This window comes from Bradyrhizobium sp. in8p8 (assembly GCF_000426845.1).
GTDB lineage: Bacteria > Pseudomonadota > Alphaproteobacteria > Rhizobiales > Xanthobacteraceae > Bradyrhizobium > Bradyrhizobium japonicum_C.
Genome location: NZ_AUGD01000005.1, coordinates 1 through 54996, shown reverse-complemented (window position 1 = coordinate 54996; position 54996 = coordinate 1). Strand labels below are relative to the sequence as shown.

The 54996-nt window shown below is 63.9% G+C and carries 62 protein-coding genes and 1 pseudogene (1 of these 63 only partly in view); 14 read left to right on the top strand and 49 right to left on the bottom strand.

The features are described from left to right. Positions 1 to 622, top strand: the 3' portion of a protein-coding gene (locus K408_RS0114975) for an aspartate/glutamate racemase family protein (RefSeq protein WP_024339372.1). The gene continues 68 nt to the left of window position 1, outside the view; 622 of the gene's 690 nt are visible here — the last part of the coding sequence; the start codon falls outside the window, past its left edge; the stop codon is at positions 620 to 622. 62 nt (positions 623 to 684) lie between these two features. Here K408_RS0114975 and K408_RS0114970 read toward each other — a convergent pair whose 3' ends face one another. From K408_RS0114970 to K408_RS0114945, 6 genes are all read right to left on the bottom strand, one after another. Continuing rightward, entirely contained in the window at positions 685 to 1470 is a 786-nt protein-coding gene (locus tag K408_RS0114970; protein WP_024339371.1) for an ABC transporter permease, read from the bottom strand. Next, positions 1467 to 2279, bottom strand: a complete 813-nt coding sequence (locus tag K408_RS0114965) for an ABC transporter permease (RefSeq protein WP_035698158.1) — start codon at positions 2277 to 2279, stop codon at positions 1467 to 1469. The genes K408_RS0114970 and K408_RS0114965 overlap by 4 nt, the downstream gene beginning before the upstream one ends. A 72-nt stretch (positions 2280 to 2351) precedes the next feature. Then, positions 2352 to 3410 (bottom strand): ABC transporter substrate-binding protein, encoded by a 1059-nt coding sequence (locus K408_RS0114960; RefSeq protein WP_024339369.1) that lies wholly within the window; start codon positions 3408 to 3410, stop codon positions 2352 to 2354. A gap of 28 nt (positions 3411 to 3438) precedes the next feature. Beyond that, on the bottom strand, positions 3439 to 4746 hold the full coding sequence (locus K408_RS0114955) for an NAD(P)/FAD-dependent oxidoreductase (protein WP_024339368.1): 1308 nt from the start codon (positions 4744 to 4746) through the stop codon (positions 3439 to 3441). Between the two features lie 16 nt (positions 4747 to 4762). Then, entirely contained in the window at positions 4763 to 5479 is a 717-nt protein-coding gene (locus K408_RS0114950; RefSeq protein ID WP_024339367.1) for an HAD family hydrolase, read from the bottom strand. Between the two features lie 35 nt (positions 5480 to 5514). Next, on the bottom strand, positions 5515 to 6594 hold the full coding sequence (locus tag K408_RS0114945) for an ABC transporter ATP-binding protein (RefSeq protein ID WP_024339366.1): 1080 nt from the start codon (positions 6592 to 6594) through the stop codon (positions 5515 to 5517). A gap of 210 nt (positions 6595 to 6804) precedes the next feature. Between K408_RS0114945 and K408_RS0114940 the strand changes: the two genes are divergently transcribed. From K408_RS0114940 to K408_RS0114930, 3 genes are all read left to right on the top strand, one after another. After that, positions 6805 to 7743 carry a LysR family transcriptional regulator gene (locus tag K408_RS0114940; RefSeq protein WP_024339365.1) on the top strand — a complete coding sequence of 313 codons (939 nt, stop codon included), beginning with the start codon at positions 6805 to 6807 and terminating at the stop codon, positions 7741 to 7743. Positions 7744 to 7776: 33 nt separating this feature from the next. Beyond that, complete coding sequence (locus K408_RS43405) at positions 7777 to 7983, top strand: hypothetical protein (RefSeq protein WP_245265900.1); 207 nt, start codon at positions 7777 to 7779, stop codon at positions 7981 to 7983. 71 nt (positions 7984 to 8054) lie between these two features. Next, positions 8055 to 8462: a nuclear transport factor 2 family protein gene (locus K408_RS0114930; protein WP_024339363.1), complete on the top strand. Its 408-nt coding sequence runs from the start codon at positions 8055 to 8057 to the stop codon at positions 8460 to 8462. 24 nt (positions 8463 to 8486) lie between these two features. Here K408_RS0114930 and K408_RS0114925 read toward each other — a convergent pair whose 3' ends face one another. After that, entirely contained in the window at positions 8487 to 9239 is a 753-nt protein-coding gene (locus K408_RS0114925) for an HAD family hydrolase (protein ID WP_155248458.1), read from the bottom strand. 169 nt (positions 9240 to 9408) lie between these two features. Here K408_RS0114925 and K408_RS0114920 point away from each other — a divergent pair, with 169 nt between their 5' ends. Further along, positions 9409 to 10257: an SDR family oxidoreductase gene (locus K408_RS0114920; RefSeq protein ID WP_024339361.1), complete on the top strand. Its 849-nt coding sequence runs from the start codon at positions 9409 to 9411 to the stop codon at positions 10255 to 10257. 159 nt (positions 10258 to 10416) lie between these two features. Here the strand turns inward: K408_RS0114920 and K408_RS0114915 are convergent, their stop codons facing one another. Beyond that, entirely contained in the window at positions 10417 to 11304 is an 888-nt protein-coding gene (locus K408_RS0114915; protein ID WP_024339360.1) for a dienelactone hydrolase family protein, read from the bottom strand. A gap of 701 nt (positions 11305 to 12005) precedes the next feature. Here K408_RS0114915 and K408_RS0114910 point away from each other — a divergent pair. Beyond that, on the top strand, positions 12006 to 12584 hold the full coding sequence (locus K408_RS0114910) for a MarR family winged helix-turn-helix transcriptional regulator (RefSeq protein ID WP_024339359.1): 579 nt from the start codon (positions 12006 to 12008) through the stop codon (positions 12582 to 12584). 14 nt (positions 12585 to 12598) lie between these two features. On the opposite strand, the gene K408_RS0114905 is transcribed toward K408_RS0114910, so the two are convergent. Beyond that, positions 12599 to 13540 (bottom strand): hypothetical protein, encoded by a 942-nt coding sequence (locus K408_RS0114905; protein ID WP_024339358.1) that lies wholly within the window; start codon positions 13538 to 13540, stop codon positions 12599 to 12601. 806 nt (positions 13541 to 14346) lie between these two features. On the opposite strand from K408_RS0114905, the gene K408_RS0114900 reads away from it, so the two are divergent. Continuing rightward, positions 14347 to 15117, top strand: a complete 771-nt coding sequence (locus K408_RS0114900) for a response regulator transcription factor (protein WP_024339357.1) — start codon at positions 14347 to 14349, stop codon at positions 15115 to 15117. 202 nt (positions 15118 to 15319) lie between these two features. Here the strand turns inward: K408_RS0114900 and K408_RS0114895 are convergent, their stop codons facing one another. From K408_RS0114895 to motA, 38 genes are all read right to left on the bottom strand, one after another. Continuing rightward, positions 15320 to 15778 (bottom strand): hypothetical protein, encoded by a 459-nt coding sequence (locus K408_RS0114895; protein WP_024339356.1) that lies wholly within the window; start codon positions 15776 to 15778, stop codon positions 15320 to 15322. After that, positions 15775 to 16287, bottom strand: a complete 513-nt coding sequence (locus K408_RS0114890) for a hypothetical protein (RefSeq protein WP_024339355.1) — start codon at positions 16285 to 16287, stop codon at positions 15775 to 15777. The genes K408_RS0114895 and K408_RS0114890 overlap by 4 nt, the downstream gene beginning before the upstream one ends. A 39-nt stretch (positions 16288 to 16326) precedes the next feature. Next, complete coding sequence (locus K408_RS0114885) at positions 16327 to 16809, bottom strand: rod-binding protein (protein WP_024339354.1); 483 nt, start codon at positions 16807 to 16809, stop codon at positions 16327 to 16329. After that, positions 16806 to 17225, bottom strand: coding sequence for a hypothetical protein (locus K408_RS0114880; RefSeq protein WP_024339353.1), 420 nt, complete (start codon positions 17223 to 17225; stop codon positions 16806 to 16808). Before K408_RS0114880 ends, K408_RS0114885 begins: the two co-directional genes overlap by 4 nt. Before the next feature lie 7 nt (positions 17226 to 17232). Continuing rightward, entirely contained in the window at positions 17233 to 17985 is a 753-nt protein-coding gene (gene fliR / locus K408_RS0114875; protein ID WP_024339352.1) for a flagellar biosynthesis protein FliR, read from the bottom strand. After that, positions 17982 to 20063: a flagellar biosynthesis protein FlhA gene (flhA, locus tag K408_RS0114870; protein WP_024339351.1), complete on the bottom strand. Its 2082-nt coding sequence runs from the start codon at positions 20061 to 20063 to the stop codon at positions 17982 to 17984. Before flhA ends, fliR begins: the two co-directional genes overlap by 4 nt. A 77-nt stretch (positions 20064 to 20140) precedes the next feature. Beyond that, entirely contained in the window at positions 20141 to 20407 is a 267-nt protein-coding gene (fliQ, locus tag K408_RS0114865) for a flagellar biosynthesis protein FliQ (protein WP_024339350.1), read from the bottom strand. Then, entirely contained in the window at positions 20404 to 20817 is a 414-nt protein-coding gene (gene flgD / locus K408_RS0114860; RefSeq protein WP_024339349.1) for a flagellar hook assembly protein FlgD, read from the bottom strand. Before flgD ends, fliQ begins: the two co-directional genes overlap by 4 nt. A gap of 15 nt (positions 20818 to 20832) precedes the next feature. Continuing rightward, entirely contained in the window at positions 20833 to 21243 is a 411-nt protein-coding gene (flbT, locus tag K408_RS0114855) for a flagellar biosynthesis repressor FlbT (RefSeq protein WP_024339348.1), read from the bottom strand. Then, complete coding sequence (gene flaF, locus K408_RS0114850) at positions 21243 to 21587, bottom strand: flagellar biosynthesis regulator FlaF (RefSeq protein ID WP_024339347.1); 345 nt, start codon at positions 21585 to 21587, stop codon at positions 21243 to 21245. The genes flbT and flaF overlap by 1 nt, the downstream gene beginning before the upstream one ends. Positions 21588 to 21655: 68 nt before the next feature. Further along, positions 21656 to 22702, bottom strand: a complete 1047-nt coding sequence (locus K408_RS0114845) for a flagellar hook-associated family protein (RefSeq protein ID WP_024339346.1) — start codon at positions 22700 to 22702, stop codon at positions 21656 to 21658. 3 nt (positions 22703 to 22705) lie between these two features. Further along, entirely contained in the window at positions 22706 to 24181 is a 1476-nt protein-coding gene (gene flgK / locus K408_RS0114840) for a flagellar hook-associated protein FlgK (protein ID WP_024339345.1), read from the bottom strand. 32 nt (positions 24182 to 24213) lie between these two features. After that, a complete protein-coding gene (locus K408_RS0114835) occupies positions 24214 to 25446 on the bottom strand; it encodes a flagellar hook protein FlgE (protein WP_024339344.1) in 1233 nt (410 codons plus the stop codon). 90 nt (positions 25447 to 25536) lie between these two features. Then, on the bottom strand, positions 25537 to 26118 hold the full coding sequence (locus K408_RS0114830; RefSeq protein WP_028145897.1) for a transglycosylase SLT domain-containing protein: 582 nt from the start codon (positions 26116 to 26118) through the stop codon (positions 25537 to 25539). Next, positions 26069 to 27415, bottom strand: coding sequence for a flagellar hook-length control protein FliK (fliK, locus tag K408_RS0114825; RefSeq protein WP_024339342.1), 1347 nt, complete (start codon positions 27413 to 27415; stop codon positions 26069 to 26071). The genes K408_RS0114830 and fliK overlap by 50 nt, the downstream gene beginning before the upstream one ends. Beyond that, positions 27412 to 28587 carry a chemotaxis protein gene (locus tag K408_RS0114820; protein WP_024339341.1) on the bottom strand — a complete coding sequence of 392 codons (1176 nt, stop codon included), beginning with the start codon at positions 28585 to 28587 and terminating at the stop codon, positions 27412 to 27414. Before K408_RS0114820 ends, fliK begins: the two co-directional genes overlap by 4 nt. Next, entirely contained in the window at positions 28584 to 29897 is a 1314-nt protein-coding gene (locus K408_RS0114815; RefSeq protein ID WP_024339340.1) for a MotB family protein, read from the bottom strand. The genes K408_RS0114820 and K408_RS0114815 overlap by 4 nt, the downstream gene beginning before the upstream one ends. Positions 29898 to 29903: 6 nt before the next feature. Then, positions 29904 to 30602 carry a hypothetical protein gene (locus K408_RS0114810; RefSeq protein ID WP_024339339.1) on the bottom strand — a complete coding sequence of 233 codons (699 nt, stop codon included), beginning with the start codon at positions 30600 to 30602 and terminating at the stop codon, positions 29904 to 29906. Further along, positions 30599 to 32224 carry a flagellar basal-body MS-ring/collar protein FliF gene (fliF, locus tag K408_RS0114805; protein WP_024339338.1) on the bottom strand — a complete coding sequence of 542 codons (1626 nt, stop codon included), beginning with the start codon at positions 32222 to 32224 and terminating at the stop codon, positions 30599 to 30601. Before fliF ends, K408_RS0114810 begins: the two co-directional genes overlap by 4 nt. A gap of 112 nt (positions 32225 to 32336) precedes the next feature. Further along, positions 32337 to 32471 carry a hypothetical protein gene (locus tag K408_RS43895; RefSeq protein WP_283805272.1) on the bottom strand — a complete coding sequence of 45 codons (135 nt, stop codon included), beginning with the start codon at positions 32469 to 32471 and terminating at the stop codon, positions 32337 to 32339. A 51-nt stretch (positions 32472 to 32522) separates the two neighbouring features. Next, positions 32523 to 33437, bottom strand: a complete 915-nt coding sequence (locus K408_RS0114795) for a flagellin N-terminal helical domain-containing protein (protein WP_024339337.1) — start codon at positions 33435 to 33437, stop codon at positions 32523 to 32525. A 273-nt stretch (positions 33438 to 33710) separates the two neighbouring features. Then, positions 33711 to 34619, bottom strand: coding sequence for a flagellin N-terminal helical domain-containing protein (locus K408_RS0114790; RefSeq protein WP_024339336.1), 909 nt, complete (start codon positions 34617 to 34619; stop codon positions 33711 to 33713). Between the two features lie 268 nt (positions 34620 to 34887). Beyond that, positions 34888 to 35628, bottom strand: a complete 741-nt coding sequence (fliP, locus tag K408_RS0114785) for a flagellar type III secretion system pore protein FliP (protein WP_024339335.1) — start codon at positions 35626 to 35628, stop codon at positions 34888 to 34890. Continuing rightward, entirely contained in the window at positions 35625 to 36071 is a 447-nt protein-coding gene (locus K408_RS0114780; RefSeq protein ID WP_024339334.1) for a flagellar basal body-associated FliL family protein, read from the bottom strand. Before K408_RS0114780 ends, fliP begins: the two co-directional genes overlap by 4 nt. 42 nt (positions 36072 to 36113) lie before the next feature. Continuing rightward, entirely contained in the window at positions 36114 to 36821 is a 708-nt protein-coding gene (gene flgH, locus K408_RS0114775) for a flagellar basal body L-ring protein FlgH (protein ID WP_024339333.1), read from the bottom strand. Further along, entirely contained in the window at positions 36822 to 37586 is a 765-nt protein-coding gene (locus K408_RS0114770; protein ID WP_024339332.1) for a MotE family protein, read from the bottom strand. Between the two features lie 67 nt (positions 37587 to 37653). Beyond that, positions 37654 to 38784 (bottom strand): flagellar basal body P-ring protein FlgI, encoded by a 1131-nt coding sequence (gene flgI / locus K408_RS0114765; RefSeq protein ID WP_024339331.1) that lies wholly within the window; start codon positions 38782 to 38784, stop codon positions 37654 to 37656. Then, positions 38781 to 39257 (bottom strand): flagellar basal body P-ring formation chaperone FlgA, encoded by a 477-nt coding sequence (gene flgA / locus K408_RS0114760; protein ID WP_080654878.1) that lies wholly within the window; start codon positions 39255 to 39257, stop codon positions 38781 to 38783. Before flgA ends, flgI begins: the two co-directional genes overlap by 4 nt. A 13-nt stretch (positions 39258 to 39270) precedes the next feature. Then, positions 39271 to 40059 (bottom strand): flagellar basal-body rod protein FlgG, encoded by a 789-nt coding sequence (flgG, locus tag K408_RS0114755; protein ID WP_024339329.1) that lies wholly within the window; start codon positions 40057 to 40059, stop codon positions 39271 to 39273. An 18-nt stretch (positions 40060 to 40077) separates the two neighbouring features. Then, complete coding sequence (gene fliE / locus K408_RS0114750) at positions 40078 to 40407, bottom strand: flagellar hook-basal body complex protein FliE (protein ID WP_024339328.1); 330 nt, start codon at positions 40405 to 40407, stop codon at positions 40078 to 40080. Positions 40408 to 40409: 2 nt separating this feature from the next. After that, on the bottom strand, positions 40410 to 40826 hold the full coding sequence (flgC, locus tag K408_RS0114745; RefSeq protein ID WP_024339327.1) for a flagellar basal body rod protein FlgC: 417 nt from the start codon (positions 40824 to 40826) through the stop codon (positions 40410 to 40412). An 11-nt stretch (positions 40827 to 40837) separates the two neighbouring features. Beyond that, positions 40838 to 41239, bottom strand: coding sequence for a flagellar basal body rod protein FlgB (gene flgB / locus K408_RS0114740; RefSeq protein ID WP_029674070.1), 402 nt, complete (start codon positions 41237 to 41239; stop codon positions 40838 to 40840). Positions 41240 to 41301: 62 nt separating this feature from the next. Continuing rightward, positions 41302 to 42387: a flagellar biosynthesis protein FlhB gene (gene flhB / locus K408_RS0114735; RefSeq protein WP_024339325.1), complete on the bottom strand. Its 1086-nt coding sequence runs from the start codon at positions 42385 to 42387 to the stop codon at positions 41302 to 41304. A gap of 13 nt (positions 42388 to 42400) precedes the next feature. Then, on the bottom strand, positions 42401 to 43441 hold the full coding sequence (locus K408_RS0114730) for a flagellar motor switch protein FliG (protein ID WP_024339324.1): 1041 nt from the start codon (positions 43439 to 43441) through the stop codon (positions 42401 to 42403). Between the two features lie 2 nt (positions 43442 to 43443). Further along, positions 43444 to 43818: a flagellar motor switch protein FliN gene (gene fliN, locus K408_RS0114725; RefSeq protein WP_024339323.1), complete on the bottom strand. Its 375-nt coding sequence runs from the start codon at positions 43816 to 43818 to the stop codon at positions 43444 to 43446. A gap of 74 nt (positions 43819 to 43892) precedes the next feature. Continuing rightward, the gene (locus K408_RS0114720; RefSeq protein WP_024339322.1) at positions 43893 to 44207 is read right to left on the bottom strand and encodes a hypothetical protein; all 315 of its coding nucleotides are present in this window, start codon (positions 44205 to 44207) and stop codon (positions 43893 to 43895) included. Further along, positions 44188 to 45129, bottom strand: coding sequence for a flagellar motor switch protein FliM (locus K408_RS0114715; protein WP_024339321.1), 942 nt, complete (start codon positions 45127 to 45129; stop codon positions 44188 to 44190). The genes K408_RS0114720 and K408_RS0114715 overlap by 20 nt, the downstream gene beginning before the upstream one ends. Next, complete coding sequence (gene motA / locus K408_RS0114710; protein ID WP_024339320.1) at positions 45126 to 46022, bottom strand: flagellar motor stator protein MotA; 897 nt, start codon at positions 46020 to 46022, stop codon at positions 45126 to 45128. The genes K408_RS0114715 and motA overlap by 4 nt, the downstream gene beginning before the upstream one ends. A 141-nt stretch (positions 46023 to 46163) precedes the next feature. Between motA and K408_RS0114705 the strand changes: the two genes are divergently transcribed. From K408_RS0114705 to K408_RS0114685, 5 genes are all read left to right on the top strand, one after another. Next, positions 46164 to 46952: a DUF1217 domain-containing protein gene (locus tag K408_RS0114705; RefSeq protein ID WP_024339319.1), complete on the top strand. Its 789-nt coding sequence runs from the start codon at positions 46164 to 46166 to the stop codon at positions 46950 to 46952. A gap of 3 nt (positions 46953 to 46955) precedes the next feature. After that, positions 46956 to 47684: a flagellar basal-body rod protein FlgF gene (flgF, locus tag K408_RS0114700; protein ID WP_024339318.1), complete on the top strand. Its 729-nt coding sequence runs from the start codon at positions 46956 to 46958 to the stop codon at positions 47682 to 47684. Between the two features lie 41 nt (positions 47685 to 47725). Further along, positions 47726 to 49051, top strand: a complete 1326-nt coding sequence (gene fliI / locus K408_RS0114695; RefSeq protein ID WP_024339317.1) for a flagellar protein export ATPase FliI — start codon at positions 47726 to 47728, stop codon at positions 49049 to 49051. 824 nt (positions 49052 to 49875) lie between these two features. Continuing rightward, the gene (locus tag K408_RS0114690; RefSeq protein ID WP_024339316.1) at positions 49876 to 50511 is read left to right on the top strand and encodes a MarR family winged helix-turn-helix transcriptional regulator; all 636 of its coding nucleotides are present in this window, start codon (positions 49876 to 49878) and stop codon (positions 50509 to 50511) included. Between the two features lie 345 nt (positions 50512 to 50856). Next, positions 50857 to 51921: a ketopantoate reductase family protein gene (locus K408_RS0114685; protein ID WP_024339315.1), complete on the top strand. Its 1065-nt coding sequence runs from the start codon at positions 50857 to 50859 to the stop codon at positions 51919 to 51921. Between the two features lie 25 nt (positions 51922 to 51946). Here K408_RS0114685 and K408_RS43890 read toward each other — a convergent pair whose 3' ends face one another. Then, positions 51947 to 52069: a hypothetical protein gene (locus tag K408_RS43890; RefSeq protein ID WP_283805271.1), complete on the bottom strand. Its 123-nt coding sequence runs from the start codon at positions 52067 to 52069 to the stop codon at positions 51947 to 51949. A gap of 160 nt (positions 52070 to 52229) precedes the next feature. On the opposite strand from K408_RS43890, the pseudogene K408_RS43400 reads away from it, so the two are divergent. Together K408_RS43400 and K408_RS0114675 are read left to right on the top strand one after the other, a co-directional pair. Then, positions 52230 to 52639, top strand: a pseudogene (locus K408_RS43400) (YkgJ family cysteine cluster protein); the annotation flags it as partial. Between the two features lie 104 nt (positions 52640 to 52743). Then, on the top strand, positions 52744 to 54258 hold the full coding sequence (locus K408_RS0114675; RefSeq protein WP_024339314.1) for a helicase HerA domain-containing protein: 1515 nt from the start codon (positions 52744 to 52746) through the stop codon (positions 54256 to 54258). A 9-nt stretch (positions 54259 to 54267) separates the two neighbouring features. Here K408_RS0114675 and K408_RS0114670 read toward each other — a convergent pair. Further along, positions 54268 to 54996, bottom strand: a 729-nt coding sequence (locus K408_RS0114670) for a HoxN/HupN/NixA family nickel/cobalt transporter (RefSeq protein ID WP_028145896.1), incomplete at its 5' end; no start/stop codon positions are given.

Sequence of the window (54996 nt, the reverse complement as noted above, 5' to 3'; positions counted from 1 at the left end):
TGAGCGGGTTCGCGACCGCATGGGAAAGCTGCATTCCGCTCCACTCTTGATGTATTCCTACGATTTCGAGGAGATCAAACAGATGCAGTACGGCGGCCGCTGGCAGGAGGCGGCGGCCAGCCTTGCGGAGGTCGCACGACGCCTCGAAGACGCCGGCGCGCGTGCGATCGTGTTGTGCACGAACACGATGCATAAACTGGCGCCGGAGATCATATCCAGCGTGACCGTTCCGTTCATTCACATCGGCGATGCCACGGCGCAGCGGATCCGGGCCAGGGGATATCGGCGGGTCGGGCTGCTCGGCACGAAGTTCACGATGGAGGAAGACTTCTACATCGACCGGCTGCGCGCGCACGATCTCGACGTCCTGATTCCTCCCGCGGACGAGCGCGCCGAAGTGAACCGCGTCATCTACGACGAGCTGTGCCTCGGGAACGTGACGGCGCCCGCGCGCCGCCGCTATCAGGAGGTGATGGCGGCGCTCGTCGGCGCGGGCGCGGAGTGCATCATCCTCGGCTGCACCGAGATCACCATGCTGGTCGGCCCGGACGACACCTCGGTCGAGACGTTCGACACCACCGCCATTCACGCCGAGACGGCCGCCGATTTCGCGATCGGATGATTTGATCTCCTCAACTTCAGCCCCCGTGCCGAGATCGAGGTGCCTGGAGACGTGGACTGTCCTCACCCACTCCGCTTCTGTCGTGCGCTCGCCAGCAGCACCAGCATGAATGAGGCGGCCGTCATCAAGGTGGAGATCGCGGCGATGGTCGGGTCGATCTCGTCGCGCAGCGCGGTGAACATGCGCTTGGTCAGCGGCTGGTACTGGCCGCCGGAGATGAACAGCGCGACGATCGTCTCGTCCATCGCCGAGATGAAGGCGAAGATGCCGCCGGCGACGACACTGGACTTGATCTGCGGCAGCGTCACCGCGAAGAAGCTGCGCAGGCGGTTCATGCCGAGGCTGCGCGCCACCATCTCCTGCGCCGGATCGAAGCTCTGCAGGCCCGCGAGCACGGAGATGACAACGTAAGGCAGTCCCAGCATCACATTCGCCAGCACGAGGCCGGGCAGGGTCGCGACCAGGCCGACCCGGGTATAGACGAAGAAGATGCCGACCGCGGTGATGATGATCGGCACCACCAGTGGCAGAAGCAGCGCCATATGGATAACGCGCATGATACGCAGCCTGGATTGGCTGACGGCATAGGCGGCGGCAACGCCGCAGGGCGTCGCGATCAGGACGGTCAGGAATGCGACCGTCAGCGTCACCCGCGTCGCCTGCATCCAGGCGGGACTTGAGAAATATTGCTCATACCAGCGCAGCGAGAAGGACGGCGGCGGGAACGTCAGGAAACGCGCGCTGGAGAACGAGATCGGCACGATGATCAGCACGGGAACAATCAGATAGACTAACACCAGCACGCTGATCACGTACAAGACAATCCGGGCGGACGAGGCGCGCATCATTTGTGTCCCAGCACGCGATCGAGCGAGATGAAGCGGCTGACCGCGAAGAAGATCACGAGCACGCTCAGGAGCAGCACCACTGCGACCGCGCTCGCGGCCCCGAACTGATTGTAGAGCTCGACATTGCGGCTCACCAGCATCGACACCATCACGGTGCGGCCGCCGCCGAGCAACTCCGGCGTGATGTAGAAACCGAGGCAGAGCACGAATACCATGGTGCAGCCGGCGAGCACGCCCGGCAGCGACAGCGGCAAGAAGACCCGGAGGAACGTCAGCGACGGGCTCGCGCCCAGGCTGGCGCCGGCCTGCATCAGATCGTTCGGGATCTTCTGCATGGTGGCATAGAGCGGCAGAACCATGAAGGGCAACAGGATGTGCACGGTGGCGACCACCGTGCCGAAGGTGTTGTGGACCAGCGCGAGCGGCTCGGAGACCAATTCGAGATGGCGCAGGAACTGGTTGATCACGCCACTGCGCTGAAGCAGCACCAGCCAGGCATAGGCGCGGACCAGCACGCTGGTCCAGAACGGCAGCATGACCAGGGACAGGATGAAAATGCCCCATCCTTTCGGCAACGAATTGGCGAGATAGGCCAAGGGGTAGCCGAGCAGTAGGGCGATCAGTGTGACCGCGAGGCTGATCTGGAAGGTCAGCGCGAAGCTGCGCCAGTAGATGTCTTCGGTGAAGACGCGGCGATAGTTCTCCAGCGTGAAGCCGTCATGGTAGATCGACTGCCAAGCCAGCCAGCCGACCGGCAGTACGATCAGAGCCAGGACTACCAGCAGCGCCGGCGACACCAACGCCAGCATCAGGCCGTGCTCACGGCGCTGGTGCTTTTGGGAGGGATCGGACACGGATGTCGCCAACGCTGCCTCGCTTGCTCACTTCTGCATGAACGATGCCCAGCGCTTCTCGGCGGCTTCGCCGGCGGGCGAGGACCACCAGGCATAGGACATCAGCGCCTGCTTGGCCGCGTTCGCCGGCTCGCTCGGCAATTGCGTGGCGCGCTCGGGCTTAATCACGCCCGTCTCAAACGCCTTCGGATTGCCCGGGCCGTAGTCGATGTGGAGCGGCAGGTTGGCCTGGTGCACGGGATCAACCGCCTCGTTGATGAACTTGACCGCCGTGCCGAGATTGGGCGCGCCCTTGAGGATGCAGAGCGAGGTGCTCTGCAAGATGCCCTGGTTGTAGGTGAAGGAGACCTTCGCGCCCTCCTTGGCGACGGCGCTGACGCGGCCGTTCCAGGCCATCTCCATATCGACCTCGCCGTCATTGAGCAGCTGTGCCGACTGCGCGCCCGAGGTCCACCACACGGTGATGTGCGGCTTGATCTCCTCCAGCTTCTTGAACGCGCGGTCGACGTCCAATGGGTAGAGCTTGTCGGGTGCGAGACCGTCGGCCATCAACGCGGCTTCGAGGGTTGCGATCGGATGATTGCGCAGCGCGCGGCGACCGGGGAATTTCTTCACGTCCCAAAAATCGACCCAACTGTTCGGCGCGTCCTTCGGGAACGTCTTCTGGCTGTAGGCGAGCACGCTGGAATAGAATTCGTAGGACACCGAATATGGGCTGCGATACGCCTCCGGCATCGCTGCGGCGTTCGGAATCTTCGAGAAGTCGAGCTTCTCGATCAGGCCCTGCTCGCCGCCGCGCAGGCAATAGCCGGTCGGGGTATCCACGACGTCCCAGATTGGCTTGCCGCTGCCGACCTGCGTCTTGATCGCGGGCCAGGCATCGGGGATGGAATCCTGGTTGATGGTGATGCCGAGCTTCTTGGCGGAAGGATCGAGGATCGCCACCGTCTGTGCCTGCTGATAGGCGCCGCCTTGCGAGACGAAGGTGATCTGCTCGGCGGCGTCGGCTGCAGTGCCGAGCGCGACTGCACTGATCGAAGCGCCCAACAAGGCGTAACCAAATCCGGAATTCCGTTTCGTCGTCATCCTCGTATCCTCCATCGCCAAAGAACTCTCACTGACCGATCGCATCGAGAAACTGGTACCAGCCGGCGACCATGCGGACCGCGGGCTCGCGCAGCGGATAGAGTGGAATGGGCTTCATGCGCCTGACATCGAGCAGGCCGACCTCCGGCGTCTCGCCGCGCACGAAGGCGGCAAGATAGCGGCCCATCAGGCTCGACATCGCAACGCCGGCGCCGTTGTAGCCCATCGAGACCAGCGTGCGGTCGTCGAGCCGGCCGATATGCGGCACCGAGTCCATCGTCATCGCCACGAGGCCCGACCATTTGTATTCGAGCGGAACATCGGCGAGATCGCCGAAGATGCCGACCATTGCCTTACGCAGTGCGTCGAAGGCGGCTTGCGAGTCCTGCTTGCCGAAGGCGCCGCGGCCACCAAAGATCACCCGATTGTCCACCATGCGGAACCAGCGCATCATGCGCTTGGTCTCGGTATAGGTGCGCCCCGTGGGCATCAGCCGTCCAGCCACATTGCGCGGCAACTGCTCGGTGGCGATGATGGCACTGCGGAACGGGATCAGCGTGCGCTGCATCTGCGCAGTCGCGCCGGTCAGGTCGGAATAGCTGTTGGTGGCGACGATTGCCTGCTTGGCTCGCACTGCACCTTGCGGCGTCTCGGCAACGATACCGCCGCTCTCCTTCAACAGCCGCACCACGGGTGATTCCTGGAAGATCGGGACGCCGCGGCTCGCAACGCCATTTGCCAGACCACGCAGATAATTCAACGGATGGATGCCGCCCGAGCCGGGATTGAGCACCCCGCCGACGAACATGTCGGAGCCGGTCTCGTCCCGCACACCGTGCTTGTCGAGGATGCGGACCTCGGCCGAGCCCATTTCGCGCGTCATCCAATCGGCCTCGCCGATCGCGGTCTTCAGCGTCGTCTCGTTGTGCGCCGCCTTGACCTGGCCGGTGCGCGTGAGGTTCGCACTCGTGATGCCGAACTCGGAGACAAGTTCCTCGACCATGTCGGTCGATTCATGCGCGATCTCGTACATGCGCTTGGCCATGGCGCGGCCATGTGCGGCGTCGACCTCACGGAACGAGAGGCGAAACTTTGCGGTGATCACGCCGCCATTGCGCCCGCTCGCACCCCAGCCGGGTCGATTGGCCTCCAGCACGATTGGCGACAGGCCGTCTTTGGCAATGTGGTGCGCGGCGGAGAGTCCCGTATAGCCCGCCCCGATGATCACCACGTCGGCCTGCTGCTCGCCTGACAGCACGGGAAACGCACGCGCCGGCTCGGCCGTGGCTTCCCACAGCGAGTTGACCGATGGCAGCTCGCTCCAGTCCCGTGTCATGCCCGCGCTCACAACGTTAGACCGCTGGCCCGACGGCCGCGTCCGCCAGCGCCTTCAACGTCGGGTAATGAAAGTCCGGTTTGGTCAGCGTCTCCACTGCCGGCGTGCCGCCGAAGCCTGGAATGCCCTGGCGGCGCTCGATCCAGCACACCCGGTAGCCGAGCTTCCGCGCGATCCCGATGTCGTGATACTGGCTCTGCGCGACGTGCAAGATGTCGGACTGCTTGTAGCCGAAAGCGGACTGGCGCCCCCTGTTGTAGGCGAAGAATTCCGGATTCGGCTTGGCGACACCGGTATCGTCGGCGCACACCGTATCGTCGAAGGGATCGCCGAGCGCGTGGGCATAGCAGGACAGCGCGACGCGGTCGGCATTGGTCATCGCCACCAGGCGGAACTTCGTGCGCAGGCGCTTCAGCGCCTCGACCGAATCCGCGAACGGCCCCCAGTGCAGCACCGAGAGCTGGAACACATCGCAGGATGCATCGTCAGCCGGCAGCCCGAGCTCTTTGGCCAGATGGCGATAGACGTGGAACATCGCCTCGCTCGAGCGGCCATAATGCTTGTCGCGGCCGCGCTTGTACGGCTCGAAAATCTGGTCGTCGCTGAGCTCGGCCGACGTCTTGCCGGAAATCTTGCGCACTGCGTCGAGGACGCCAGTCTCGAAATCGATCAAGGTACCGACGACGTCGAAGGTGAGAACCTTGAAATTGCTGAACGCGGCTTGGGTCGACATGTCAGTTTCTTCTCTCAGGTTGAACAAGGCTGGCTTCAGTCCGCCCGGGGCACGACGATGGTGTCCTCGGGGTGAAGGGTGACCGTGAGGCTGCCGCCGAGCGGCGGAATACGGCTGTAGGCCTGGTGATAGCTCGGCTGGCGCAGGCTGAGCGCGATGCCGTCAGCGAGCGCCAGGAAGATGCGCAGGCTCTCGCCCTGGTAGACGATGTCGGTGACCGTGCCGGTCAGCCGGTTGCAGGCGGCATCCTGCGCCCCATCGTCGATCAGGAGCTTTTCGCTGTGCACTGCGAGCATCAGTGCATCGCCATCGGGAATGGCACGGGCGCTGCGCAGCAGCGCATTGCCCAGCGCGACGCAGGCCGCATCGACACGGCGAACGGGCAGCATCGTCGCCTCCCCGATGAAGCTCGCGACGAAGGAATCTGCCGGATGGTCGTGCAGGCGCTCGGGTTCGTCGATCTGGATCAGCCGGCCGTCCTTCATCACGGCGACCCGGTCGCTCATGGTCAGCGCCTCGCGCTGGTCATGGGTGACGTAGATGATGGTGGCGCCGATGCGCCGGTGCAGCGCGCGCAGCTCGATCTGCATGGATTCGCGCAACTGCTTGTCGAGCGCGGAGAGTGGCTCGTCCATCAGGATCAGGCGCGGCTCGAAGATCATGGCGCGCGCCAGCGCCACGCGCTGACGCTGGCCGCCCGAGAGCTGGGCGATGCCGCGCTCCTCGTAGCCGGCGAGCCCGACCATGCCGAGGGCCGCGCGCACCTTGTCGGGCCAGCTCGCCTTCGGCAGGCGACGCGCGCGCAACGGAAAAGCGACGTTCTCGCCAACGCTCATGTGCGGAAACAGCGCGTAATTCTGGAACACGACGCCGATGTCGCGCTTGTGCGGCGGCATGTAGGTGACGTCGCGGCCACCGAAGAAAATCGATCCGCTCGATGGCAGGATGAAGCCGCCCAAAATGCCGAGCAGAGTGGTCTTGCCCGAGCCGGAGGGACCGAGCAGCGAGACGAACTCGCCGGCACCGACGTTGAGAGAAACGTCGTCGAGGGCGCGGACGGCGCCATACGTCTTGCTGGCCGACCTGATCTCGACGCTCTCCGCTCGTTTGTCCAACGATCGACCTCACCCATCCCTGCAATGGCGTGCCTCACTGCGCGCCATAAGCCTGCTTTATAGACAGGCATCTGGAGCACTCGCGGCTTCAGCGTGCGCTGCAACCGATCTTCTCTCCGATCCCCTGTCTGTAGGCCGTCATGCCAATGACAACAGACTTGGCAAAACTCGGCAATTGCCAAATTCTCACCGCGCTCATAACATGACGTTATGCCCGAGCTGCGCCGGATGCTGCCTTCCAGTAACGCCCTGTTCGTCTTCGACGCAGCGGCGCGCAATGGCAGTTTTACAGCCGCAGCCGCAGAGCTGAACGTCACGCAGCCGGCAGTAAGCCGGATGCTCGGTCAGTTTGAGGAGCATCTCGGCGTTCGCCTGTTCGACCGCACAGCGGGACGCGCGGTACTTACCGAGGAAGGCGAATTGCTCTATCGCCGCGTGCTCGAAGGCTTTCGCAGTATCGAGACCGGCCTCGTCGAGATCGAGCGGCGCCGCAAGGGCACCGAGACAGTGACGCTATCGGTCTCATCAGCCTTCACCACGCATTGGCTGATGCCGCGCATCGACAAGCTGCAGAAGCGGTTTCCGGAGGTCGATCTGCGCTTCCAGCTCATCTCCGGTGCACTACGCGGACCGGTGGAGAATGTCGATCTGGGCATGCGCTTTCGCGACCGTGACGAGCCGTCCTCCGGCGGCACGCTGGTGATGAAGGAGGTCATGCTGCCGATGTGCAGCCCCGGCTATCTCGGCGAGAGCGATCCCACCGAAGGCAACACCATCATCCGCCTCGCAGAGACGCCGGGAGACTGGTCCGCGGATTACGCATCGCTCCTCACCGGACGCCGCGGGGCGGCGAAAGCGCTGAGCTTCACCGACTATGCGGTCGTGGTGCAGGCCGCGCTGCTCGGCCAGGGGATTGCGCTCGGCTGGCTGACGGTGGCTTCGCATTGGCTCCTGACCGGCGCGCTGGTGCCCGCCTCCGGCACGCTTACCACCACGCGCCGCATCTGCGAATTCCTGCCGCCGCGCAACCGGCCGATGCGCCCGATCGCCGCCGAGATCCGCGACTGGATCATCGCACAGATGAAAAGCGAGATCGTCGCGATCGACCGTCTCTATCCGAAACTCGGCGCGATGGCGGCGTGTTATTGATGTTCTTCTCCCTCTTCCCGCATGCGGGGAGAGGTGACGATCCCGCAATTCCGCGACCGGCTGGAGACCTATCTCGACATCACAGCGGCGATCTTGCGGCAGCATCATCTCGATGAGCTTCTCGCACCTGTCGCGCCCGTCGCCGAGCAGTTCGGGCTGTCGCTGCCGCTCGGTGCCAAGCCGCGCCTGCGGCTCTCCGCCGACGGCGGAGACGCTCGTCTCGGCTGGATTGCATCTTGAATGCTGCACTGCGGCCAAAGTCGACGGAAGTCGCGCTTGATTTTTGCCTGCCATTGCCGCACCCGAGAGCAATGGCAAAGGACAGCAAGGTCATCGCCGCCAACGCGGCCTTCTACGCCGCCTTTTCGACCGGCGACTTCGACGAAATGAAGCGGATGTGGGCGGATGACGACGCCATTTCCTGCATCCATCCCGGTTGGCCGGCCATCATCGGGCGCGCCACGGTGATCGGAAGCTGGCGTGACATCCTCCAGAACCCGGAGCGGCCGCAAATCGTCTGCGCCGAGCCGCAGGCCATCGTCGACGGCGACAGCGCGCGCGTGCTGTGCATCGAGATCGTCGACGGCACCGCTTTGGCGGCTGCGAACCATTTCCGGCGCGTCGGCGACGACTGGCGCCTGGTGCATCACCAGTCGAGCCCTATCGCGCAGATTGTCGAGCAGGCCGAGGACGATAGAACGAGTCACCGCGTCCACTGAGCGGAGCGATCACGCCTGCGTGATCTACTGTGCATGGGGTTGTTTTTCGGTTTTTTGTGTCGCGGCGCCGAGCTCCGACAGATCGTCCAGCACGACTCGCGCCGCGGTGAAGTCGTCCTCTCCGAAGAACATGCTGCGCGTAATCAGAACCGGGACGCCAGCGCGGGAGGCCGCGATCAGGCCGTTGCTGGAATCTTCGACCGCGACGCAGTCGGGCGCATCCAGCTTCAGCCGCGCCAGCACTTCGAGGTAGACGTCCGGCGCCGGCTTCTTGTGCCTGACATCGTCGCCGGCGACCACCGCGTCGAAATCCGCCGCCCAGCGCGTTCCCAAAGCCTGCGAGAGCAGCGCATCGATGTTGCCGTGCGAGGTGGTGGTCGCGATCGCAAGCCGCTGGCCGCGCGCCCTTGCTGCTGCGAGCAGTCCCGCCACGCCCGGCCGCAACGGGCAGCAGCCGGTGTTGACGAGTTCGGCAAAGTGCGCGGTCTTGATGCGGTGAAGCTCGGCGACGTCCTCGTCGACCAGTGGCGCCGCGGTCCGCAGCGATGCATGGTAGGCGCGCATGCGCTCCTTGCCGCCGGTCACCCGCAGCAGGTCCTTGTAGACGGCGCGATCCCAATGCCAGTCGAGACCCTGGCGGGCAAAGGCAAGGTTGAAGGCCTGCCGATGCAGTTCCTCGGTTTCGGCCAAGGTGCCGTCGACGTCGAAGATCAGCGCCGCCGCGCGCCGGATCAGTTCGTCGGCATCGCATCGCGCGGCCGCAGGCGGTGCCTGCATCATCGCCCCGGTCGCCAACGACGCCTCCCTTCCGATCTGCCTGTGATGGGCGAGCATCCCTCGAAGCGGCGGACGGGACAAATCGCAATATCTTTTGCCGGACCCAAAAATCTCTTATGAGCGAAGGACGCGCAGCTCGCGCGGGAACTCGGACCTGCACGGGAAACGCATGCGGCTCTTCATCCTTGGCCTCGGCTACAGTGCCCGGCACTTCGTCCGCCAACACGGCGGCAGCTTCTCGCACGTCGCCGGCACCGTGCGCGATCCCGCGCAGCGGGACGACCTCGGCGGCCTGGAGGTGCATGCCTTTTCCGACGGCGCTTCCACCCCCGCGACCGTTCAACAGGTTCGCGAGGCCGATGTGCTATTGGTGTCGATCCCGCCCGGAAGCTCCGGCGATCCCGCGATCGCGGCGTTCGGCGACGTGCTCCAGGCGGGGCGCCGCAGGGTCGTCTATCTCTCCACCATCGGCGTGTACGGCGATCACGGCGGCGGCTGGGTCGACGAGAGCACACCGCCGCAGGCCACACTGGAGCGAACGCAAATGCGGATCGCAGCGGAGCAGGCCTGGACGGACACGACGCACGGCGATGCCGCGATCCTGCGGCTTGCGGGCATCTACGGCCCCGGCCGCAACGCGCTGGCGACGCTGCGCGCGGGAACGGCGAGGCGCATCATCAAGCCCGGACAGGTCTTCAACCGCATCCACGTCGACGACATCGCGAGCGCAATCATGGCCGCTGTTCATCACCAGGGCGGCGGCATCTGGAACATCTGCGATGACGAGCCCGCGCCGCCGCAGGACGTGATCACTTATGCAGCGAAACTGATGGGCGTTACACCGCCGCCCGAAGAGGCGTTCGCCACTGCCGAAATGTCGGCGATGGCCCGCAGTTTCTATGCCAGCAGCGCCCGCGTCTCCAACGCGAAGTTGAAGCACGAGCTTGGCGTCACGCTGGCCCACCCGACCTACCGGCAGGGCCTCGATGCGCTCTGGCGCGCGGGTGAAGGACGATAGTCCCGTCGCTTCCACATCGATCGTCATGATCGCGGCGGCTGCCGCCCGTCACGCGCAATGCAGCGCACGTGCACCGCTGCTGAAGTCAGCGCCGACGGCGATCGGCACGCCCGGAAAGTGCGAGGGCGGCCGCTTCGACCGCCCTCTTGCCATCCAACATCAGCTCAAGACTCCATACTTCCTGAACCAGGCCTGCGCCTGCTTCCAGGCATCTTCCGCGGCGTCCTTGCGGTAACTGCCGCGGTAGTCGGCGTGGAAACCGTGCGGCGCTTCGGGATAGATCCTGAATTCGGCCGCCTTCTTGTTCTGCTCGAGCGCGGCCTTCATCTGCTCGACCTGGGCGACCGGAATGCCGGAATCGGCGCCGCCGTAGAGGCCGAGCACCGGCGCCTTCATTTCGGGCGCGAGCTGCATCGGGCTCTTCGGCCACAGCGGATTGGCGGGATCGATCAGCGTACCATAGAAGGCAACGCCTGCCTTGAGGGTGCCGCTGTGGGCCGCGTACTCCCAGACTGTGCGGCCGCCCCGGCAGAAACCGATGATGCCGAGCCTGGCGGCATCACCGCCTTGCGATTGCGCCCACGCCACGGTCGCATCGAGATCCGACAGCAGCTCCGCGTCGGGCTTGGCGTTCACCACCGGCAGCAGATCCTTGATCTCCGAAACCTTGGTGAGGTCGACGCCCTTGCGGAAATAATAGTCCGGCGCAACAGCAAACGCGCCGAGCTTGGCGAGGCGCCGCGTTACGTCCCGGATGTATTCGTGAAGGCCGAAAATCTCCATCGCCACGATGATCACCGGCGCCTTGGTGTTGCCGGCCGGCCGGGCGAAGTATGCAGGCATCTCTTCGGAGCCGACCTTGATCTTGGCGTCGCCGGTCTGGAGGCCGTTGGCGTCGGTCGTGATCACCTGGGCACGTACCGGACCTGCCGCAAGCGTGTAGCCGGCGGCCACGGCCGCGCTGGCACTCATGAATCCGCGCCGCGAGACCGGGGCGCTCTTGGTCAGCCCGACAACGTCGGATGTCATGGTGGTCTCGAAGCTCATTGGTCTATTCCTTCCTGCTGATTGCGCCCGGGGCGTCGCATTCGCCAATACTTGCGGGCGATACGCAAATCACCAGCCTGCGAGCAGGGCGCGGCTCCACGCGTCATCCTTCGGCTCCGTCCAGGTATTGGCCCATCGCGAAAGGACGGCGCGTGCGCAAGCAGCGACTGAATGAGTTGAGGGGTTCACGTTGAACGACATGCTCGCTCAATTCCAACGACACTCTGACATTGGCGCGGCTTTCGCGCAGTGCCGGACTTAACCGTCCAGCTTCATTGCATCGCAACATCCATTAACCGAAAATAGCGGTTGTCTTCCGGCCAGCCGGGTCGTCAGACGTTGGCGATGTTGCACACATTCGCGCTCTCGGCGCTCATAGGCGCAACAAACAGGCCCGGTAAAGGCGCCAATGACACATAATGTTGCCGGCGCGCCGCCCATTTCCGCCGACTCCCATGCAAGCCGTCGTCATTTGAGTGAAATTTTCGAAGGACTTGGGCCGCGCGGTTTACTCGAACTTTCTTTGTGACGCCCTAGTTCCACGCCCGAAGTTCCATCTCTCCGACACAGAGGGGCAACTTTCCCCACGTGGTCCGAGGTCCGGCGACGGATGAAGGAGCGCCTGCGGGTTGATGCTGGTCCACTCAGATTGCGCCGCCCAGAGCTCAATTGAATAAACGTTTATCCGACTTGGAACTGAAATGAATTTGGCTCGCGAATCGATCGAACTGTTGGAGCAGGCCGCGCGTATCCTGTGGTTCGAAGGCACCAAGCACGGGTTGCGCGACCGCGAATGGATGGCGCTGCGATTCCTCTCTCGCGCCAATCGCTTCTCGCGGACGCCCTCTGCGCTCGCGAGCTACGTCGGCACCACGCGCGGCACCGCTTCGTTCATCATCGGCGAGCTCGAGCGGCTCGGCTATCTCGAGCGAAAGCGCTCCGCCACGGACAAGCGGTCGGTGACGCTGAGCGTGACGCAGCAAGGCAAGAAATTCCTGGTGCGCGATCCCGTCAACGTTCTCGTCGAGGCGGTCGCCGTACTCGACGACGACGTCAAGATCCGCTTCCGTGACACGTTCCGCCACGTTCTGGACCAGTCGGACGCCGCCGAGCAGCGGCACCACACCGATGTTTGCAAGCGATGCATCTTCCTGCGGGAAGATCGCATCACGACGGACAACAAGACGACCGTCGAGTTCAGCTGCCGCCTGTTCCGCGCCCCGATCGCGGAGGCAGAGGTTGATCTGCTATGCACCAGCTTCGAGCATCACCGCCAATAGAAGGCGGCGCTCGATCAGGGCGTCGCCTTGCGTGACGAATAGACGACGCCGCCGCTGGACTCCACCACCAGGCGCCCATTCTCGCTCCTGATCTCTTCGATGCGGCCAAGCCCCGGCACCTGTTGCCCCAGCACGGCCTCGACGACGCCGTTCGGGCCTTGCAGGATCGCGATGCCCTCATAGGCCTGACGAACCGACCAGCCCTTGATCGTCTTGCGTGGCGCCGACGCACGCTCGGCCGCAGGCACCGAGCCCGTGAATTCGGGCGCTGCAACCGAGGCCATCATCGGTCCTTGCTGCGGCGCCGGCTGCGCTTGCACAATTGCCGGCGCCGGAGTCTGGGCCTGCACCTGAGCGATCTTATCGAGCTTCGCCGTCGAAGACGAGCTCACCCGCTCGATACGGTCCAGGTTCTCGGCAAACCTGCCGAAGCGATCATTCGTCGCCTTGCTCGATTGATCGACGGCGGTGCGCAAGCCGTCGAGATTCTCGGACATTCCCGATACCTGCCTGCGCAGCTGCGCGACGGTCTCACGCAGATGTCTGATCTCCGCATTTGCCGTGACATTGTTCTGAGCGGGTTGGGTGGTGAGATATGCGATCACGCCGGTGCAGGCGCAGACCACCAACATGGCAGCGACCGCCAGGGTTGCGAGCGGCGCGACCCATGGCGGACTGGGTGGCGGCGGCTTCGCCACGATGACGGCCGGCTTGATCACGGCCGCCGCAGGTTTCGGAATCGCCATCTTGTCGAGGCGTGCCTTGGCACGAATCCGTTTCAATCCCTCGAGCGCCTCTTTCGCGAGAACTTCGTCGCTCGCCACGGCAGAAACACGCCTTGCGTCCGCAGCCGGCTTGGTCGCTCGCGTCGAATTATCGCCTGACCCCGCAACCGGCTTCATCGCCGCGGAGGCATCCGCGGTCGCATTGGGATGAGCTTGTCCATCGGACGACATGTGAAAATGCTCCGCTCTGTTCGAACTGTCGAACGGTGACGTTATTTGCCGAAGCTTGCCCGAAACGTACGCATCGCACTTTCATCGCGTGAGGCCACTTGATGCAATCGCGCCATACACGCGGCGATAGTGCGACTCGAAAGACACACACGCGCCAAGACTTCGCCAAGCTGGAGGCGCGCCTCCGAGCGTGAGTCGAATTGTCGCACGAAGAAGAGAGACAGCCCGTGTCAATCCGGGGTTCAAATCCCTCACAGGGCATGAATCACGGCAGCGCTCGGAAACAGCTGAAATTCCAGCGGTTGCGGAACTTTACAACCTCCATGATGCAGAACTAGTTAAACATCAAAATCAACTGCTACGTTTGGATGCATCAAGAAACAACCTGAAGCGAATCAACAGCATCAAGCAGACATAGCAAACGGTTTGCTACGCACGCTTGATCGGAAATCGGCAATTGTTACGGTCCTACTCAAGTGATTCTCGCCGGTTGGCGAGGAGACCGACACAGTTCAGTGGCGTTCGGACGCAATGAGCTACTTGGCGCAACTGTTCTAGTCGTTTCTCGATCCGCTCCGCGAGGTGATCCGTACGACACCCGCCGAGCCTCACAGTAAGCGTTTCAGTATCGAGTCGGAGTAGCAGGCCTGCGAGCAGCGGGCACTGAATGCGTAGGGCTGCCCGTGAATATCGACACCATAACAACGGTTCGCGGGAAGGAATGTCGTCAAACAGCATCGTTGCCGAGCCGGAGCATCACAACAACCAGCCGGCCGCAGCAAGTGCGAAACAGGGGCGAAAGACTGATGTTTATTATCGTTGATGATCGCGAGAGCGTCGCAAGCAGCTACGTCGGAGGGCTCGTTCGCGAAGGCGTATCGTCCATCGGCTTCTCCTCAGGAGAATTCTGGGACTGGCTGCAGTCCGCGAGTGAAGCAGATCTGGCGGCGGTGGACGCCTTCCTGCTCGGGGATTGCGATGCCCGTGGAAGCCTGCCGCGGGCGATGCGCAAGCGCTCCTCTGCTCCCATCATCGCCGTGAGCGGCCAGAAGATGCTCAAGAACACGCTGGAGCTGTTCGAATCGGGCGTCGACGACGTCGTGCACGTCCCGATCCACCTGCGCGAGATCCTCGCCCGGACGGCCGCGATCGCGCGCCGCCGGGTCGGCGAGCTGCCGAGGCCCTGCGAGAGCAGGATCCAAGTCTTCTTCAACGGCCGAGACCCGGAGATCGCGGGCCACGCGCTCACCCTGCCCCGCCGCGAACTGCGCATTCTCGAATATATGGTCGCCAACCACGGGAAGTGGATCACCAAGACGCAGATATTCAACGCCGTCTACGGCATCTTCGAGTCCACCTTCGACGAGAGCGTGATCGAGAGCCATGTCAGCAAGCTGCGCAAGAAGCTCCGCGACCGCCTCGGCTTCGACGCGATCGTGGCCCGGCGTTATGTCGGTTACCGCCTCAACATCCCGGCCGGCGAGACCCTCGACGAGCAGGTGCAGGAGCTCGACGATGTCGGCATCCTCTTGAACAGGGCGCATGCCGTGCCGGCGGCATATCCGGCGGGCAACTGACACGGCATCTCCAGCGTCTTGGCCGGGCTTGTCCCGGCCGTCCACGCCTTCTTTGTGGCACAAAAAGACGTAGATGCCCGGGACAAGCCGGGCATGGCGAGCTCTGCTGAATGGTCAATTGCGGTTGCCCTCCACAGGGTGGGAGCAACGGAGAGGTGCCGTCCTATCGGCCGATACGAGCATCCACGCCAGCCGTCAGGCGCTACGGCTTCTGCTGGAATTGTTCCTTGGACACGTAGTTGAAGTCCTCGACCAGAACGTCCTGGACGATTTCAGCCTGCATCCGCTCATTGACGCGCTGCTTGATGGCTGTCGTCAGGATGGAGAGATCGTAACGGGCGAGCTTCCTGAAATCGAGGCGATCGTCGGCATAGATCCTGCGGAAGGCCTCGTCGACAACAAAGGGCTCCGGCGGCACCGTCAGCTGGTGCATCGTCCGCCCCTCCACGGTATAGACGAAACGTGCGACGATGTAGCCCTGCACGTTGCCGTTCTCGACCATTGGCACGCTCAGGACTCGCGTCTTCTGATATTGCAGCCCGTCGAGATATTCGTCCTTCGCCGGCAGCAGGCTGCCATTTTCCTTCCAGTAGGCCACCGCATAGCTCGTGCCCACGGTGAGGATGCACACCCAGAGCCCCGCCAGCACAAGTCTGATCATTGTCCGTCCTGCGCTGCGCGGCCGGTATAGGTGCCGTCCGACTCGGCTTCCTTGATCGCCTTCACGATGATGGCGGCGACCTCGCGCACCGCATCGTAGTGCATTTCCAGAATCGAACGATTCCGCTCGAGTCTCTCGCGCAACCGCTGGATCTCCTCGGTAATCTCGACTTCGCCACCAAGATGCATCCGCGCCCGCATCAGGCGGACGAACTCGAGCATGCTCCGGCTCTTGCGCGCGCTGAAATCGTCGAAATCGATTTTCTGCCCCGTCGCGAGCGCGGCCGTCTCCTCCTCGACGATGCCCGCGAGCCGACGGATTGCGGCCAGCAGGCCGCGCACCTCGTCCGATCTCACCGCATCCGCAGCGTCAACCATCATCTCGCCGCCCGCGGCCGGCAACAGCACGGGGAGCAGCGCATCATTTGCTGCTCCTTCCGTCGTCGTCATTTCGGTATCCGCGAGCGTCTGCTCCATCGTCATGGCCGCCGCGCCTTCTTGTAGCTGCATCGGAAGTTCACCCCTCAAGTTCTGTCACCCTTCTGCGGATCATGATCCGGCCTTCTCCGCAGCGCGCGGCCCATCCGGACGTGCGGAGGCGAGCTGCTTGGCGATGCCAAAGCCCTTGCCCTTCGCCAGCTGGTTACCAAGCTGCTCTGCAAGCATCGACTTCCAGACGCCACCAGCCGTGCCCTTGCCAAAGATCTCCTCCGACTGTTTCGGCAACATTGTCTCGACGAAGGTCTGGAGGATGAAGGCCTCGAACTTCCGGTAAACCTCGCCGGAGGCCGGCGCCTTGATGACCTGCACCGGCGCGCCGTTTACCGCGTCAGACCTTACTTCCGCAGCCTTCGTTGCGGATTGATCGGCAGCTGCCGCCCTGGCCCTGCCGACCTCCGCCTCCATCGCGACCGTGAAATCGGCATCGGAGGATCTCAGTGCATCGAGCTTTGCGGTGGCCGCGCGCTGCGCCACGGGGTCGGCGGCTTCGAGCACATCGAGAACGAGGTCGGTTGTCGCTGTCACGATCATGTCTTGTTTCCCTTGGCGATCGCCGGCGTCCAATGGCTCAAGACCAGGTTTGCGCCTGCCATATCCTCGAGCGAGCGCTTCTCCGCTTCACGCAGCTTGTCCGCAAGCGCCGCCTTCGCGACCTCCTCGAGTTGTTTCACGCGGCGGCTTTCCGCGCGAACCTGGTCGAGCTGCTGCGAGGCCTGCGCCCGCACGCTGCGTGCGCCGACGCTGGTCCTGTTCAAACGCCGCGCGATCGAATCGCTCGACGATCCCGTGGGCGGGGTGCCATCGTTCAGGGCTCCGACCAGCCATTCCTGCTCGTCCTGCAGGCTGCGCTCCTGCTCTCGCAATTGCGCGAGCTGCCATTCGGACAGCCGAAGCTGGAGCTTCACGAGAGAGACCATCCGGCCGAGCTTGTCCGCGCGCGATGTCATGCCCTGATCACTCCGCCAGCGTCAACGAGACACCGAGCATGAACTGCGTCAGCAACTCGTCGCTCGTGAGATAGAGCAGCAGAAAGCCGCCGAACAGCACGAAGGGCACCGAGATGAAATAGACCGGAATCGCCGGCGTCAACTTGTTGATCAGTCCGACCGCCAGGTTGACGATCACGGAGTAGACGATGAAAGGGCTGGTGATCCGCAGCGTCAGCACGAACGCTTCCGAGAGACGCCCGACGAGCAGGTCGAGCGCCATGCTGCCGCCGAGCCTGCTGCCGGGATGCCAGACGTCGTAGGAGTTCATAAGCCCGCGCAGCACCTGCCAATGCTGGTCGGTCATGAAGAACAGCGTGGTGACGGATGCCATGATCAACGGCACCAGCGCCGGCGCCGGGTCGGTATCTCCGATGGGCGTGCCCGGGATGTTGCTGAGCCCGATCGCGCTCGCCATCATGGTCGCCATGGTCTGGAGCGCCAGGAAGAACACCCGCCCGCCGAGCCCGATGACGCTGCCGACCACGAGTTCGGAGCAGATCAGGAGCGCCAGCGTCAACGGCGCCGCATTGTCCGTGAGCGGTTTCAGGACCGCGACCAGGACGGGCGTCAGCGCAAAGGTCGTGACGAGCGCGACGAACAGGCGCACCTGGGGCGGAACGTTGACGCTGGAATAGCCGGGCACCAGCATCAGGCAGGCGCCGATGCGGCAGAACACGATGAACGTCACCAGCACGCTGTCGGCGAGGCCGCTGATCACGATATGGCCCCGAGCGCCCTGATCTCGGCGCTGCGCGCAACTTCGACATGCGACAGGATGGGCAAGGTCGGAAACACCCGCTCCAGGATCATCCGAACATACGGTCGGGCTTCGGGAGTCACCGCCAAGACCACGCTGGTGCCGATCTCGGTGAACTTGCGGATCGCGGTGCTGGCTTCGGTCGCGAATTGCTCGATCAGGCGCGGGTCGGCGTCGAACTCGATGACGTCGCCCTTGGCGTCGCGCTTCAGGCTCTGGTGGAACGCGAGGTCCCACCGGTTGCCAAGACGGAGCACGTTGAGCACGCCATTGTCGGAGAGGTCGCCGCAGATCTGCTGCGCAAGCCGCGTGCGCACGTGCTCCGCGACCTGCTCGGAGCGGCGCACATGGGGCGCGATTTCGGCGATTGCCTCGAGGATGAGGTGAAGGTTGCGAATTGAGACTCGCTCGGCGAGCAGGATCTTCAGGATCGCCAGCAGACCCGAATAGGAGATCTGCGAGGGGCAGAGATCCTCGACCAGGCGCTTGTACTCGGGATCGAGCCGGTCGAGCAGGGCCCGCATGTCCTTGTAGGAGAGGAGCTGGGCGAGGTTCGCCCTGATCACCTCGCTCAGATGGGTGAGCAGCACCGACAGATTGTCGACCGGCTTGCAGCCCTGCCGCTTGACCTCGTCGGTGAAGGCTTCCGTCACCCACAGCGCCTTCATGCCGAAAGCAGGCTCGATGACCTCGTCGCCGGGTACGTCGGGCTTGCCATCCTTGTCGACCAGCACCAGCACCTCGCCGAGCCTGAGTTCGCCATGGGCGACGCGCGTGTCGTGGATCCGGATCTGGTAACACTTGGGGTCGATCGACAGATTGTCGGTGAGCTTGATCTCGGGAATGACGAAGCCGTATTGCTTGGCGAACTTCTTGCGAATCTTGGCGACGCGGTGGGCGAGCTCGGTGCGCGAGCCCAGCAGATGGACCGAGAGGTGGCCGCCGAGCGCCAGCTCGATCTCGGCGGTCTTGAGCTGCTCCTTGACGGATTCCTTGGCCTCCGCCTGGGCGCGCTCGTCGGCCTTGCGCGCATCCTCCTTCTGTTTCAGCGCGGCCTGCCGCTTCGGCAGCGAATAGCCGACGAAGGCCATAACGCCTCCGAGCAAAACGAACGGCGCCATCGGCAGACCCGGCATCAAGGCGAGCACGAACATCATCAGCGCGGCAGCCGACACAGCGCGCGGATATCCGCCGAGCTGCCGCAGCACCGCCTGCTCCGCAGAGCCCCTGGTGCCGCCCTTGGAGACCAGAAGGCCTGCCGACAGCGACACGATCAGCGCCGGCATCTGCGACACCAGGCCGTCGCCGACGGAAAGCTTGGTGTAGACGTCGGCAGCGCGGGAGAGGGTCAACCCGTGATGGGTCACGCCGATGACGATGCCGCCGAAGATGTTGATCGCGGTGATGAGCAGGCCGGCGATGGCGTCACCGCGGACGAACTTCGAGGCACCGTCCATGGCGCCGAAGAACGCGCTCTCCTCTTCCAGTTCACGGCGCCGGCGCTGGGCTTCCTTGTCGTCGATCAGGCCTGCGGACAGGTCGGCGTCGATCGCCATCTGCTTGCCGGGAATGGCGTCGAGCGTGAAGCGGGCCCCGACTTCGGCGATACGCGTCGCGCCCTTGGTAATCACGACGAAGTTCACGGTGACGAGGATAGCGAAGATGATCAGACCGATGACGAAGTCGCCGCCCATGACGAATTTCGAGAAGCCGGCGACGACGTGGCCGGCCGCGTGTTCGCCCTCCCCGCCCCGCGAGAGGATCAGCCGCGTGGTCGCGATGTTCAGCGCCAGGCGCAGGATCGTCGCGATCAGCAGCACGGTCGGAAAGGCCGAGAAGTCGAGCGGCCGCTGGATCCACAACGCGACCATCAGGATCAGCGCCGACAGCGCGATCGAGAACGCGAGGCCGAGATCGATCAAGATCGGCGGAATCGGCAGGAACAGGATCGTGAGCATGGCCACGATGCCGCCCGCGAAGAAGGCGTCCGCTCCGAGGCGGCGCGGGCTGGGCAGGCTGGCAGCTAAGGTATCGGCCATGAGTCACCGGCAGAGAGGTCCGGCTCGCAATCTGCCGCGCAAAGCTTACGCGAGGGTGGTGGCAGGTCGCCGCCCGGTCAGAAGCCGCGCTCGATCCGCGAATAGACCAGCTCGGTGAAGGTCGACAGATGCGCGCCGATGAAGGAGCCGGAGATGGCGACGACCAGGAGGATGACGATGATCTTCGGAACGAAGGTCAGCGTCACCTCCTGGATCTGGGTCAGGGCCTGGATCAGCGCGATGACGGTGCCGACCAGCATCGCGGCGCCGACCGCGGGTCCGGAGGCGACGATGATGGTCCAGATCGCCGCCTGGACGATGTCGAGGGCGTCCCGCTCGTTCATGACTGGCTGATCGTGAGCCCGGGGCCGACCGCAACCTTCGTGCCATCGGCGAGAGTTGCGATGGAGCCGTCGCTGTTGATCGAGACGGAAACGACTTTGCCGCTGAAACTCGCACCGGTCGAGTCCGTGAAGCTGACCGTCTTCCCGATCAGCCCGTTGGCTTGCGACAAGGATTGCGACGACAGCAGTGCGTCCAGCTTTGCATTCGTCTGCATTGCCTGCTCCACCGTCGAGAGCTGGGCGAACTGGCTCATATACTGCGCGGTATCCATCGGGTTGGTCGGATCCTGATTCTTCATCTGTGCAATGAGCAGCTGAAGAAACGTATTGTAGTCCACGCTGTTGCTCGACGTCGCCGACGTCGTGCCGTTCGAACTGGACGACTTCTCGGTCGCGCTGGTGACGTTCATCTGGCCTCTCCGCTGTCAGGCAGCCTCGAATGGGGAAACGGTGGCAGAGCCGGCCAGGATGGCCTGCTCCACCGGAAACAGGGCGCGAATCCGCTTGAGCGCCTCGAAGTAGCGGGTGGCCGTAACCAGCTCATCGACTGCGCCTAGTCCATCCAGCATCTCGCGGTTCTCGCACACGGCAAACAGGGCGGCGAGATGCTGAGCGTAGAGCGTAGCCGCGTCCCGGACGTCAGTCGGGTTCATCAGCATGAGCTGGACGATGAAATAGAGCTGCCGCAGTGCCGTGGTGGCGTCGGAAGCCTGCATGACCTGCCCTTCGAGCAGGAACATCACGTCGTTGACGAGCTCGACCGAGACCTTGCGGTCCACGCGGAGCACCGCGCCGTTGACGTAGATTCGTTCGCCGGCGCGCAAGGAGATCTTCATTAGAGCGCGTCTCGGATCAGGCGGTTGATTTCGATGAGCTGCTCCACGTCGTTCGACCGTTGTTCGCGGAGCCGATCGGCTTCCTTGACGACCCACAGGCCGATCGAGATGATGTCGGCACGCAGCTTTTCGGGAAGTGCGTTCTCCGGGTGCGCCAGATCCTCGATGAAGATCGTCCACAGTCGCCGCACATAGAGCAGGCTTTCGACCAGATCCTCGACACTGAAGCGATCCTTCTGGATCCGCTCGAGCCGGCCGATGCCGAGGCTGAGTGCCTGCCGCTCGCGGCTGCGCGCCTCATAGGCACTGTCGTCAACGACTGCTTCATAGGCTTCAAACGTCATCGGGACCACTCTGCGCAAGAGACCGAACAACTAGACAAAGGTTACGAGCCTGACAGGGCCGCCTTGGCTCAGAGATAATTGATGAGACTGATCTTCTGGAGCTGCGAGGTGAGCGCCAGTGCCGTCTGGATCTGGGTCTGCAGCGTGTTGACCCGGACCGAAGCCTCGGTCGGGTCCACCTTCTCCATTCCGACGATCTGATTGTTCAGAATGTCCTGCTGCGTCTTCAGCTTGGCGGTTGCGGTGGTGATCCGCTGCTGCACCGTGCCGACGGCACCTCCGAGCGCAGCAAGATCGTTGATGGCGTTACCGACGAGGCCGATCGCCTTGTCCACGACGACCTGAAATGTCTCCTGGCTCAGGCTTACGTTCCCCAGGTCGGCCATCATCGTGTACGCCTCGGCGAGCCTGCGAAAGCCGATCTGATTGGCGCTGACCGAGGTATCGGTGATCTCCGTCGTGGAGATGCGGCTTTGCATGGTCTGGTCGGTGGCCGATGACCAGTTGGTATTCCAGGCGGGGCTCGCGAACTCGGCATCGAAGGTCGTGTCGAGGAAGGTCTGCATCTGGGCGGGGGTAATGGTACCCACGCCGGGCGAGGATTGCGAGAAGCCGAAGGCCGCGAGAAAGTCGGCGTCGACCTGGTTCTTGCTGGCCGAGCCCGCGGTGTAGGGCGTGATGGGCGCGTTCTGCGTGTTGATGCCGGAGAACAGATACGAGCCGTTATATGAGACGTTCAGCGCACCGATCAGATCCTGGAGATTGGAGGCTGCAGGCGGCAGGATGACCCGGCCGCCGCCGTCGGTACTGCGTGCCGCGATCAAATCCTTGAGGAAGTCCGTGGCGGTCTCGCTGAGCTGGGTGATCCGGTTCTGCGTCACGTCCAAGCGCCCCGCGACCAGCCCGTTGGTATCGACGAGCTGATCGGCGAAGCTCCAGTCCGCCCGCAGCGTGAGGTCGCTCCCCGTCGTCGCACCGAGCTCGAGGCCGACGTCGTAGAAGCGCCCGGTGGTCGCCTCCATCGAGGCCCTGCTGAGTGCCGCCTGATTGCCTGTGATCGAATACCTCAACGACGAGGACAACATCAGGGTGGAAACGTAGTTCGCGCTCATCATGACTCAATTCCCCACGGCAGCCAGCAGGCTTTGCAGCATCTCATCTACGGTCGAGATGATCTTTGACGACGCCGAATAAGTGCGCTCGACCTGGAGCATCAACGCCATCTCGTCGTCCATGTTGACGCCGTTGACGTTCGACAATGCGGTGATGCTGCGGTTGAGCAATGTGCTCTGGTACTCGGAGTTGTCGTTGGCGGTCTTGCGCTGGTTTTCGATCCAGCTCGCCGACGACGATGCAAAGTCGATCAGGCTGCCGCTCGGCTTGCCTTGCGTGGTCGCATCGAACGGCTGCGACGCATCCATGTCGCCGATGAGCTGCTGCAGCCGGGCCGAATAGCCACCGTCGCCGGCGGTGTTGTATTGGTAGGCAGGATTGCCGCTGATGGCGCCGTCGCGCAGCAGGTTCGGGTTGCCACCCAAGGCCGGATCGACGGAGGCTGCAACCGAAATCGTACCGGCGAGTCCTACCGAGACGGTGGCGCTCGCGGGCATCGCCGGCGCACCGGGATAGGTGAAGAGACCGGGAACGTCGGGCAGCGCTGCGGCCGTTTGATCGCTTTCTCTGAACGTATTGATCAGGCCGCGCGCGATTTCGTCGAGCTGACTCTGGTAGGTGACGGCGTCCTGGTCGCGGAGCTGAGCGAGACCCGCGAGCTTGCCCGACTTCAGTGGCATCACCGAATTGGCGCCGGTCACGGGGACGCCGTCGATGTAGACGGCATTGCCCGTGGTCGCGGCGGTGTAGGCATTCGTCGGCGCAAAGCTGACCGTCCGCGCCGTCTTGTCGAACAGAACGACGCCGCTATCCGCATAGAGCGCAGCGTCGCCATTGGGCCGGATCGACATGGTGACGCCGACCTCCTGCGACAGCTGCGAGACGATGTTGTCGCGCTGGTCGAGGTAGTCGGTGATGTCGTCGCCGGAGATCGTGCCCTTCACGATCGCAGTGTTCACGGCATCGAACTGGGAGAGCAGCTGGTTGATGTTCTGAACGGACGTCCTCATGTCGGCATCAGCGCTCTCGCGGACCGACTGCACGGTCTTGGTCGCCTGGTTGAGAGCGCTCGCCATGTCCTTGGCCGATGCGACGGCCGCCTGCGCCAGCGTGGTGTTGTCGGGGGCGTTGGCATACTTCTGGAGCGCCTGCTTCAGCGCATTGAGCTGTGCGGTCGGCGATTGCTCGAGCTCTGGATCGTCCACAGTCGCGGCGGCGATTCTCTGGAGGCCATCATAGATCGCGCTTTGCTTGGCCGACGACGAGGTCGCGACCAGGACGTTGTCGTAGAGCCCGGAGCTGGCGGCGCGCTGGATCGCCGCGACATAGACGCCGGCGCCGGGAAGATTGTCCAGCTCGGTCAGCTTGCGCGAGTAGCCGGTGGCGCTGGCACCGGCGATGTTGCGCGAGATGACCGACGACTGGATGCTCGACGCCATGAGCGAGGAGCGGGCCGAGTTGAGAGCGGCGGTAAGGGACATGGTGCTCTTGCCCGAAACGAGCGTTGAAGAATTCAGCGCTTCAGGTTGACGACGACATCCAGCAGATCGGCGCCGGTCTGGAACGATTTCGAGTTCGCGGTGAAGCCGCGTTGGGCCTCGATCATCCCAGTGAGCTCGTCCGCGAGGTCGACGTTGGAGGCCTCCAAGGCACCGGACTGGATCGTGCCGAGTCCGCCGGTGCCGGCATTTCCGGCCTGCGCGTTGCCGGAATTGAGGTTGGTCGAATAGACGTTGCCCGGCTCGGGCGTCAGATTGTCGGGGCTCGCGACGTCGGCGAGCATGATCGTGTAGAGCGTCAGTTGCTGCCCATTCTTGAGGATCGCCGTCACGTGGCCCGCATCGTCGACGTCGACCTTATCGATGGCCGCGGGAACGCTGCCATTGACGGTGGCCTTGAAGCTGAAGTCGGTCCCGACCTGCGTCATGTTCGACAGGTCCATGGTCAGTGCCGCACCGCCGGGGACAGTCACTGTGAGACCGGTCGGGCTTGCCGCGGCCAGCGCGCCCCTGCCGGCCGCCGTGGTGTCGAAGGTGAAAGTGGTGGCGGCCCCCAGCGAGGTGCCCGTCGCGGAGTCATAGACCTCTATCTGCCAGGTATCCGAGCCGGCAGCGGTCGCGGTGTGGGACATATAAACGTCAAGCGTAACGGCCTGGCCGATATTGTTGTAGGCCACGATCGAGCTTTTCGATGAATACGATGCCGGGCTGGGCGGACCTGCGATGATGGCTGCTTCCGGATCCAGATTGCCGGTCGTGAGCGTTGCCGTCGTTGACGGCACAGGCACTTGCGGAATCTGGGCAATGTTGACGATTTGCATGCCGGCCAGGCTGTTCTGCGAGAAGTTGGTCACCAGGCCAGGCTGCCCAAGAAGATAGTAGCCCGCCGCATTGACCAGATTGCCCTGACTGTCCGGCACGAAGGAGCCGGCGCGCGTTAGAAACTGCTGCGTGTTGTTGGCGTTCGACACCACGAAGAAGCCGTTGCCCTGGACGGCGAGGTCCGTGCTCGACGTGGTGAACTGCGTATGTCCGGGATCCGAGATGGCGTAGCGGATCGTGGTCTCGACGGCGCCAGAATCGTAATTGCCCGAGCCGCTCTTCAGGATTAGCGAGGAGAACTCCGTGGAGGCCCGCTTGTAGCCGGTTGTGTTGACGTTGGCGATGTTATCCGAGACCGTCGACAGCTTGTTGGACTGCGCGCTCATTCCGGAAACGCCGGTGCGCATAACGCCATACAGGCTCATGAATTGGGCTCCTTTGGTAGGTTGCGGCTACAATGGGGCGTCTTGCTTGCGCGGGGCTGATGATTGGGCGCGATGCACAACTTCCTGTTGTCAGGTCGTTCTCGGCTGACATAACGAGCGCGCCTTGTCGGTCCACGCACCGAAGCCGCTCGAGACGAGATGAGCGACGATGTGACAGACGTAGCGCTTCTGGGCCGGCTGGTTGTTGGGGCCTGCATTGTAGCGGGCGACGGCCATGGTCCAGCTGCCTTCGCGCTGCTTCAGCTCCTTGAGGAAGCGCGCGGCGTACTCGACGTTCCTCGCGGGATCGAACATGGCCCGAACCGAAGCGAACTTGTCGCCGTGATAATAGTGGTTGATTTGCATACAGCCGAGATCGATCAGCTTGATGCCTTTGCTGCGCATCGCGTCGAAATTCGCGATTGCGTCATCCACGTCCTTGGCGAACACCGTCTGGCCGGCGGCACCGAGAGCGTAAGGATGGAGTGCGCCGCGCCGGCCGGTCTCGGTCAGGCCGACCGCATAGAGAATGCCGAGCGGAATGCCGTGCTGACGCGCCGCGCGTGCCATCTCGCGCTCGCAGGGGCGCGCAGTTTCGGCGGCCGCCTGGGCGGCGCCTGCATTAGAGATAAACAGGGCCGCGACGAAGATGCGGCGCCACGTCCTGATCATGACGCGTCTCCTGACTGAACTGGCGCTCCTGGCGAGCCTGCTTGGCGCCGCCGTCCGATTGCCCCGACGACGTTCCGGTGCCGCCAAACGTGCCTTGCGACTGCGGTGACGATTGATGCTGACCCGCGAGCTGCGGCTGCGACTGGCCGGAGCCGCTTTGGAAGGCGTCCAGCGAGCCGTGCTGGACCGGCGCAACATCAGCGACATAGCCCGCCGACTGCATGAGGTCGCGGATCTGATCGCGTTGCCGGTCGAGCAGCTGGCTCGTGTCCTTGCGCTCGGCCGCAAGCTGGACGGACACTTCAGTGCCGACGAGGCGCAGGCGCAAGGTGACATTGCCGAGCGCGGGTGGCTCGAGATTGACGGTCAGTATCTTGAGCGGCTGATCCGGCGCATTGGTCTGGGATGCTGCGAGATCAGGCGCCGCGGCCATGGTCGGTCCCGAGGACTCTTTCAGCTCGGTGACGGCCGCATTGGCGACCTGTTGCGGAGCGTTGAACTGGGCCGGAGGCAGATGGGTCTCCTGCTGGACCACGGTGAGCTTGGTCGTCTCAGGGAGCGCGGCGCGCGCCGAGGTTTTGGCGGCCCGCTCAACGTTTGCCGTAACCGCCTCGAAGCCGGGTGAAGCCGGCATTGTGCTCGAAGACTCCCCACCTTGTGTCGACGCGGGCTGCGGCGCCATCGTTTGCGAGACGGCAGCCTGCGAGCGCGCGGCGGTTGCTGCGGTGCTGGGCGGAGTGCTATCGGACGGCGCCGTCTTCGCCGCACCCGTGGTGAGCGGGTCGCGCTTAGCCGCCCCGGAGCGCTCGTCGCGCGCGGGGGCATCCTTGTCGGTGGACCGCAACGCCATCTGCGTTTTCACAGCGGGCGCGGCGGCGACCTCCTGCCCGAGCACCGCAACGGTGCTCGACTGACCCTGGATATCTGTCCCGGTGGCATGATCCACCGGAAGTGGCCTCTCGGACGACCCGTCGGCCTTCTTCTCGGAGGAATCCTCTGGAGACTCTGGCCGCTCGGACGCTGCGATGCGTTCGTGCAGCGCCGTAGCCTTCTTCGCCTGCTCGGCCGGATGGGCCAGATGCGTGCGCAGCGCTCCGGCGCTCGCGGTGGTATCGCCGCCATCATCGCCCAGGGCTTGTTTGGCGAGATTCGAGACGGTGTGGAGCAGATCGTTGAACGACGAACTTGCCTGCGACTTGACCCCGGAGCCTTTTGCCGAACGCGACGTCTCGCGCACATTGAGGCTCTCGGCAAGCGCCGAGAAGAGCTGTCCGGAGGTTCCACTGAGTTTGGTCATGGACGGCGGTCCCTGGTGAGGAGTTCGAGCTCGCCCAGCTGCTTCTGCGCGCGCGCGAGCATCCCGGTCGACGAGGCCAGATCGAGTCGCGCCGGCGTTGCCGGAGGTTTGTCGGCCGCCGCGGCGGATCCGCTTGCGAACGGCTTCCGCACGTCGAGCGCGAGCTGCACCGTGGCATTCAGGAGAGGAACGTCGCGCTCGGGCAGCTTCGCGCGGTCGAGCGCCTTCAGCTCGGCGAGACCGCCGTCATATTCGTCTGTGAGCACTCGCGAAGCGCCGCGGAAGAAATGGGCGCGCTCGCGTTCCACTGATGCGTCGGCGCTGAGCGTGAGGGCCCGCTCGCCGGCAAGCCGGGTCACGGGCAGCCGACCACGCACCATGGCCGCGCGCGCGATCACCAGATACAGCGTGAGGCGGCTTGCGCGATCGATCTGCTCCAGCAGCGCGGCGATCCGCGCAAATCGGCGCTCGTCCAGCGCCAGGTTCGATTGCGTCAGCCCGGTGGAGAAGCGCTGCCAGAAATCGCCTGCATAGATCGAGTTGCGGTAATGGCGGATGTAAGCCAGCGTCAGGAACTCAAACTTCTCGAAATCCTCCGCTTGCCCCACCAACAGGATCTCGCGCCGCAGCGCCGCCTCCTCGACCAACGTGCCGGGCAACAGCAGGCGCGCCTCGTCCAGACGCTCGATCGCGAACGATGCCTCTGCACGCGCGAACAGTGCGCCCTGGACCAGCGCGACCTGTCCGCCGAGGCCCGAGGGAATCGTTCTCGGCTTGATGTCCTTGAGCAGCTCCCGCGCTTCCTCCTGACGTCCCTCGACATAGGCAAGCGCACCATTGAGCAGCCGCTCGTCGACCTTCATCTTGTCGCGCGGCAGCTTGCGAACCAATTGCGGCGCTCCGCCGCTGAGCAGGTAGATGACGACGGCCTGTCCGTTCTGCGGATTGCTCCATACGCCGGGATCGGCAGCGAGAAATTTGTCGCCGATCTGCCGAATCAGCGCGATGTGGCTGTTATGTGCGGCGGTGTCACCGTTGGAGATACCGTCCTGTACCGCCTGTAGCGCGCGCACGAGCTCATAGGGTTCATCGAGCCGGGGCACAGATTGAGCAAACGCATTCGCCGCCGTAAAGAGCAGCAGCAGGGCGGCGTGGCGCAGCAGCCTGATCAAGGGCGCTTCTCCCGGATCAGGATTTCGATCCGCCGGTTCTGTGCAGCCGCCGGATCATTCGGAAGCTTCGGCCGCCGGTCGGCATAACCTTCGATATGCTCGATCCTCCGCGCGTCCACCCCGGAACGAACCAGCATGTAATAGGCCATCTGCGCACGAGCGGTCGACAGCCGCCAATTGTCATAGGTTTCCGAGCGATACGGCCGATTGTCGGTATGGCCGCGCACGATGACCATGCCCTGCCGCTTCGTCAGCAGCGGGCCGATCTTGTCGATCACGCGGATCAGTTCGGGCCGCGGCTCGGCCGAGCCGACCGCGAACATGCCGAAGCTCGCATCGTCGGTCAGGCTGATCAGCAGACCCTCCTCAACCTGACGCACCTCGGCCGCTGGCCCCGCGCCCGCCTTGATATCCGACAGCGCGTCCGCGATTGCGGACTGAAGGTGCTTGAGGGTCGGCTGCTGCGCTTGCGCTGCATCATGCGGTTCGGACTCTTTCGCGGTGTCGTTGGATCGCGCCTGCGCGGCGGTATTGGCCTGGACGCCAGCTTGAGCAGCGCTGCCCTCCCGTGAGGATTGCGTCGGCGCAGGCCCCGGCGGCAGCAGAGGCGACAGGCTCGCGGACGGGATATCCGCGTTTGGCGCCATGCTTCCGCCGGTCTCGTCCACCTTGGCACGATGCGCCGGCGGCTCACTCTGAGCGGCTACGGAGACATCGCGCGCGGAAGCATTCGGCCTGGGCTCGCTCTCGATGAAGCGATCCGCATCCTTGGACGCTTGCGGCGCCAGCCTCCAATAGCCGGGATCGAAGGGATCACGGTAGGCATCGCCACCTTTGAGGCCCTCCTCTTCGGCAGATGTCAGAGCGCCGGCACGCCGCTGGCCCGAAGACTGGTTCGCGCTGCTGGCGATTTCGGCAAGAGTCGCATAGGGATCGCGGAACAGAACCTTTTCCTCGTAGGAGGCCGGCTTCTCGGCAGTTGGGGAGTCGCCGCGGCGTTCTTCATTCGGTCCGGCCGGCTGGCGCTTGCCATCCTGGCCTTCGAACGATGACGGCTCCTTCTTTGAGAGGTCCTTGAGCCCCTTTGGGGCGGGTGCGTTCTCCGCGAGCTTGATCGGGTTGAAATAGCTCGCGACCACCTGCTTCTGGTCCTGGTTGAGCGCATTGAGCAGCCACATGACCAGGAAGAAAGCCATCATCGCGGTCATGAAGTCCGCATAGGCGATCTTCCAGACGCCGCCGTGATGTGCCTCCTCGGCGAAGGCGCTGCGCCGGCGGACGATCACGATCTCATGCTTGACCTCTTCCATGGCGGACTACCGGCGCGCCTCCTTAAGGCGTTCACTCCATGCGGAGATCTGCGTCTCGATCACGGTTTGGTCAGCGACGACGCGGACCTCGAGAGTCTCGGCCGCCTCATACACAATGCCGGTTCGTCTGGACGCCTCGAGTTGCGTCTTGACGAGATCGAGCAGATCGCTTCGGCCCGTGACCTTGAAGGCCGGCACCGAAGAGTTGCCGGTTAGCGCCGCGATTTGCTCGACCAGCGATCCGATCGCCTTGTCGCGCACCGCGTCCGTGAGGAACGGCAGCAATATCCGCGCAACGGAGCTTGCGATGTTGGTCTCGATCTCACGGCAGGCTGCCTCGAATCCGCTGACGATTGCGACAGCCTGCTGGTCGGACCATTTCGCCCGCTCCTCGCCCAGTCGGATTGCGCTGCGCACGCGTTCCTCGGCCAGCTTGGCGTCGCTCTCTGCGACGCCGGCCGCATGGCCGCGCCGATAGGCATCGTCCAGGAGATTGACCGACGGAGCCTCCGTCGCGGGCGACGCTGGGGACGCCTGCGGTTGTGGCTGCGGCTCAGCCTGAGCATGCGATCGAGGCGGCGGCTCGCGCCGGGCTTCCTTCTGCCTGGTCAGCACGTCCTGGATTTTCGGCGGCGGAGGCGGCGGCGACTTGACGCGGCCATTCGCATCGAACTGCGTCAGGAGTTTTCCGATTGCCGCGTTCATGCCGCCTCCTCACGCCGCATCCAGTCCTTTAGGATCGCTGCCGCCTGCATCTGGTCGAGTCGGACGATCTGCTCGAGCCGCTTCTGCGGCGTACGCTGCATCTTGCCTTCGAGGTCTTCGACGAGGTTGAGCTCCGTCTCCTCGCCCTCGGGTAAAGCACTCGCTGCCGCAGCCTCGAGTTGGGCGACCTCAGCCGCCTCGACCTGCTCCTGCTCCGCGCGATGGGTCAGTATCCCGTTGACCGCCGGCCGCAGCCCGAACCACACCAGCATCGAAGCGACGGCCAGAATCGTCACCGCGTTGATGACGCTGCCGAGCTGCTTGTTGATCATCTCGACGAAGCTGATCGGCGGCACTGGGGCCAGCTCACGCGAACCCTCGATAAAGTCGACGGCCGTCACCTGGATCTGGTCGCCGCGCGTCTTGTCCAGCCCGCCCGCCGTCGCCGCGAGCTGGCTTATCTCTGCGAGCTTGCTGTCGACAATCGCCTGGTTGCTCTTGTCGCCGAGATCCGCGACCAGCCGCGCTCGGTTGACAAGGACGGCAATGAACAGCTTCTTGACGGAATAGCCGTCGCTCACCGTCGTCGTCGTCTTGGACGAGACCTCGAAATTGGTGACGTCCTCGCGGCGGGTCTTGTCCTCGCTGGAGTTCTTGCCGCCGCCGGCATTCACCTGCTGGTCGGGAAGATTTTGCTGCACCGTGGTCGGCGTCGATCGGTCCGCGTTCTGCGAGGATTCCTTCTCGCGCACGGCCCGTACCGAGCGCTCGGCGCGGTTCTCGGGATCATAGACGGTCTCGTTGATCTGCCGCTTGTCGGTGGACAACTGCGGAGCGACGCTCACCTCGAAATTGTCGAGGCCGAGATACGGCGTCAGCGCCTTGCGGATGTTCTCCTGCACCATTCCGCTGACAGTCTTCTGCAGGCTCGCCATCTTGCTCGGCGCGGCGCTCGCCTCATCCTCTTCTGCGAGCAACATGGATCCGTCAGCGTCCAGCACAGTCACCTTGTCGCGGCTCATGCCGGGGACGGCAGCGGCGACGAGATGACGGATCGACTGAGCCGTGCGCGCCTCGATCGCACTGTCCGTGCGGAGCACGACGGACGCCGACGGCGGCTGCTGCGTTGCGCGAAACGAGCCGCGCACCGGCAGCACGATATGTACGCGCGCCGCCTTCACGCCTTTCATTAATTGCACCGTGCGGGCGATCTCGCCTTCCAGTGCCCTGAGCTTGGTGACCTCCTGCATGAACGAGGTCAGGCCGAGCGAGCCGATCTTGTCGAACAGCTCGTAGCCGGAATTGGCGCTGGTCGGCAGCCCCTTCTCGGCGAGCAGCATTCGCGCCTGCATGGTCTGGCTCGGGCGGACCGAAACCGCATCGCCGGCGGCGTTGACATCGAAGGCGATGTTCTGCTCGCGCAGCGCTGCGCCGATGCGCGTCACGTCTTCTCGGGTGAGGCCTGTGTAGAGCGTTTCGAATTCGGGGCGGCTGAGATAGTAGGTTCCGCCAACTACGGTGACGAGAACCGCAAAGCCGATCAACCCCAAGGCCATCAGGCGGCGCGGCCCAAGCTCCAGCAGATTGTTGAGCAGTTGCTGTACCTGCGCACGACTGAGCATATGACCTCGTACCAATGCTAATGGTGAGGACACTCAGCTGCCAACCTTGTCTGAAGGTTGCGCGGGCCGGGAATGTGTCAGTTCGCTCGCGAGGCGTTGCAATTTTACAAGACTATTGCGCGACGCAATAGGTCTCGCAGCCAAAAGCGGCGCTCGGGCGCATGACGCGCTCGGCCGCGGTGTAGTGCATGAATTCGCGCAGCGGAGGCTGATTGCTGGCTCGTCCCGTGCTGCGTCCGCCGATCATGGCGGGACCGTGCTCCCTCCGAGGGAGCACGGCCGTCGTCGAAAGCGCTGCTTAGCCGCGGAACAGCGACAGGATGCTCTGGCTGTTCTGGTTAGCGATCGAGAGCGCCTGAACGCCGAGCTGCTGCTGGGTCTGCAGGGCCTGGAGGCGGGTCGATTCCGCGTTCATGTCGGCGTCGACGAGCTGACCGACACCGCGGTCCACGGAATCCATCAGGGTCTTGACGAATTCCGAGTTGGTCGAGATGCGGTTCTTGACCGCGCCGAGATCGGCAGCGGCCGAGCTTACCGAGTTGATCGCGGCGGTGACCTGCGCGATATAGGCATCGAGCGTGGTCTGGTCAGCGGCCGAGTCGGTCAGGGCGGAGATATTGATCGTGTCGACCGACGCACTGCCGCTCACGGTGTCCAGAATGCCGGTCTGCGTGGTCGAGTACAGCGTGTAGTTGGCGGTCGTCACCGTGATGGAGCCGATGGTGGGCGTGCCGCCAACCCGCGAATACGACGACACCAGGTTGAAGCTCGTCGGCGTGGTGCCGGTCGTCGTGCTCAGCCAGTTGATGCCGTTGAAGGTGGCCGAACTGGCCTTCAGCTTCATGTCCTGCTGGATCTGCGTGATGTCCGCCTGGATCTTGGTACGGTCGATACCCGCGGTCTTGGCTTCCACCAGGAGCGCCTGGAGCTTGGTCAAGCCTGATTCCTTGTCGCCGATCACCGAGGTCAGAGCGGTGTATTCGGTATCGACGGTCGCGGCCGACAGGCCGAGCGAATCGGAGACCGCGGAGAGCGCGGCGTTGTCGGAGCGCATCGACGTCGCGATCGACCAGTAGGCGGCATTGTCCGAGGCGGTGGCCACGCGCTGACCGGTTGAGATGCGGTTCTGCGTGGTGGCGAGTTGCGCGCTGACAGACCGCAGGGTCTGGAGCGCGGTCATGGCGGAGGAATTGGTGAGAAGACTAGAACCCATTTTGATGTCCCTTTGGAGATTGAATTGAGTTTTGGGGGACATACCGGGCTTGCACCGGTACGGCAGAGCGGCGTCATGCCTTTGGGCTCCCGCAAACGCGGGTTCGCGGCCCAACCTGCCGTAGCGGAGAGGTTAGCGGGCGAGGCTTGTGCGAGGCTTGTGGCTCCGTGCTCGAACTGCAACAGGCAGCCGAAATCTGGGCGCGCGCGGCGTCACGTCAAATGAAAGGCCGCGCTTCGCGAGAAGCGCGGCCCTCCCTCCATGAACGAGGTCTTATCGGAACAGCGACAGGATGCTCTGGCTGCTGTTATTGGCGATCGAGAGCGCCTGAACGCCGAGCTGCTGCTGGACCTGAAGGGCGGCGAGGCGGGTGGATTCCGCATTCATGTCCGCGTCGACGAGCTGACCGACACCGCGGTCGACCGAGTCCATCAGCGACTTCACGAAGTTGGTGTTGGTCGAGATACGGTTCTTGACGGCACCAAGATTGGCGGCGGCGGAGCTCACCGAGTTGATCGCAGTAGTGACCTGCGCGATGTAGCCATCGAGCGTGGCCTGGTCGGCGGCCGAGTCGGTCAGTGCGGAGATGTTGATCGTGTCGACGGAAGCACTGCCGCTCACCGTGTCCAGAATGCCGGTCTGCGTGGTCGAATAGAGCGTGTAGTTGGCGGTCGTCACGGTGATGGAACCGATCGTGGGCGTGCCGCCGACACGTGAGTACGACGAGACAAGGCTGAAGCTCGTCGGCGTGGTGCCGGTCGTCGTGCTCAGCCAGTTGATGCCGTTGAAGGTGGCGGAGTCGGCCTTCAGCTTCATGTCCTGCTGGATCTGAGTGATGTCCGCCTGGATCTTGGTGCGGTCGATACCTGCAGTCTTGGATTGGACCAGCAGCGCCTGGAGCTTGGTCAGACCCGAGTCCTTGTCGCCGATCACCGAGGTCAGAGCGGTGTATTCGGTGTCGACGGTCGCGGCCGATAGGCCGAGCGAGTCCGAGACTGCCGACAGCGCGGCGTTGTCTGCGCGCATCGACGTCGCGATCGACCAGTAGGCGGCATTGTCCGAAGCGGTGGCCACGCGCTGGCCGGTCGAAATCCGGTTCTGCGTGGTGGAGAGTTGCGAACTCACAGACCGCAGGGTCTGGAGTGCGGTCATGGCAGTCGAGTTCGTAAGCAGGCTTGACATTGCGAATGTCCCTTTATGTACGCGTTACATTTTCACGAGGGGACATACCGGGCTTTCACCGGTACGGAAGGGCGGCATCATGCCTTTGGACTGATGTGGGTGGGGTCCAACCCGCCGTGCTGCATCGCTAGCACGCCGAATCTTGCTCCCGGATTAAGATCTGCGCGAATTTCGCAATGATATCATATGGTTAAGATTACCAACCGCTAACCATAGCCGGCTCGTCTCGCTTAACCATATCCAGCCGGTCGGACCGCCATCGCGGCTCTCAATTGAATGAACGCACCAGTCCGGAGGCCAGCAGGTTCCAGCCGTCGATCAGCACGAAGAACAGCATCTTGAACGGCAGCGCCAGGATCGTCGGCGGCATCATCATCATGCCCATCGACATGGTCAGCGTCGCCACGATCATGTCGATCACCAGGAACGGCAGGATGATGAGAAAGCCTATCTCGAACGAGCGCCTGAGCTCGGAAATCATGAACGCCGGAATGATCACGCGCAGATCGACCCGCTTGTCGTCGAACTTCTTGCGGAAGCTCTCCGCGGCGAGTGCTTCGAAGGTCTGAAGATCCTTGTCCCGAACATGGGCCAGCATGAACTCGCGGAACGGATCGGTGATCTTCAGATAGGCTTGCTCTTCGGATATCTCGTTCTTCATCAGTGGCTGGACGCCGGACTCCCACGCTTTGTCGAAGGTCGGCGCCATCACGTAGAAAGTCATGAACAGCGCGAGGCTGATCAGCACCAGGTTGGCAGGCGTGGTCTGGAGGCCGAGACCTGCACGCAGGAAGGACAACGCCACCGCAAATCGCGTGAAGCTCGTCACCATGATGAGCAGTCCCGGCGCCACCGACAGCACGGTGATGAGCGCCATCAGCTGGATGATCCGACCGCTGGTCGAGCCGTTTCCCGGAGGCAACAAGGAATTCAGGTCCGGAATCTGTGCAGACGCCGCTTCGGGCAGCACCACCAGTATCAACGCCAGCAGCAGGATTTTCACTCTCACTGAATCACCAGCGTCTCGATGATCAATTCGCGCACCTTGCCGGCCGAGCGGATGTTGGCGCGCTCGGTCAGATCATCGCGCAGATGCTGGAGTCCGCGCGATCCCTCGAACTGCGCAACCGTCGTCGACCGCAGATAGGTCACGATGTCCTCACTGATGTGGGCGGCCAGAATGCCCGCGTCCTCGTCGCTCATGCTGTCGGTCACCATGGAGGCTTCAATTCGCGCCCAGTTGTTTGCCGGCGCGGCGAGATTGGTCACGATCGGTGACAATTTCCTCAGCCGCGCGCTGCCGGCGTAGCTCGACGCGATCGGCGGGGGCGCAGCGCTCTTCTTCGCGTCAGCGGCGACGCGCTCGGCGGTCGCGATCAGATGCAGGCCGGCAACGGCGCCTGCGCCGATCGCGATCAGTGTCAGCACGAGGATGGAGGCGATCAGGCGCATGGTGTCTCCTGCCGTCGCGTCGCGAACCGACCGGGCCGAGCCTCAGAATGGTGCCACGGCGTCATAGATCCGATGTCCCCATCCAGGCTGCTGTACGTCCGACAGATTTCCGCGCCCGCCATAGGACACGCGCGCCTCGGCGATCTTATCATACGTGATCGTGTTTGCCCGCGAGATATCGCGCGGGCGCACGATACCGCCGACGTTGAGCACGCGCATTTCCGTGTTGACGCGAAATTCCTGCGAGCCGCTGATCATCATGTTGCCGTTCGGCAGCACGTCAGTAACGATCGCCGCGATCGACAACTTGATGTCCTCGGTGCGGTCGATTTGGCCATTGCCCTTGATCTGGGTGTTGGTGCTGAGATTGGCATTGGCTGAACCCGTGTCGTTCCATCCGGCGACGTCCATCAGCCAGTCGAGCCCGAACTTGACCTGGGAATCGCGGGAGCGGCCGGTCTTGTTGTCGAGCTTGGCCTTGTCCTGCATGGAGATGATCACCGTCACCACGTCGCCGGTGCGCCGGGCGCGGGGATCCCGGAAGAGATCGGTGCCGTCGTCCCAGGTCGAGCGATAGCTGACGGGCGTGCGCATGCGCGGCGTCACCGGGATCGGATCCGCCGGCGTCCTCAGGCCGCTGCCGACAGGCGACATTTGCGGGCCGATCAGGACTTCGGCTGGATCATGGAGGCATCCGGCCAAGACGACGGACGCCAGCAGGTGCAAGAGGATGAGGACCGGCTTGTTCATCTATTTGGGCTTTCCGTCATCTACCCGACGCATCCCGCCCAGCAGGTCGGCGAGGTGCGCCGCGCGCGCCGTGTCCATCTCGTTGAAGATCGCGCTTGAGTTCCGCGGGCTGAGCTTGGCCAGCACGGCGGCGGCGGTCTCGTCGCTCATGCCCGCGATCTGCGTCGCCGCAGCCTCGGGCTTCATGCGCGAATAGATCTCGATCACACTCGCTTCGGCCTTCTTCAGGAAGTCGTCGCGCAGCGCCATCCACTTCTCGTATTCGGCCCGCTTGGCCTCGACTTCGGCGATCCGTTCGCGGAGCAGGTTCTCGGCCTTCTCCAGCTCCTTGAGCTGCCAGGCCAGCCTTGCATCGACGGCGGGATCGGCGACGTTGCTGCAGAACAGGGCAATTTCGTTGTCAGGGGCCGGCGCGGCCTGCGCCGCCGCCGGCTTCGGCGGCGCCGTGACGCTGCCGGGCTTCGCCGGACGCACCGGTGCGGGAGCAGGCGCGGCTGCCGGCGTCTCCGGCACCGCACCGGTGACCGCGGGTCCTAACTCTTCGGCTGCCCACGCCGTCGCCCGGACAGACGCATTGTCGCTTGTGATCGTGCTGGCCGGCAGCTGCGGCTTCTGCGATCGGACCACGCGGGCACGCGCGAAAGAGAGCAGGTTGAGCGGCTTGGTCGGCTTTGCCTCCTCCAGCGCCAGCACGGGCGATGCGCTCGCGAGAACTGAGGCCGCGGCCATCAGGAGGAGTTTGGCTTTGTGATCCAGCTTCAGCATCGGGGCGCGTGCGATTCTCGCTTCAGACCCGAGCATTGAGCGACCAAGCTTGCACGACGCTTGTGCATCATTGCACGATGACGTCGGCCTGGAGTGCGCCTGCGGTCTTGATAGCCTGGAGGATCGCGATGATCCCCGACGGCTTCAGGCCGATCTGGTTCAGACCGCGCACGAGGCGCTGGAGATCGACCCCACTCAGGATCGCCACTTGCGCTCCGGCCTCGTTTGCCTCGACCATGGTCTGCGGGACGACCACCGTCTGCCCGCGCGAGAATGGCGCCGGCTGCGACACGACAGGCATCTCCGTGACGCGAACCGTCAGATTGCCGTGAGTCACGGCAACGGTCGAGATCCGCACGTCGCGCCCGATCACGACCGTGCCGGTGCGTTCATTGATCACGACCCGCGCCGGCGTGTCCGGCTCCACCGCCAGCTCGCCGATCTCAGCGAGGAAGCGGACGGGGCCGATGTGACGCGGCTTCGAGAGCACGATGGTGCGGTAGTCGCGCTCGAACGCGATCTGCGCACGGTAGCGTCCGCCGGCGTAGCGGTTGATGGCGTCGAGGATGCGCGTTGCGGTGACGAAATCGGGGTTCTTCAGCTGCAACACCAGGAACTCCATCTCGTGGAGGCTTCCCGGCACCTCGCGTTCGACCAGCGCACCGTTCGGGATACGGCCCGCGGTCGGCGTGCCCTGGCTGACGTTCTGCGCCTGCCCCCCGACGCTGTAGCCGGCGACCGTGATCGCGCCCTGCGCCACCGCGTAGACGGCGCCATCCGCCGCGCGCAGCGATGTCATGACCAGCGTGCCGCCGAGCAGCGAAGTCGCATCGCCGAGCGACGAGACGGTAACGTCCATGCGCTCTCCAGGCCCAATCGAGGGCGGCAAGTCCGCCGTCACCATGACCGCAGCGACATTGCGCGTGCGCAGCGTGGTCGGACGCAGGGGGGCATTGGTGCTCGTGGCCTCGTTCCTGACATTGATGCCCATGTTCTCGAGCATCGATTGCAGGGACTGTTCCGTGAAGGGAGCATTGCGAAGCGTGTCGCCCGTGCCGTTCAGGCCGATGACCAGGCCATAGCCGACGATCTGGTTTTCGCGCAGGCCTTTGATGTCCGCGATGTCTTTGATGCGGACCGCAGCTTGGGCGCTGGCGGCCGACACGAGCAGGACGAGCGCAAGCAGGAGCCGGGTCATGAGCCGTCCACGACCTTGACGGTGCCGTCCGGCTGGACGACGCCCCTGATGATCACGCCGGTGTCGGTATTGCGTACCGGAATGAGCGCACCGGCGGCACCTGACTGCATCGCCGAGCCATAAGTGACGATGGACAATCCGCTGTCTTCGACCACGACCTTGACCGTGGCGCCGCGGGCGACTGTCCAGGGATCCTCCACCGCATTGGTCGGGATCGGTTGGCCCGGCAACAGCGCGCGTCGCGCCATGCGGCCGATCAGGACCTGACGCCCCTCGATGAACATGGCGACCCCGAGCAGGGTCGGCGCGAAGGCGCGCTCGGTGATCATCTCCTCCCGGATCAGTTCGCCGGCGCGGATCGAGACGGCGGGCACGGGAAGCCGCTTCTCCTCGGCCGCAGCGGCCCGCGTCGCGCCGAGAACCAGCAGCACGGCGGCCAACCCGCGCATGATCAGGCCCACCCTGTTCAACATCAAAACACCGGGACTAGCGCATGCCCTTCGAGACCGTCTGGGCCATTTCATCCGAGGCCTGGATGACCTTGGCATTCATTTCGTAGGCACGCTGTGCCGAGATCAGTTCGGTGATCTCCTTGACTGGGTCGACGTTCGACGCTTCGAGGTATTTCTGATTGATCTTGCCGTAGCCGGCATCGCCGGGCAGCCCGACGACCGGTGTGCCGGACGCCGTGGTCTCGCGATAGAGATTTCCGCCCAGCGGCTCCAGGCCGGCCTCGTTGGCGAAATTGGCGAGGTTGAGCTGGCCGATCTGCCGCGGGTTGATTTCCGTGTCCAGCTTGGCAAACACTTGGCCGGTGGCGTTGACCGTGACTTCCACCGTTCCCTGCGGCACCGTGATCGTGGGATCGAGGAGATAGCCGTCGATCGTGACGAGCTGGGCGTTGGCATTGGTGTTGAACGAGCCGGCGCGGGTGTATTGCACCTCGTTGTTGGGGCCGAGCACCTGAAACCAGCCGCGACCGTTGATCGCAAGGTCGTAGGGGTTGCCGGTTTGCGTCAGCGCGCCCTGGATGTGCAGCTTGCGGATCGCCGCGGACTTGACGCCGAGACCGAGATTGGATCCTTCCGGGATCGGCGAAGAGCCGTTGACGTTCGCGACGCCCTGCATGCGGTCCATCTGGTAGAACAGATCGGTGAACTCCGCCCGCGCCCGCTTGTATGAGGTCGAGTTGATGTTGGCGATATTGTTCGCGATGACTTCGATGTTGGTCTGCTGGGCGTTCATGCCCGTGGCCGCAATGGCGAGCGATTTCACTTAATTCATTCCTTCAGGTCAGATCGACATCCGAACCACTTCTTGATAGGCCTGCACCACCTTGTCGCGAACCGCGACCGCCGTCTGCAGCGCTTGCTCGGCCGACATCAGCGCTTCCACGACGCGACGCGTCGATTCCTTGCCCTGCATCGCCGAGATCGAGGCTGCTTCGCCCGCCTTCAGCGTCCCGATCGCGTCGTTCGTCACCTGCTTCATCACAGATTCGAAGCCAACCTCGTCACCGGTCTGGATTGCAGTGGTCGCCGCGGGCGCGGCGACCTGCGTCTCGGTGGCGCGGGACGCCGCCTGCCCGGCGGAAATCGCAGTGGATGAGATCGCCTCAAGCATTGTCAGCTCCTCAGGAGGTCGATGGTCATGCCGAGCATGGATCGCACCTGTTTCACGACCTGGAGATTGGCCTCATAGGATCGGTTGACTTCCCGCATGTCAGCCATCTCGATCATCATGTTCACGTTCGGCAGCTTGACATAGCCGGCCTTGTCGGCAGCAGGATGTCCTGGATCGTACTCCACGCGGTACGGCGTGGTATCGACCCCGATCTCCTTGACCTTCGCGAGCTGCGCGCCCGAAGCTCGGTCCATGGCGGCATCGAAGGTGATGGTCTTGCGCTGATACGGATCAGCACCGGCGGTGCGCCCCGTCGAGGTGGCGTTCGCAAGATTCTCCGAGACGATGCGCATGCGCGTCGACTGCGCTTCGAGCCCTGAGGATGCGACCGTCAATGACGCTTGCAGGGAGTCCAGCATGTCAGTTCACCTCAGGCTTTTGCACTCGACAGGACCATGCGGTGAAACGACCGCACGATCGCCGAGTTCATCGAATAGTCGCGGCTGACGTCGCTGCCCTTGATCATCTCCTGCTCGAGGCTGACGGAGTTGCCGGAGTGAACCACTTCCCAGCTGTCCCTCTTCGCAGTCTTCCGCGTGTCGGTCTCGGTTGCGGATAGCTGCATGTGCGACGGCGATGTCGTCGCAAGCCTCACCGGCATGCCGTCGAGCACCTTGTTGAAGGGCTCGACGTCGCGAGCCCGAAAGCCAGGCGTGTTTGCGTTGGCGACGTTGGTGGCAATGGTCGACTGGCGGAGCTCGAGGTAGCGCGCCTGCGACGATGCGAGTTCGAAGAGATAAAGCGGTCCCACGACAGCCCCATTCTGATTCATTCGGGAGCAGCCTAGGCCGTTAAGCTTTCGTCAAGCTGATGGCCGGACCGCCATCAGAAGACCTACTGGACCTTCTCGGTCCGCGGCGCCTGCTTCGACTGCAGGAAGTAGATGATCTCGGCCACGGGCCGGAAGAATTCCGTCGGGATCGCCTGGTCGACCTGAACCGCCTCGTAGAGCGCGCGCGCCAGCGCCTTGTTTTCGATGACGGGGATACGGTTCTGCTCGGCAACTTCACGGATCTTCAGCGCGATCACGTCCATGCCCTTGGCGACGACGAGCGGCGCTGCGTTCTCCTCGCGCTTGTAACGCAGCGCAATCGCGAAGTGTGTCGGATTTGCAATGACCAGCGTCGCACGCGAGGCCGAGGCGATCATGCGCTGGCGCGAGCGGTCACGCGCCAGCGAGCGCAGGCGCGCCTTGATCAGCGGATCGCCCTCCGCCTGCTTGTGCTCGTCCTTGATCTCCTGCTTGGTCATGCGCAGCTCGCGCCGCCAGTGGAAGCGCGCCCAAGCGAGATCGATCGCCACCAGCACGATCGTCGCAATGCAGATCGCTGAGACGATTCGCATCGCGATACTGAGGATCATCTCCGGCAGCGCGACCGGATCGGTGTACATCGCCTCGAACGCCTTCGCTTCCGACGAGCGTAGCACGAAGGCGACGACGGCCGTAACCGCGGCGAGCTTGAACAGCGACTTGGCGAACTCGATCATGCCCTGCGTTCCGAACAATCGGCCCCAGCCGCTGACCGGAGAGATTCGGGCCAAATCCGGCTTGATGCGATCGAGCACCAGACGGGGCGTGTTCTGCAGCAACGACGCCGCGAGCCCGAACACCGCCAGGATGACGACCAGCGGCACCAGGAAACGCAGCGCCTGGAGACCGACCACGGTAAGCAGGTTCTGCGCATCCGCCCCGGTAGAGAGGGGAAAGCCCTCGGGATCGTCGAGAAGGCTCTTCAGCGTCGGCGTCAATCGCTGCACGCCCTGGCCGATCAGGAATGCCTGGATCACCATCAGCGCGGCCATCGAGGCGAAAATGGACGCCTCCCGAGAGACCGGAATCTTGCCCTGCTCGAGCGCATCACGGACTTTCTTCTCGGTCGGCTCTTCTGTCTTGCTCTCCTGATCGGATTTTTCTGCCATGCCCGTTCAGCGGTCAGCGGAAGACCAGCTCATCCTCCTGCTCCGGATTGAGCTCGATCTCACCTTTCTCCGCCAGGTCGAGTGCAAGATCGGTGATCACGCGTCGGGCCTCCAGCACGTCGCGCTGGTTCGACGGCTCGCCGATGGCAAGCTCGTGCTCGACGACGCGGCGGACGCGCGAGGCGACCGAGGACAGGATCAGTTCGCGGAAATGCTTGTCGGTGCCCTTCAGCGCAACGACAATGCGGTCGGTCGGCACCTGATCGAAGATCATGGTGCGCGCCTTCGGCGTCAGGTTGATCACGTCGTCGAAAGTGAACAGCAGCTCCTTGAGCACCTCGGCCGATTTTGGCCGCTTCTCCGACAGGCTCTTCAGCATGTCCTCGATGTGGCCGCGTTCCATCTTGTTGATGATATCGGCGACGCGGGCGTAGGTGTCGGCGCCGAGGTTGCGGGCGAAGTTCAGCGTCAGATCCTCGTGCAGCGTCTTCTCGATGATGCGCATGGCATCGTCGACGATCGGCTTGAGGCTCAGAACGCGCCGCATCAATTCGTTGCGCAGGCTCGCGGGCAGCTGGCTCATGACCTTGGCGGCACAGGCCGGCTTGACTTTCGACAGGATCAGCGCCGCGGTCTGGGGATGCTCCTTGGACAGGTAGCTCGCCAGCGAGTTCTCGGACACCGACGAGACGCGGTCCCACACCGACCGGCTCGAATTGCCGAGCAGATCCGACATGATCTGCGAAACCTGGTCGGCCGGAAGGACGTCGCCAAGCACGGCCTCCAGGCCGCCAAGGGTGCCGAGAATATTGGCGCCCATCGAGAACTGCTGGGCGAACTCCTCGACGATTCCCTCGAGTTCCTGCGCGGTGATCGGCCGCAGCTCCGCCGCGGCCTTGGTGACGATGCGGATCTCCTGCGGCTCGAACTGCTGCAGCACGCTCGCCGCCGCCTGCCGGCCCATCGCCAGCAGGAGCGCGGCGACCTTTTCCGTGCCGCCCAGCGTGGTAACGCCTCGCTGCTTGACGGGAGCGATGCCGACCGGTGCCGCCATGGTCAGGTATCACCCTGCCCCAGCGGTCCGACGATCTCCGTGAGCGAGACGCCGAAGCGGGAATTGTCTTCCTCGACGACGACCACTTCGCCGCGGGCCACGATGCGGCCGTTGACGACGACGTCGACGGGCTCTCCGACCCGATGATCGAGCGGAACCACCGCGCCGCGTCCGAGCTTCATCAGGTTTGCCACGGGAATGGTCGCGGAGCCGAGCACCACCTGCATGGTGACGGGAATGCGCAGGATGGCATCGACATTGGCGAACTTGCCGGTCTCCTCGGCCGTGCGCTGGGCGATCTCCGCCAGCCGCTCCAGCGGAGACGTCTCGGACTCTGCCGATGCAGGTGCAGACTCATAGTCGAAGGATTGCGCCATCTGGTATCGCCTCTTGGTCGTTCTGCTCCCGGAACGCCCTGGCGTTCCGATCGTGTTCGTTCGCCGGCTGGGGCTCAATGCTTGTCCAAGTCGGCCCCGCCTGCGGGCGCGGCGGAGGCGGGCCCGCTCCGCGCATCGAGCGCCGCGATGACATCGTGGGCCTGATCGATCTTCGTACTCAGCACGTTGGCGAGCCGTCCGAGATTTGCCGTGGAATCTTGCGCCGCGGTGATCACTGTATCGAAGGCACCCGCCGTCTCATGCACGATGGTGGAGAATTCGCCCTGATAGCTGCGCAACCGCGCCAGCTCGCGGTGCATCCTGGTCACCCGCATGCTGGTGAAGGCGAGCGCAATCAGCAGCACCACATCAACGAGATAGGATATCATCAACGAACTCCCGCTTCTGATCGATGGGATCCGCCACCTGCATGGCGTAATAGCCATCGAGCTGGCCGATCTGACACCAGAACAGCACCTGGTTGTTGCTTTCGAGACGAGCCAGCGTGCGTGGCGTGGCCTCCAGCTCGAGCACCTGCCCGACCTTGAACTTCACAACATCCTCGAGCGTCACCATTTTCTCGTCGAGCACGGCGCTGAGCGTCACCACTGTCCGCTGGACCTCGCTTTCCATCTGCTCGCGCCAGCGTGGGTCGGCCGCTCGACCGTCGCTGACGACGACGTGAGCGAGCTTCTGGCGGAGCGGATTGAGCGCGGAGTGCGGAATGATGAGGAACATCTGGCCGCCACGGTAGAGCGCCTGCAGCATGATGTTCGCGCAGATCGACATGTTTCCGCTCCGCCCGATCGCCAGCGAAGCCATGGCCGTCTCGACCCGCTCCACGCGAAAGGTGACGTTCGAGGTGCCGGCGAAGGCGGATTGCAGCGCCTTGGCGAACTTTTCAAACAACGTTTGTACGAGCCGAAGCTCAATATTCGAGAAGGAACGCTCGACATCGAGCGGCGGTTCGGCGCCGTCGGAACCGAACATCGCCTCGACCATCGTGAACAAGAAATCACGATCGAGCATGATGATGATTCGGGAGTCCCACTGCTCGGCATAGAGCACCGCCGCGACGGCATTGGCCTCGTAGTCCTTGATGATATCGCCGACACGATCGTTGGTGATGCCGTTGACCGAGAAATAGCAAGGCGTGCCGGCCATCGGCTGCAGGCTGTCGGTGCACGATGCCGCCATGCGATCGAAGATCACATTGAGCATCGGCATACGATCGATCGATATGCCGGCAGCGTCCAGTAGGTAGTTCGGCAGCTGCTTGCGCTGATCGACTTCGGCGTCTTCCATCATCATGCGCGCGCAGCCTTGGGTTCGGCATCGGTCGCGACCGGCTTGGGACCTGCGATGGTCTCATTCTCGACAACGTCGATCGAGGGCCGCTCGCTGCTCGCGATCATCTTCCGTCCGTGCTCGACGGCGATCTGCGGCATGGCACCGTTCATGAATGCCAGCAGCGTCTGCTTGACGATGATGTAGGGCCGACACTTCTTCTCGCGCATCATCTTGATCTTCACCGCGAAGGGCGAGATGATGCCGTAAGACAGGAAGATGCCGGCAAAGGTGCCGACCAGGGCGGCACCGATAAAGCCGCCCAACAGCTTCGGCGACTGATCCAGCGCGCCCATTGCCTTGATGACGCCCAGCACCGCGGCGACGATGCCGAGCGCAGGCAACGCCTCCGAGACCGTCACCAATGCATGATAAGGTGCGAGCTTGCCCTTTACGATGGTGTGGATCTCCTCGTCCATCAGCGCTTCGATCTCGTGCGTGCGCGCATTGCCCATGATGATGAGGCGAACATAGTCGCAGATGAACTGAAGCAGTGACGGGTCGCCGAGCACGCTGGGGAATGCCTTGAAGATCTCGGACGAGGAGGGATCGTCGATATGAGCCTCCACCTCGTTACGGCCCTTGCCTCGCAGCTCGCGCATCAGCGCATGCAGTGCTCCCAGCAGATCGAGGTAATAGCGCTGCCCCGGCACCGCATTGGTGATGGCCTGAATGCAGGCAACCCCGCTGTCGACGACCGTTTTCCACGGATTGGCAAGGATGAAGGTGCCGACGGCGGTGCCTATGATGATTACGAACTCCCACGGCTGCATCAGCACGGCCAGATGCCCGCCCATGGCGGCAAAGCCGCCGAGCAGCGCCGCTACCGTGATGAAAATCCCCACGAAACTGCCCAACGCGCCGCTCCATCGCCGATCCCACCGGGAATATCTAGTTGGCGACGCTTGCGCGAAGCTGGCTTCGGTATCGCCAGCCCCGCGCAAGCAATTCGGGGCAGCTTGAGACGATGCCGCAGCAGCGGCCAGAGGACTCGTGTCATGCTATCCACCATCGCGGACTACACCAGGCTGACCAAGGACATGGGCAAGTCGCTGACGCAGGTGGCGAAGCAGCCGGATGTCAGCCGCGAGACCGACTATTTCCTCAGCCATATCGGCAACGTGAAGAGTATTGACGATTTCCTGAAGGACTATCGTCTGTATTCCTATGCGATGAAGGCTTATGGCCTCAGCGACATGACCTATGCCAAGGCGTTCATGCGCAAGGTGCTGACCGAGGGGGTAACGAGCAAGGACGCCTTCGCCAACAAGCTGACCGACACCCGCTACCGGCAATTCGCCACCGCCTTCAATTTCGCCGCCCTCGGCGACAAGGCGACCCAGACCGCCGCGGCCACGACCGGAACGGCGACCCAGTACGTCACGCAGACCATGGAGGAGAAGGCCGGCGATCAGAACGAAGGCCTGCGATTGGCGCTGTACTTCACCCGCAAGGCTTCCACGATCACGACCGCCTATCAGATCCTCGCGGACAAGGCGCTGACGCAGGTCGTTCAGACCGCACTCGGCCTGCCGGCGACGATCAGTTCGGCCGACATCGACGCCCAGGCCAAGATGATCGCGAGCAAGATCGAGCTCACCGACTTCCAGGATCCGGCCAAGATCACCAAATTCGTGCAGCGCTTTGCGGCGATGTGGGATGCGACCCAGGCCCGGAACGACAGCTCAACCAACCCCGCCCTGGTCCTGATCGCCGGCGCCGCGACGTCGATCAGCATGGACACCAACGTGCTGACGACCCTTCAGAACATCAAATTCAACAGGTAAGCGATGCAATCGGCTCTCTACGTGGGTCTGTCGGCGCAAGTTGCACTCGAGAAGCGGCTCCAGACGATCGCCAACAACGTCGCCAACGTCAACACGGCGGCGTTCCGCACCGACGTGGTGAAGTTCGAAACCGTGCTGTCCAAGGCAGGCCCTACTGCGGTGGCGTTCTCTTCGCCGGGCGACAACGTCATCTCGCGCGAGATGGGCAACATCACCGAAAGCGGAAACCCGCTCGATGTCGCCGTGGTCGGACAGGGCTGGATCGCCTTCGCCGGTCCGAACGGCACGGTCTACACGCGTGACGGCCGTCTCCAGATCGCCCCCAACGGCGATCTCCAGACCGTGAGCGGCTTTCCGGTCGTCGATTCCGGCGGCGCGCAGATCACGCTCGACCCGAACGGCGGACCGATCTCGATCGCGCGCAGCGGCGCCATCACCCAGGACAACAACGAGATCGGCACCATCGGCCTGTTCAACATTCCGGCCGACGCCAACCTCGAGCGCTACGGCAATTCCGGCGTGACGCCCGACCGGCCCGCGACGGCCATTGCAGATTTCTCCCGGGACGGCTTCAAGCAAGGCTATGTCGAGGGCTCCGGGGCCAATCCGATGCTCGAACTGACGCGGCTGATCGCGGCCTCGCGCGCCTTCGACGGCACCAATTCGATGATCGAGGGCACCGAGAGCTCGCTCCAGAACGCCATCCGGGCGCTCGGCGAACCCGGCAAATAGATCGCGCCTCGTGCGCATTGAGATTGAAGTGGACGGTTTCCTTGAACGCTCTTCGGCAACTCGAATGGGCGCTGCTCGAGCTGCAGCAGAGCACTCCGCTGGCAAGCGTCAGCGGCGCAATCTCCGAGATCGCGCCGACGCATTTCCGCGTCTCCGGCCTCTCGCGCTTCGTCAAGCTCGGCGAGCTCATCGGCGTCAACTCCGCCGGCAAGCGCCAGATCGGCGAGGTGGTACGGATCGACAATGACGGCATCGTTGCCAAGCCATTCGACCGGCAGTTTGGCGGCGGACTCGGCTCGGTCGCTTACCGGATGCCCCCCCTGTCGTTCGCGCCCGATCCGAGTTGGAAAGGCCGCGTGATCAACGCCGTCGGCGCACCGCTGGACGGATTGGGACCCCTCACCCAGGGATCGCAGGCGGTCTCGGCAGAGGCGGAGGCGCCCTCAGCGATGAAGCGCGCACGCGTGCACAAACCGCTGCGCACCGGCGTGCGCGTGATCGATCTGTTCGCACCAATCTGCGCCGGCCAGCGCGTCGGCATCTTTGCCGGATCGGGCGTCGGTAAATCGACGTTGCTCGCGATGCTCGCCCGCAGCCAGGGCTTCGACACCGTCGTGCTGGCACTGGTCGGCGAGCGCGGCCGCGAGGTGCGCGAGTTCATCGAGGACGTGCTGGGCCCCGACCGCCACCGTGCCGTCACCATCGTGTCGACAGGCGACGAAAGCCCGATGATGCGGCGGCTGGCGCCGAAGACTGCGATGGCAGTCGCCGAATACTTCCGCGACCGGGGCGAATCGGTCCTGCTCATGGTCGATTCGATCACCCGTTTCGCCCATGCCGCCCGCGAGGTCGCGCTGGCAGCCGGGGAGCCTGCGGTCGCACGCGGCTACGCGCCGACGGTGTTCACCGATCTGCCGCGCCTGCTTGAACGCGCCGGCCCCGGCGAGGAGGGAGCCGGCACCATCACCGGGATCTTCTCCGTGCTGGTCGATGGCGACGATCACAACGAGCCGATCGCGGACACCATCCGCAGCACACTCGATGGGCACATCGTGCTCTCCAGGCACATCGCCGATCAGGCGCGCTATCCGGCCGTCGACGTTCTGGCCTCGGTGTCGCGCCTCGCTCATAACGTCTGGGATCCCGAGGAGCGGGAGCTCGTGAGCAAGCTGCGCGCCATGATCGCGAAATACGAGGACACGCGCGACCTTCGCCTGATGGGTGGATATCAATCGGGGCGCGATTCGGGCCTCGACCAGGCCGTCGACATGGTCCCGCGAATCTACGACGCGATGCGGCAGGGCGCGTCGGCTCCGCCGAGCGCCGATCCGTTCCGCGAGCTGCGGGATACCCTCAAGGGCGAGTAGCAGGTAAGGAGGACGGGGCCACGCCCAGGAGCCGCCTGCCGTCCGTCTTGCACGAGTTTTCGACAGGAGATTGCGCATGTCGCTACGCCCCCGGCGCATGCGCGCGGGCATTCATCACAAATTTCCGTCATGAGCGCACCCACCATTCGGATCAGATCAACGCGTGACCGGGCGCACGCACTCGGTGGACGATTCTGTGAGACCGGGCAACAACAACCAATACGTGCAATTCCTCCGAATTCCCCGTCGATTTTCCGGCAGAAGCGCACAAGTTGTGGATGAAGTACGGACGCACATCGTCGTCATGCACAAGCTTCAATCAGTTTGCGTCGATGAAAGACAGCAACATGCCGTGTAGTCAAACGGTCGTAGCGTTGAGCGCACGTTACTGGATGCGCAGCGATTGCGTTCACTATCATGTGTCCGGAAGAGCGAGATTGTCTTGAACGTTACATTCGCCTGCGGTGACATCCAGTCTGCGCGAGTGTCTCGACTTGATTTTGTTGAGAAGCTCATTCATCGTTTCGACGGAATACAAGAAACGTCTGCTTATGACTTGAGCTTTGGGGGCTTCGGTTGAACTACTCCGATCCACCGTCTGCCGGCGACGGCAATCTCGGCTCCCGCGCGACGAACACGCCGTCGGCATACTATCGGCAACACGGCCTCGCGCTCCCAGCGAGGCGACGCCTATCAGCCGAGATCGGCCGCGGCGCGGTCCATGCCTTCGAACAAGAGCACGACACGACAGGCTCGTCGAACACGCAGGGCACAAAGCGGCTTCGGCACGCCGTGGACGAAGTTCCGGGGGCGGGGTAGATTTCATGCCATTGGCGCGAGAAGCCGTCGAGCTGCTGGTTCAGGCGGCGAGGGCTTGGTATTTCGAAGGCAATCAGCATGGATTGCGCGACCGGGAGTGGATGGCGCTGCGCTTTCTTGGCCGCGCCAACAGGTTTTCGCGCACACCGTCCGCGCTTGCCGGCTTCATCGGCGCCACCCGGGCGACTGCATCGCAGATCGTGAAGACTCTGGAGAGCAAGTCCTTTCTGGTGCGGAAGCCGTCGCATGAGGACAAGCGTTCCGTCGTCCTGCACGTCACCTCCCAGGGCGAGAAATGCCTGAGCCAGCACGACCCGATCAATCATGTGGTGAATGCCGTCGCGGCACTCGGGACCGACGAATGTATCAGGCTGCGCGACTCGCTGCGCGAAATCCTCAATCACCTCGATGCGGCCCATCAGCGTCTCGACGCCAGCATCTGCCGGGACTGCATGTTTCTCGCCGAGCGCAGCCCAAGCACCGGCAAGGGACGAACGACCGCCGAGTTCATGTGTCGGCTCTATCGTGCTCCGATCTCGCTCGAGGAGACTGAACTGCTCTGCACGAGTTTCGAGCGCACGCGCGACCGCCCCAAGATCGAGCAGCATCTCGACCGCGCGCGCGTGGCGGGCCAAGGCTGAGGCGGGCGCTCGCAACGGTGGAGCAACAGGCCTTGGCCTTGGCCAGCGATCACGTTTAGCGAAGGCGGCCCGGACCACGGCCTTGCCCACGCGCGGCTCGCAAGTTCGGCACAGATACCCACGCGTCGCGGAATGAACGAGACGCGCCTTTCGGCGCCATTCATCGGCGCGCGGTTGCGATCTCTCGGGAATACCCTGTCCGTGTTCTGTCCCCGGCGGCCCAGCGCGGCCTTGTATGCATTATCCCAGTTGCCATCGCCGCGGACTTCGCTTTACATGCCGGCAACTCGCCCGCGGATGACAGCCCGGGCTCAAGAACCGCACAAATCGTCAAAGGGACGGAGCATGGCGCGCAACATATTGATTCTGGGAGCTTCTTACGGCTCCCTGCTGGGCACGAAGCTGCTCATGGCCGGGCACAACGTGACCCTTGTCTGCCGCGCCAAGACAGCGGAGCTGATCAATCGCGACGGTACCGAGGTGCGCATCAAGCTGCGGGACGAGGCGGTGCACCGTGCGATCCTCTCACGGGATTTGCCCGGCAAGCTTGATGCGGTCACGCCGGCCAATGTCGATCTGTCACGTTACGACCTGGTGGCCCTTGCGATGCAGGAGCCGCAATACACCAACCACACGGTGCGCGTTCTCATGGTCAAGATTGCGGCGGCCAAACTGCCGTGCCTGTCGATCATGAACATGCCGCCGCTGCCCTATCTGAAGCGAATTCCGGCGCTCGCCGGCATGGATCTCGAAGAGGCCTACACCAATGCGCAGGTGTGGGAGCGGTTCGAGCCGGGCCTGGTAACGTTGTGCTCGCCCGACCCCCAGGCATTCCGTCCGCCGGAAGAAGCCGCGAACGTGCTTCATGTCGGGCTACCCACCAACTTCAAGGCATCGATCTTTGCCGACGAGAAGCACAACAAGCTGCTGCGCGAATTGGAGGCCGATATCGACGCGGTGACGCTCGACGGCCATGACGTGCCCGTGAAGCTAAAGGTGTTCGACTCGCTATTCGTACCGCTGGCAAAATGGTCGATGCTGCTCACCGGCAATTACCGCTGCATCACACCGAACGAGCCGCAGTCGATCCGCGATGCCGTGCACGGCGATCTCAAGCGTTCGCAGACGATTTACGATCACGTCGACGCGATTGCCCGTCGGCTCGGCGCCGATCCGCAGGATCAGGTGCCGTTCGCGAAATATGCCAAGGCGGCCGAGAGCCTGCTCAAGCCGTCGTCGGCCGCGCGCGCAGTCGCGAGCGGCGCACCCTTCATTGAGCGCGTCGACCTCCTCGTGAAGCTGATCTCGCATCAGCTCGGCATGCCCAACGCCGAGATCGACCGCACGGTCGAGACGGTAGACCAGAAGCTGAATGAGAAGATCGTGCAGGGCGGATCCGGCGCGCAGTAATAGGGTGGCTTCCGGATGCGGGCGATCAGGCGATCAGGAATGATTGAAGCCAGATCAGGCCTGTCACGGCGACGAGCCTGACCGCGCGGTTGGGCGTGACTAGGTCCGGACGCCTGAGGCAGCGGGCGCCCCGGTCGCGCCAGAGCATGGCGCGCTCCTTGCTTCTGCTTGCGGCGGAGCTTGCGGTTATCTGCTCGCGACTGGTGTTGCGGCTGGCGATCGGTCCCGCGTCAGCGAGATCCCGATTGCGGCGGCCGTGCTCCGCATCGCCGTGACAAATCTACGTCTACGTCCTGTGTCTTGCCGTCATCTGCCGCTCGTTCACCTGCGCCTGACTGCAAGGCCATCTCGAAGACGGCTGGTTCCCGAGAAGGCCGGCCTCGTCGTGCATTTCAGCCAGGACGCTGTCGATGTCACTGTTGACGACGAGTGTCCCTATGCAACTCTTGTCGTTTCAGCGCAGACCGTTTCCTGCTGCTTGGAAGCACCATCATTATCGAGCCTACGCCGTTCGGAACAGCGTTCCTGCCGCTGACTGCCGATACTTTCCGGTTCCGGCGGGCGACATCGCCAGAACACCTGCGGCAGCTGCACGAGCGCATCGCCGAGATCGAACGGATCAGGCAGGAATTCGGCTCCTGCGATCCCAGAGAACCAGGATGACGATCCCCAAGCGCCGTATCGGCCCGCACTCTTACGGTTGTTGCATCGCGCCTGAACTCCGCCGTGGGCAACGCGGCCTGATTAGCGCCGTAACGCTCGACGCGCCCCGGCGCGGTTGGTAAGCCGCTGTCCGCAGATGACAGGACTTGAGTCGACGTTATGACAGTTGCAATCGAGATGGGGCAGACCACGGCAGGCGCCGCGGCCGCCATGGACCTCGAGGAACTGCTGGCGACCCGCCTCCTGGTGCAAGGTAATTCGGGCTCGGGCAAATCGCACCTGCTGCGGCGGCTCCTGGAGCAGAGCGCGCCGTGGGTGCAGCAGGCCATCATCGATCCCGAGGGAGACTTCGTCACGCTGGCGGAGCGCTTCGGCCATCTCGTGATCGAGGCCGAGGATCACACCGAGCGCGGCCTTCAGGTCGCCGGCGAGCGCGCGCGGCTGCATCGCGTCTCCACCGTGCTCAACCTCGAAGGGCTGGATGCCGAGAACCAGATGCGCCGTGCCGCGGCGTTCCTCGGCGGCCTGTTCGACGTCGACCGTGACCATTGGTATCCGATGCTCGTCGTCGTCGACGAGGCGCAGCTGTTCGCCCCTGCGGTCGCCGGCGAAGTCTCGGACGAGGCGCGGAAGCTGTCGCTTGGCGCGATGACCAATCTGATGTGCCGCGGCCGCAAGCGCGGGCTTGCCGGTATCATCGCGACCCAGCGGCTGGCCAAGCTCGCCAAGAACGTTGCCGCGGAAGCCTCCAACTTCCTGATGGGTCGGACCTTCCTCGACATTGACATGGCGCGCGCGGCCGACCTGCTCGGCATGGAACGACGGCAGGCCGAAGCCTTTCGCGATCTCGAGCGTGGACAGTTCATGGCGCTGGGACCTGCGCTGTCGCGCCGGCCGCTGCGTCTGAACATCGGCCCGACCGAGACCAGCCCGCGCAATTCCACGCCGCGGCTGATGCCGCTGCCGGAAGCAACGTTGGAGGATGCGCGCGCCGTGATCCTCGCCGCGCCGCCGCCCGATGCCAGGCGCCCGCAGCGCAGGCCCGCTCCCGATCTGCTCGAGCAGCTGCGTGCCGCAAGGACGGCCGCGACAGCGGAGATCAGGCCCGAGGTGGTCGAGGTGCCGGTCAGCGCCGAGGAGTTCGCGCAGCGGCGCGAGCGCGTGGATCGGACTCTGCGTGCCGTGCTGGCCGAGCCTGACGCCGGGTTCCGCGCCATCGGCGTGCTCTATCAGGAATTCGTGGTCCGCTGCCGTATCGAGGGCCTCGGCGCGGCGGTGCCCGATCTCAACGAGTTTCGCCGCATGCTGACGCATGCGCGCGCCGGGCTCGGCACCGAGCTTGCCGAGGACGACGCCTGGCAGGATGTGTCGCTGCGCGCCTCGATCCTGCCTGACGACATGCAGGGCGTGTTCATGATGATCGCGCGTGCGGCGAAGGAAGGCTGGCCCTGTCCCGGCGACGCGGCGATCGCCCGTGCCTACGGCTCGCATTCGCTACGTCGCGCGCAGCGGCTGCTCGGCTACATGGAGGAGCAGGGCCTGATCGTCGTCCAGCTCGACGGGGGCGGACGCCGGATCGTGACGCTGGTGGAACTGGCCTGGGCGACGGCACCGGGCGATCCCAACGGCGACGATCTGCCGGTGGAAGAGGTACAGAGCGCGGCTTCGCTCTGAGCTGCGGCGTCAGGTACGCCTCATCACAACCGCCTCGGTCGCATCAAAGCCTGCTCCAGCTTCGGGCGAAGCGCGCCGGTCATCCGCGAACATGCGGCGATGGAGCACGACCGAGACGAGCCAGGCGGCCGCGAACAGCGCGATGACCACGAAGCCGACATCGGCAAGCGACTCGTTGAGGCTCTCGACCAGCGTCCACATGCCGCCGGAGAGGCCGAGGCGGTCGCTGATCAGCCCAAACGCCTCGACCCCGCCGATGAACAGCGCCACTGCGACGGAGGCCCCGGTGATCGTGAGGTTGTACCAGAGCTTGCGCATCGGATCGACGAAGGCCCAGCGATAGGCGCTGACCATCAACGCGGAATCGGCAGTGTCGACCAGCGCCATGCCTGATGCGAACAGCGCCGGGAAGACGAGGATATCGGCAAGCGAAGCACCGCGCGCAGCTTCGCTGGCGGAGATGCTGAGCAGGCCGATCTCGGTCGCTGTGTCGAAGCCGAGGCCGAACAGGAAGCCGAGCGGATACATGTGCCAAGGCTTGGTCACCAGGCGGAACATCGGGCCGAGCAAGCGCGCGAGAAGGCCGCGATGGGCGAGCAGCCTGTCGAGACCTGCGGCATCGTGAAGGCCCTGCTCGCGCGCCGTGCGAAACGTCCGCCACAGGCCGGCGAAGATGGCGAGATTGATGGCTGCGATTACGAGCAGGAACAGCGCCGACACCGATGTCCCGATCAGGCC

Excerpts from the sequence above, each read along its gene's own strand:
- K408_RS0114970 (WP_024339371.1), bottom strand. The coding sequence starts at position 1,470 with ATGATGCGCGCCTCGTCCGCCCGGATTGTCTTGTACGTGATCAGCGTG.
- K408_RS0114965 (WP_035698158.1), bottom strand. The coding sequence starts at position 2,279 with ATGCTGGCGTTGGTGTCGCCGGCGCTGCTGGTAGTCCTGGCTCTGATC.
- K408_RS0114960 (WP_024339369.1), bottom strand. The coding sequence starts at position 3,410 with ATGACGACGAAACGGAATTCCGGATTTGGTTACGCCTTGTTGGGCGCT.
- K408_RS0114955 (WP_024339368.1), bottom strand. The coding sequence starts at position 4,746 with ATGACACGGGACTGGAGCGAGCTGCCATCGGTCAACTCGCTGTGGGAA.
- K408_RS0114950 (WP_024339367.1), bottom strand. The coding sequence starts at position 5,479 with ATGTCGACCCAAGCCGCGTTCAGCAATTTCAAGGTTCTCACCTTCGAC.
- K408_RS0114940 (WP_024339365.1), top strand. The coding sequence starts at position 6,805 with ATGCCCGAGCTGCGCCGGATGCTGCCTTCCAGTAACGCCCTGTTCGTC.
- K408_RS0114930 (WP_024339363.1), top strand. The coding sequence starts at position 8,055 with ATGGCAAAGGACAGCAAGGTCATCGCCGCCAACGCGGCCTTCTACGCC.
- K408_RS0114925 (WP_155248458.1), bottom strand. The coding sequence starts at position 9,239 with ATGCAGGCACCGCCTGCGGCCGCGCGATGCGATGCCGACGAACTGATC.
- K408_RS0114920 (WP_024339361.1), top strand. The coding sequence starts at position 9,409 with ATGCGGCTCTTCATCCTTGGCCTCGGCTACAGTGCCCGGCACTTCGTC.
- K408_RS0114915 (WP_024339360.1), bottom strand. The coding sequence starts at position 11,304 with ATGAGCTTCGAGACCACCATGACATCCGACGTTGTCGGGCTGACCAAG.
- K408_RS0114910 (WP_024339359.1), top strand. The coding sequence starts at position 12,006 with ATGAATTTGGCTCGCGAATCGATCGAACTGTTGGAGCAGGCCGCGCGT.
- K408_RS0114905 (WP_024339358.1), bottom strand. The coding sequence starts at position 13,540 with ATGTCGTCCGATGGACAAGCTCATCCCAATGCGACCGCGGATGCCTCC.
- K408_RS0114900 (WP_024339357.1), top strand. The coding sequence starts at position 14,347 with ATGTTTATTATCGTTGATGATCGCGAGAGCGTCGCAAGCAGCTACGTC.
- K408_RS0114895 (WP_024339356.1), bottom strand. The coding sequence starts at position 15,778 with ATGATCAGACTTGTGCTGGCGGGGCTCTGGGTGTGCATCCTCACCGTG.
- K408_RS0114890 (WP_024339355.1), bottom strand. The coding sequence starts at position 16,287 with ATGCAGCTACAAGAAGGCGCGGCGGCCATGACGATGGAGCAGACGCTC.
- K408_RS0114885 (WP_024339354.1), bottom strand. The coding sequence starts at position 16,809 with ATGATCGTGACAGCGACAACCGACCTCGTTCTCGATGTGCTCGAAGCC.
- K408_RS0114880 (WP_024339353.1), bottom strand. The coding sequence starts at position 17,225 with ATGACATCGCGCGCGGACAAGCTCGGCCGGATGGTCTCTCTCGTGAAG.
- flhA (WP_024339351.1), bottom strand. The coding sequence starts at position 20,063 with ATGGCCGATACCTTAGCTGCCAGCCTGCCCAGCCCGCGCCGCCTCGGA.
- fliQ (WP_024339350.1), bottom strand. The coding sequence starts at position 20,407 with ATGAACGAGCGGGACGCCCTCGACATCGTCCAGGCGGCGATCTGGACC.
- flgD (WP_024339349.1), bottom strand. The coding sequence starts at position 20,817 with ATGAACGTCACCAGCGCGACCGAGAAGTCGTCCAGTTCGAACGGCACG.
- flbT (WP_024339348.1), bottom strand. The coding sequence starts at position 21,243 with ATGAAGATCTCCTTGCGCGCCGGCGAACGAATCTACGTCAACGGCGCG.
- flaF (WP_024339347.1), bottom strand. The coding sequence starts at position 21,587 with ATGACGTTTGAAGCCTATGAAGCAGTCGTTGACGACAGTGCCTATGAG.
- K408_RS0114845 (WP_024339346.1), bottom strand. The coding sequence starts at position 22,702 with ATGATGAGCGCGAACTACGTTTCCACCCTGATGTTGTCCTCGTCGTTG.
- flgK (WP_024339345.1), bottom strand. The coding sequence starts at position 24,181 with ATGTCCCTTACCGCCGCTCTCAACTCGGCCCGCTCCTCGCTCATGGCG.
- K408_RS0114835 (WP_024339344.1), bottom strand. The coding sequence starts at position 25,446 with ATGAGCCTGTATGGCGTTATGCGCACCGGCGTTTCCGGAATGAGCGCG.
- K408_RS0114830 (WP_028145897.1), bottom strand. The coding sequence starts at position 26,118 with ATGATCAGGACGTGGCGCCGCATCTTCGTCGCGGCCCTGTTTATCTCT.
- fliK (WP_024339342.1), bottom strand. The coding sequence starts at position 27,415 with ATGACCAAACTCAGTGGAACCTCCGGACAGCTCTTCTCGGCGCTTGCC.
- K408_RS0114815 (WP_024339340.1), bottom strand. The coding sequence starts at position 29,897 with ATGGAAGAGGTCAAGCATGAGATCGTGATCGTCCGCCGGCGCAGCGCC.
- K408_RS0114810 (WP_024339339.1), bottom strand. The coding sequence starts at position 30,602 with ATGAACGCGGCAATCGGAAAACTCCTGACGCAGTTCGATGCGAATGGC.
- fliF (WP_024339338.1), bottom strand. The coding sequence starts at position 32,224 with ATGCTCAGTCGTGCGCAGGTACAGCAACTGCTCAACAATCTGCTGGAG.
- K408_RS43895 (WP_283805272.1), bottom strand. The coding sequence starts at position 32,471 with ATGATCGGCGGACGCAGCACGGGACGAGCCAGCAATCAGCCTCCGCTG.
- K408_RS0114795 (WP_024339337.1), bottom strand. The coding sequence starts at position 33,437 with ATGGGTTCTAGTCTTCTCACCAATTCCTCCGCCATGACCGCGCTCCAG.
- K408_RS0114790 (WP_024339336.1), bottom strand. The coding sequence starts at position 34,619 with ATGTCAAGCCTGCTTACGAACTCGACTGCCATGACCGCACTCCAGACC.
- K408_RS0114780 (WP_024339334.1), bottom strand. The coding sequence starts at position 36,071 with ATGCGCCTGATCGCCTCCATCCTCGTGCTGACACTGATCGCGATCGGC.
- flgH (WP_024339333.1), bottom strand. The coding sequence starts at position 36,821 with ATGAACAAGCCGGTCCTCATCCTCTTGCACCTGCTGGCGTCCGTCGTC.
- K408_RS0114770 (WP_024339332.1), bottom strand. The coding sequence starts at position 37,586 with ATGCTGAAGCTGGATCACAAAGCCAAACTCCTCCTGATGGCCGCGGCC.
- flgI (WP_024339331.1), bottom strand. The coding sequence starts at position 38,784 with ATGACCCGGCTCCTGCTTGCGCTCGTCCTGCTCGTGTCGGCCGCCAGC.
- flgA (WP_080654878.1), bottom strand. The coding sequence starts at position 39,257 with ATGTTGAACAGGGTGGGCCTGATCATGCGCGGGTTGGCCGCCGTGCTG.
- fliE (WP_024339328.1), bottom strand. The coding sequence starts at position 40,407 with ATGCTTGAGGCGATCTCATCCACTGCGATTTCCGCCGGGCAGGCGGCG.
- flgC (WP_024339327.1), bottom strand. The coding sequence starts at position 40,826 with ATGCTGGACTCCCTGCAAGCGTCATTGACGGTCGCATCCTCAGGGCTC.
- flgB (WP_029674070.1), bottom strand. The coding sequence starts at position 41,239 with ATGAATCAGAATGGGGCTGTCGTGGGACCGCTTTATCTCTTCGAACTC.
- flhB (WP_024339325.1), bottom strand. The coding sequence starts at position 42,387 with ATGGCAGAAAAATCCGATCAGGAGAGCAAGACAGAAGAGCCGACCGAG.
- K408_RS0114730 (WP_024339324.1), bottom strand. The coding sequence starts at position 43,441 with ATGGCGGCACCGGTCGGCATCGCTCCCGTCAAGCAGCGAGGCGTTACC.
- fliN (WP_024339323.1), bottom strand. The coding sequence starts at position 43,818 with ATGGCGCAATCCTTCGACTATGAGTCTGCACCTGCATCGGCAGAGTCC.
- K408_RS0114720 (WP_024339322.1), bottom strand. The coding sequence starts at position 44,207 with ATGATATCCTATCTCGTTGATGTGGTGCTGCTGATTGCGCTCGCCTTC.
- K408_RS0114715 (WP_024339321.1), bottom strand. The coding sequence starts at position 45,129 with ATGATGATGGAAGACGCCGAAGTCGATCAGCGCAAGCAGCTGCCGAAC.
- K408_RS0114705 (WP_024339319.1), top strand. The coding sequence starts at position 46,164 with ATGCTATCCACCATCGCGGACTACACCAGGCTGACCAAGGACATGGGC.
- flgF (WP_024339318.1), top strand. The coding sequence starts at position 46,956 with ATGCAATCGGCTCTCTACGTGGGTCTGTCGGCGCAAGTTGCACTCGAG.
- K408_RS0114690 (WP_024339316.1), top strand. The coding sequence starts at position 49,876 with ATGCCATTGGCGCGAGAAGCCGTCGAGCTGCTGGTTCAGGCGGCGAGG.
- K408_RS0114685 (WP_024339315.1), top strand. The coding sequence starts at position 50,857 with ATGGCGCGCAACATATTGATTCTGGGAGCTTCTTACGGCTCCCTGCTG.
- K408_RS43890 (WP_283805271.1), bottom strand. The coding sequence starts at position 52,069 with ATGCTCTGGCGCGACCGGGGCGCCCGCTGCCTCAGGCGTCCGGACCTA.
- K408_RS0114675 (WP_024339314.1), top strand. The coding sequence starts at position 52,744 with ATGACAGTTGCAATCGAGATGGGGCAGACCACGGCAGGCGCCGCGGCC.